Source organism: Glacieibacterium frigidum (genome assembly GCF_007097155.1).
GTDB lineage: Bacteria > Pseudomonadota > Alphaproteobacteria > Sphingomonadales > Sphingomonadaceae > Glacieibacterium > Glacieibacterium frigidum.
The window spans coordinates 392,510-447,939 of the sequence record NZ_VJWA01000001.1; the positions used below are offsets into that span (position 1 = coordinate 392,510).

Consider the following 55,430-nt stretch of genomic DNA (forward strand, 5'->3'; position numbering starts at 1 on the left):
CGAGGACGACCAGGGCATCCTGAACTGCGCCGACTTCGCGGGCGACGTCGCCTCGATCCGCGCCGCGGCGGGCGGGGCGCCGGTGCTGCTGGCAGGCATGATCGGGTCGAACCGCGGCTGGGTCGAGGTGCCGTACGTCGCCGCGCCCGCGGGCCTTTCGCAGATCGCTGCCGCGGTGACCTGGGTGCAGCCCGGCGTCGGCATCGTGCCCGGCGTGTCGTACAGCGACAATATCGCCGCCGACGTGATGCGCGGCGAGGAGGTGCAGGTGCTCGGCGCGCTGGCGCTCGGCGAGGTCGGCGACGGGCTGCTCGCCCACCCGGGCACCCACGGCAAGTGGATCGAGGTCGAGGACGGCCGCATCAACCGCTTCCGCACCGTGATGACCGGCGACGTTTTCGCGGCGCTCAAGGCGAAGTCGATCCTGTCGGACCTGTTGCAGGGCGAGGCGGGCACCGGGCCGGCGTTCGTCGCGGGGGTCGACCACGGCCTCGCGCACGGCGACCTGCTCGCCGAACTGTTCAGCGTCCGCGCCCGCGTCCTGCTGGGCCAGGCGGCGAAGGAGGATGCCGCATCCTACGTCTCGGGCCTGCTGATCGGCAACGAGGTCAGCATCGGGCTGGGCCGCCGCCGCGAGCCGATCGTCCCCGTCATCGGCACCGCGGCATTGTCCGAACGCTTTGCCGTGGCGCTCGACCGGGCAGGGCGCACCGCGCGCATCGTCGACGGCGAGGACGCCTTCGTCGCGGGAATGATCGCCATCATGGGAGCCACGCGATGACCGCCCTCGAGACCTTCCGCGCGCACCTCGCAGCGGTGCCGCTCGTCGCCATCGTGCGCGGGATCGAGCCGCACGAGGCCGAAGCCGTCGGCGCCGCGCTGATCGAGGCGGGGGTGCGGATCATCGAGGTGCCGCTCAACTCGCCGCGCCCGTTCGACAGCATCGCCATCCTGGCGAAGGCGTTCGGCGCGCGGGCGACGATCGGCGCTGGCACGGTGCTGAACGTTGCCGACGCGGGGCGCGTGGCAGACGCGGGCGGCGTGCTGGTGGTGTCCCCCAACGCCTGCCTGCCCGTCATCGCCGCGACGGCGGCGGCGGGCATGGTGTCGGCGCCGGGCATCTTCACGCCGACCGAGGCCTTCGCCGCCCTCGACGCGGGTGCGCATGCGCTGAAGCTGTTCCCGGCCGAAGCCGCGACGCCCGTTGTCGCGAAGGCACTGCTTGCGGTGCTGCCGAAGGGCACCGACCTGTTGATCGTCGGGGGCGTCTCGCCCGAGACGATGGCGCCGTGGGTCGCGGCGGGCGCGCGGGGATTCGGGCTCGGGTCGGGCGTCTTCAAGCCGGGGATGAGCGCCGCCGACGTCCGCGCGAAGGCTCGCGCATACGTGGCGGCGCTGGCCTCCGGCTAGGACGCGACGGCCATCCGGCGGCGGCGGGCGGTGGCGCCGACTATGCCGAAGCCGACGATCATCAGGCCCCAGGTCGCGGGCTCGGGCACTGCGGTGCCGAAGAAGCTGACTTCGCTGATGAACGCCCAGCTGCTCGGGCTCTGCTGGAACTCGATCGTGTGCGTTCCGCCGCTTAGCGACAGTCCGGTGAAGCTGACCGTACCGACGAAGGCCGGCGCCGTGAACGGCGTGACGACGCCGTCGATCAGGATCGCCGCGGGCGCGAACACGCCGCCGATGCCGCTGTTGTCGAGCGTGATGTCGATCGCCGTGATCGTCGGGCTGCCGGCGAAGTGGAAGGTCACGACCGGGTTGAGCACCGCGCTCGCGAGCCAGCCGACATAGGGGCCGGTCCCGGCGCCGTTCTCGACGGCGTTCCACGCCTGGGTTTCGGCATAGCCGTCGGTCAGGTCGCCGGTGCCGCCGGTCAGCGCGGCGCCGTCGGTCGTCGTGTTGCCGAGACCGGTGTAGCCGAGGTCCCAATAGTTGAAGCTGCCGCCGCTCGCCTGCCCATTGCCGTTGGGCATGTCGTAGCTGGTGACGATCAGCTGGGCTGCAGCGGCAGGCGCGGCAACGGTCAGTGCAACGGCCGTCAAAGCGGCGGAAATGTTCAGACGCAACATGGACTTGCTCCCCTCGCCGCAACACGCGGCACCGTCGAGAGCTTTGCAAAAAGCGGGCCAAAACCTGACCGAAACATTATCAATGCGTTAGCGAAACATGAATTAAAGAACTGTAAAGATCTCCAACGGTCGGCGTGGCTTTTCAGCTGGTTAGCGGCGGCACTTACGCAAGTCGGTCGGGCAACAAGCTTTGTTGCCGCAAGATCTTCGTCATCGGGCGGCCCTTGGCGAGCTCGTCGATCAATTTGTCGAGGATGCGGATCTCGCGCATCAGCGGGTCCTCGACCGCTTCGACTCGAACGCCGCAGACGGTGCCGGTGACGAGGTCGCGGAGCGGGTTCATCGCCGGGGCTCGGGCGAAGAAGTCGCGGAAAGTCGTGCCCTTCGCCAGTTCGGCGTCGAGGCTGTCCTGCGTGTGGCCAGTCTGCCAGCGGATGACCTCGTCGACCTCGGCCTTGGTCCGCCCCTTCTTCTCGGCCTTGGCGAGATAGGCGCGGTACACGCTCGCGACGGCGATCCCGAAGATGCGGTGGCCGGTCATGCGAACACCCGCGCCAGCACGCCCGCGTAGATTTCGGTCAGTGCGTCGATGTCCGCGACGGGGACGCTCTCGTCGATCTTGTGCATCGAGGTGCCGACGAGGCCGAACTCGACGACAGGGCAGAGGCGGCGGATGAAGCGGGCGTCGGAGGTGCCGCCGCTGGTCGAAAGTTCGGGGGTAACACCAGTGACCGCGTGGATGGCGTCGGCGACGAGGGTCGAGAGGGGGCCGGGCTCGGTCAGGAAGGCCTCGCCCGAGATGCGGACCTGCACATCGGCGGAGGGGGCATGCGCGGCGACCACCCCGCGCAGCCACGCCTCGAGGTCGGAGCCGCGCTGCAGGTCGTTGAAGCGGATATTGAGGCGGGCGCTCGCCTGCGCCGGTATGACGTTGGTTGCGGGGTTGCCCACCGTGAGGTCGGTGACCTCGAGGTTCGAGGGCTGGAACCAGTCGCTGCCGGTGTCGAGCTGGCGCGCCTTGAGCTCGGCGAGGATCGCGACGAGGCGCGTCACCGGATTGTCGGCCCGGTCGGGGTAGGCGACATGCCCCTGCGCGCCGTTGACGGTGATCCAGGCGTTCAATGACCCGCGCCGTCCGATCTTGATCGTGTCGCCCAGCACCCGCGCGCTGGTGGGTTCGCCGACAAGGCACAGGTCGGGGACGAGGCCGCGCGCTTCGATCCAGTCGAGCAGCGGCGCGGTGCCCCAGGTCGCGGGGCCTTCCTCGTCGCCGGTGATGATCAGGCTGAGGCGGCCCGAGCCACGGGGCCGTGCGCAGGCCGCGACGAAGGCGGCGATCGAGCCCTTCATGTCGGCGGCGCCGCGTCCGACGAGCTGGCCGTTCGTCACGGTCGCGTCGAAGGGCGGGACGCTCCAGGCGGCGGGGTCGCCGGGCGGCACGACATCGGTGTGGCCGGCGAAGGCGAAGTGCGGGTGGCCCTCGCCGATGGTGGCGAACAGGTTTTCGATCGGGCCGTCGGGGGCGTCGCCGAAGGTCAGGCGGTGGACCTCGAAGCCCAGCTCCTCGAGCGCGGCGGCGAGCATTCCCTGCGCGCCCGCATCGGCGGGCGTGACGCTGGGGCAGGCGATCAGTGCGCGGGCGAGGTCGAGCGCGGTCATGCGGTGCGCTTCTTCCGCAGCAGCAGCGGCAGGCCGAGCGCCAGCAGCGCCAGCGACCACAGCGAGTTCTCGGTATCCTCGATGAAGAAGGCGACCAGCAGCGCGCCGCTGACCAGCAGCGTCAGCACCACCGGCAGGGGGTAGAGCGGCATGCGCCACGGCCGCGCCAGCTCGGGCTCGCGTGCGCGCAGCTTGAGCGCCGCCAGCGCGGTGGCGATGATCGGCACCATCGACAGCGGCGCGTAGATCGCGACGATGGTCAGGTATGTCCCGCTCGACGCGAGCAGGGCGGCGGCGGCGCAGGTGACGATGACGGCAACCCATGGCGCGCCGCCCGGCGTGACCCGCGCGAAGATGCCCGGCAGCGCGCCGCTTTCGGCAAAGGCGTACAGGGTGCGCGGCGTGAACATGACGGTGATGTTGAGCAGCGTCAGCACCGCGAGCAGTGCAAAGCCGGTGGTCAGCCGCTCGCCGGCGGGACCGGCGATGACCCCGATCGCATCGGCGACGGGCAGCGTCGAGGCGCTGAGGACGCTGAGCGGCAGCGCGTGGAGCAGCGCCGCGTTGACCGCGACATAGACGAGGGTGACGCCGACGAGGCCGAGCAAGGTCGCCCGCGCGATCGTGCGGCCGGGGGCCTCGATCTCCTCGCCGAGATAGAACAGCGCGCCGTAACCGCCGTAGGTGCCCGAGATCAGGCGGATCGCGACGACGGCGGCGACGAAGGTCAGCGGCGGCGCCGGGCTCGCCGGCACAGGCGCGGCAGGGGCGAACAGGTAGAGCGCGGCGACGAGGGTGACGATCGCGGCGATCTTGATCACCGTGCCCGCGGTCTGACTGGCGCCGGTGACGCGCGTGCCGAGGCAATTGACCCCGGCAAGTACCGCCAGCATCAGCACCGCGAGGGTGCCGATCGACAGGCCGCCGCCGATCCCCAATCGCTGCAGATACTCGCCGAAGACCACCGATATGAAGCTGATCGCGACGAGGTTCTGCAGCCAGTCGGCCCAACCGACGAGCGTGCCCGCGGTATGCCCGAAAGCGCGCTCGGCATAGACGACGGGGCCGCCGGCGCGGGGCAGGGCGGTCGCCAGCTCGATCATCGGCATCGCCATGGCCAGCGTCAGCACGCCGCCGAGTGCCCAGAAAGCGAGGATCGTCGCGGGATCGCCGAGCGCTGCGGCGACCGGCCCCGGCGCGCGCATCAGCCCCGATCCGACGGTACCGCCGATGACGGCTGCAATGCCGAAGCCCAGCCCCAGGACACGCAGCAGGTGCGGTTGTCCGGGTTTCGTCGCGGCGCTATCGGCGGCAGCCATGCCCAAGCTCGCTCTGGATGCCATCCCCTCGATCGCCCGCACCGGCTATCCGCCGCCGCACGACGCTGCGGTGCAGGGCCGCAGCTGGGTGCCGCTCGCGGGTGCGCTGACCGACGTCGGCGTCAATCTGGTAACGCTCGCCCCGGGCGCTGCGTCGAGCCAGCGCCATTGGCACAGCGCCGAGGACGAGCTCGTCTATATGCTCGCCGGCGAGGCGGTGCTGATCGAGGACGACGGCGAGACGCTGCTGCATCCCGGCGACGTCGCGGTATTCCCGAAAGGCGTTCCCAACGCGCATCACCTCGTCAACCGCTCGGCTGCCGACGTGCGCTTCCTCGCTATCGGACCCGACAAGCCAGGCCAGGACGCCTGCGTCTATCCCGATATCGGCATGCGCTGGAGCAATGCCGAGGGCTATACCCTCGGCCACTAGCTCAGCTTGGCCAGATAGGCGCGGATGCGTTCGGCGTTGACGCCCATGTCGCCCTCGCCGACGCGTGACTTGGAGCGCACGTCGACACGGCTGCCGCCGGCATCGGGGCGGACGCGGACGACGACATCGTCCTTGAACCCCCACCACGGCACCGTCGCCACCGCCTCGATGCGGCCCGCGGCGGCGTCGGCGAGGACGATGCGCCAGCCCATCTCGCGCGTCGCCGCCAGCGCCTTGTCGAACGCGGCGGCGGGGTCTTCGGTAAGCAGCACGCCGGTCAGGTCGGGGTAGGCGGTGCGCTGCGCCGCGGCGACCGCCTCGCCGTCATAGGCTGCGGGGCTGACGTTCTCGCCGCGCTCGGCGAGCAGCGCCTGGAAGGGCGGCGGGTCGCGCGTGTCGGTGGTGATGTCATGAATGCGCGGCACGCTGCGCCCTTCGGCGATCTTCAGCGCGAGTACGCCGAAGGCGATCAGGCCGGCGACGGCGGCGACGCCCATCAGCGCACTCGGTCCGCGCTTGCGCAGCGCATAGACCGCGACGATCAGCGCGCCGACGCCCGCGACCAGCCCGCCGAGTGCGAACAGCGCCAGTCCCAGCTGCCACGGCGCCCCTGCGGCGGTCAGCGGCCCCGCGGCGATCACCAGGATGGCGGCGACGAGGGTGATCAGCGCCAGCCGCAGCGGCCAGGACGAGGTTCGCGGCACGGCGGCGTCGGCGCTCGAGATCGGGGGGCTGGCCATGTTCAGCGTCCTTTGCGTGGGATGGTGGGCGCGCCGGGCGCGAAGGTCGCGCCGAAATAATCGCCGGTGTACCAGCGCGGACGCGTGGGCGCGTCGGCGAGTTCCTTGGCGATCAGGTAATTGACCTTCGCGTATTTCGCGCCCGCCGCCCAGTCGATCGGCAGCTTCATGTCGTCCGACGGCTGGTGGTAATCGGTGCCCAGGTAATTGTCCCAAGCCGCCTTGCCGCCGTTGCCGTGCCCGGTGGCGAGCAGCAGCGCCGGCACGCCGCGCTTGACGAAGGTATAGTGGTCCGACCGCGTGAAGATCGCCTGCTCGGGCATCGGGTCGGGCGCGACCTTCACCCCGGCCTTGGCGACCGCGCGGGCGATCGCCTCGCCCATCGTCGAATGGTCGCCGCCGAAGGCGATGACGTCGTTGAAATCATAGAGGAGCATCGGCTGGTCGAGGTCGACGACCGCGGCGATGTTGCCGATCGGCACCGGCGGGTCGTTGGCCAGCGCCTCGGCGCCCAGCAGGCCCTTCTCCTCGGCCGTGTTCGCGACGAACATCAGCGTGCGCTTTGGCGCCGGCCCGGCGGCGAAGGCGCGCGCCACTTCCAGCATCGTCGCGACACCCGCGGCATTGTCGAGCGCGCCGTTGTAGATGCGGTCGCCCTTGATCTCGGGCCCGATGCCGAGATGGTCGAGGTGCCCCATCAGCACCACGACCTCGGCCTTCAGCTTCGGGTCGCTGCCGGGCAGGACGCCGATGACGTTGGGGCTGGTGACAGTGCGAAACGCCGCGGTGGCGGTGATCCGCACACGCGTCGGCAGCGCGAAACCCTTCGGCCGCGCCTTGGGCGTGCCGGCCTCGGCATAGATCGCGGCGAAGGCCTGCGGGCTGCCGGCGAAGAGCGTGTCGGCGGCCGCGCGGTTGAAGGTCGCATTGGCCTTCAGCGACGGGGCGGCGTCGTTCGCCAGGCCGTCGGCACCCAGGTACGTCATCGAGGGGATCGCCGAGGACGTCACCGACTTCGCCCAGGCACCACTGCGCCGCTCCGACGCCGCGGTCGGCAGGTTGATCAGCCCGATCGCCCCGCGTGCTGCGGCGGCGGCCGCCTTGACGTTGCGGTTCTGCAGATGGGCTGCGATCTCGTCGGGCCGGTCGGCGGGGGCGCCGCTGAGGATCGCGACGATCTTGCCGCGCACGTCGAGCCCCGCATAATCGTCGAAGCCCTGCGCGGGCGCATCGAGGCCGTAGCCCGCGAATACAACCTCGCCCTCCACGTCGGTCGCGGCGTCGCGGCGGCTGACGCCGACCAGCACGTCGCTGCCCTGCGCATAGGTCTTCACGCCGTTCGGACCAGTCAGCACGAGCTGCGCCGGCGTCGCGCCGGGCTTCTGCTCCTGCAGGCGCACCTGCTGGTACCAGCTGCCGTCCTTGGCGCCCGGAGTCAGGCCGAACGCCGCGAACTGTGCCGCGACGTAGGCTGCAGCGACCTCATGTCCGCGCGTGCCGGTACCGCGCCCCTCAAGCAGATCGTCGGCGAGAAAGGCGACATGCGCCTTGACCCGGTCGGGCGAGAAGGCCGGGGTGGCAGCAGCGAGGGGGGTGGCGGCTAACAGCGCCGTAAGCAAAATCTTCATGCGCCGGGACGGTAGAGCGCGCGGGAGCCGGGTCAAGCCGGGACGCCGCCTGGGACCAAGTAGCGCGCAAACGGATAGGTTTCCGCCTTTGCAGCCTCGGTCCATTCGACCATCCACGGATGCGCGGCCACAGCCTCGCAATAGGCGGCCGACACGTCCGAGACCGGCAGGCCGTAGGTGCGGATGCGCGTCACCACCGGCGCGTACATCGCGTCCGCCGCGCCGAAGCCGCCGAACAGGAAGGGTCCTTCGTGGGCGACATCGGCGTGGGTGCCGAAGACGTCGCGGGCGCGGCTCCACAGCGCGTCGATCCGCGCGACGTCGGCGAGCACCTCGGGCGAGGGCACGAAGTCGGGGAAGTTGTACTTCAGGTTCATCGCACAGCCCGAGCGGAGCGCCTGGAAACCACTGTGCATCTCCGCGCTCATCGAGCGCGCCAAGGCGCGCGCCGCCATGTCCTGCGGCCAGAAATGCCCGCGGCTGACGCGCGCGTTGCGCACCTTGTCGGCCAGCCAGTCGGCGATCGCGAGGCTGTCCCACACCGCAATGTCGCCATCCCACAGCACCGGCACCTTGCCCGACGGCAACTCGCCCTTGGCGGCGCCGCTATCCCATTCCGGCGTGTCCATCGGCAGCACGACCGTCTCGAAATCGAGCGCCGAGATCTTGCACGCCAGCCAGCCGCGCAGCGACCAGCTCGAATAGGCGCGGTTGCCGATGATCAGCCTGAGCATGTGCGTCTCCCCCGGATTTTCTTTGGTTCTAGCGCCGCCGCGCCGCCTTGACGAGCAAGTAGAGCAGCAGCCCCGCCGGCCCCGCCAGGAAGGTCAGCACCAGGCAGATCAGCAGCAGCCAGTGGGGCACCCGCGCGCGCGGCGCGTCCTCGACCTCCCAGCTTCCGACCCACAGGTCGAACGCGAGGTAATGCACCCAGCCGCCGAGCAGCGCGGTGCGCGACGAGAACAGGCTGGCGATGCCGTCGAGCGTCATGAAGCTTGCCCCCGACGGCGCCGGCCCGGTCGCCAGCGCATGGCCGACGATCGCGACATAGCCCCCGCACAGCAGCGCCGCGACGAGCCGCGCCGTGGTCACCATTGCAGGCCGCTTGAGCGGCGCGAGCGCGAGCGCCAGCCAGCCGACCAGGACGACGGTCGAGGCGATGCGGAACAGCTGGTCGAGCGGCATGAAGCGTCTCCGGCGCTCGCGGTGGACACGCGCGCGAGACCCACTAACCTAGGCGCGTTCCGCCGGAGACATCAATGCGCGTTGCCCTGCTCGCCGCCCTGTTCCTCGCTGCGCCCGCCGCGGCACTCCCGGTCGCCGAGGCGCGGGCGATCCTGAAGGAGGCGGTCGAGACGCCGAGCGTGCAGGGGCGGGGTGAGAACATCAAATACGCCGAAAAGCTGCGCGCGCGGCTGGTCGCTGCAGGCTTTCCGGCCGCCGACGTGACGGTCGAGCCGGTGGCGGGCGAGGCGATCCTGAGTGCTCGCTATCGCGGCACCGGCGGGGGCAAGCCGATCGCGGTGATCGGGCACATGGATGTCGTCGAGGCCGACGCGAAAGACTGGGTGCGCGATCCGTTCAAGCTGGTCGAGGACGGCGGCTATCTGTTCGGTCGCGGCGTCGCCGACAACAAGTTCGACGTGACGATGATCGTCGCGACGCTGATCGACCTGAGGAAGTCGGGCTTCAAGCCGAAGCGCGACATCATCCTCTATTTGTCGGGCGACGAGGAGACGGCGGGCAAGACCGCCGCGGTGCAGGCCAAGGCGGCGAAGGCGGCGGGGGTCGAGTTCGTCCTCAACGGCGACGGCGGCGGGGGCGGGCTGGCGACCGACAATAGTCCGATCGCCTATGCACTGCAGGGCGCCGAGAAGACCTATGCCGACTTCGAATTCGCCTTCACCAACCCCGGCGGGCACAGCAGCGCACCGCGCGAGGACAACGCGATCTACCGGCTCGCCGCCGCGCTGGCGAAGCTGCAGGCGTACAAGTTTCCGCCGCAGATCAACCCGCTGACCCGTGCGACGATGGCCGATGCCGGGCCGCGCGTCGGTGGCGCGACTGGGGCGGCGCTGACAAAGTTCGCGACCGACCCGACCGACAAGACGGCGGCCGCGACGCTCGCCGCCGATCCGGCCTGGGTCGGGCAGATCGGCACGACGTGCGTCGCGACGATCCTGAGCGGCGGCCACGCCCCCAACGCGCTGCCGCAGCGCGCCGCGGCGATGGTCAACTGCCGCATCTTTCCCGGTACCAGCGTCGCCGAGGTCAAGGCGAAGCTGGTCGAGGTCATCGGCGACCCGACCGTCGTCGCGACGACCAAGGTCGACTGGCCCGTCACCAGCCCGTCGCCGCTGCGCCCCGACGTCGTCGGCGCGGTGACCAAGGCGGTGCACGGGCGCTTCCCCGGGCTCGCGGTGGTGCCGGGGCAGACCTCGGGCGCGACCGACTGCGTCTTCTACCGCGCGCTCGAGATGCCGTGCTACGGCGTGTCGGGCCTGTTCATGCGCAGCGAGGACGAGTTCAGCCACGGCCTCAACGAGCGCGTGCCGGTGGCGGCGATCGAGCCCGCGCTGGCGCACTGGCGCGTGCTGTTCACGGAACTCGCGAAATGAGTCTCGCCGTCGTTGCCGACACGCGCGATCCGCTCGACGATTACAGCCTTCCAGGCTGGCTGTACCACGACCCCGAGTTTCACGCGCTCGAGATGGCGCGCGTCATCCGCCCGTCGTGGCAGATCGTCTGCCACCTGAGCGATCTGCCCAAGACCGGCGACTGGCACAGCCTCGAGTACGCGGGCGAGAGCGTCATCGTCGTGCGCGGCGAGCACGGCGAGGTGCGCGCCTTCACCAACGTCTGCCGCCACCGCGGCTCGCGTCTCGTCGACGGGGCGTGCGGCTCGGCGCGGAAGCTCGTCTGCCCGTACCACGCCTGGGTGTACGAGCTCGACGGGCGGCTGTCGGGTGTGCCGCAGCGCTCGCAGTACAAGGTCCCGCTGCCGCAGGGACTTATTCCCGTCGAACACGAGGTCTGGCACGGCTTCGTCTTCGTGCGGCTGGAAGGCGGCGGGCCGTCGGTCGCCAGCATGATGGCGCCGCACGAGGACGAGATCGCGCCCTACCGCTTCGCCGAGATGCAGCCGCTGAAGCGCGTCACCGAGCGGCCGCGCAGCGTCAACTGGAAGAACCTCTGCGACAATTATTCTGACGGGCTGCACGTCCCCGTCGCGCACCCGGGGCTCAAGCGGCTGTTCGGCGACGGCTACTGGATCGAGGCGGGGGCGCATGTCGACCGGCTGGGCGGGACGATCCTCGACCTGTCGCGCGGGTCCTGGTCGGAGCGCGCGTACCAGCGCCTCAAACCGCGCGCCGACCATCTCGACGACGCGCGGCAGAACCTGTGGCTGTACTTCAAGCTGTGGCCGAACATCGCCTTCGACATCTATGCCGACGGCATCGACTTCATGCAGTTCCTGCCCACCGGCCCGACGACGACGAGCCTGCGCGAGAGTGCGTACGCGCTGCCTGACGATCGGCGCGAGATGCGTGCCGCGCGCTACCTCAACGCGCGCATCAACCGCGAGGTGAACCGCGAGGACACCATCCTCGTGACGCGCGTCCAGGCGGGAATGCAGTCCGCGAGCTATAAGGCGGGGCCGCTCGGCGACAGCGAGGTCTGCCTGCGCTCCTTCGCGCAGCGGCTGCGGCGGGTCATTCCGGAGGCGCGGCTGGAACGGCCGCCGACGCCGGGGTGGAGCGCCGCGCGCACGGGGTGACTTCGCAGGGTTCGGCGCGTACACGCCCGGGCAATGAGCAATTCCAAGAAAGCCCGGACCGGCAACGCCCGCTCGGCGGCGCGCCTTGCCGCGGTGCAGGCGCTGTACCAGCGTGAGATGAACGGCGCGGCGCTGCCGCAGCTGCTGACCGAGTTCCACCGCCACCGCCTCGGCGCGACGATCGAGGGGGCCGACTATGTCGATGCCGACCGCGACTTCTTCGACGATGTCGTGGCGGGCGCGGGCGCACGCGAGGCCGAGATCGACGGCCAGATCGCCGGGGCGCTGGCGACCGGCTGGTCGCTCGAACGCCTCGACCGCCCGACCCGCGCGCTGCTCCGCGCCGGCGTCTATGAGCTGATCGCGCGGCCCGACGTGCCCGCGGCGGCAGTGGTCGACGAATATGTCGACGTCGCCCACGCCTTCTTCGAGGCGCGCGAGGCGGGCTTCGTCAACGCGCTGCTCGATACGGTGGCGCGGCGGGTGCGCGGCTGACAAGCCGATACGGTTCGTTTCTGTAGGATTTTGTTCCACGTGAAACAATCCCCGGGACCATGCGCGAACGCGCGCTGATCGCCGACCTGCTGGCGCCGCTCGCCACGCATCGCGCGGCGCGCGGGCTGACCGACGATGCCGCGGTCTGGCTGCCGCCGCTGGGGCGCGAGGTGGTGCTGACCCACGACGTGATCGCCTGCGGCACCCACTATCTGCCCGACGACCCGCCATCCGACGTGGCGTGGAAGCTGCTCGCGGTGAACCTGTCCGACCTCGCCGCGATGGGGGCGGAGCCCGTGGGCGTGCTGCTCGGCCTGACGCTGGGCGGGCACGAGGACGACGACTGGCTGCGCGGCTTCGTCGCCGGGCTGGGGCGGGCGTTGACGCATTTCGAGGTGGCGCTGCTGGGGGGCGACACGGTGCGCTGGGGCGGCGCGGCGGTGCTGGGATGCACGGCGGTGGGGCAGGTGCCGCATGGCTGCGCGCTGGGTCGCGACGGTGTTCGGGTCGGCGACGCGGTGTGGGTGTCGGGGACGATCGGCGACGCGGGCCGCGGGCTCGCCGTTGCGCGGGGGGAGGCACCCCACGACAAGCGCCTGCTCGACCGCTACCGTCGCCCGAACCCGCGCCTCGCGCTCGGCCGCGCGCTGGTCGGCACCGCGACCGCGTGCATGGACGTGTCCGACGGCGTGCTGATCGATGCGCAGCGCCTCGCGGCAGCGAGCGGCGTCGGGATCGAGCTAGACCTCGCCGCGCTGCCCGTGACCGGCGACTGCGACGAGGCCGAGCGCCTGATACGCGCCACTGCGGGCGACGATTACGAGCTGCTGTTCACCGCCGCGCCGGACGCCGAACTCGCTGCATTGGCCACCGCGAAAGTGCCGCTGACGCGCATCGGCCGCGTCGTCGCCGAGCCGGGCCTGACCGTACTCGGCGCACACGGCCTTATCACGCCCGCGCGTCTCGGCTGGGAGCACTGAACCCGCGCGGCTTGCGTAACGGCCCCGCCTTTGCCATTAGCGCCCCAAATCTATCGAAGGTGCAGCCCCATGCAGGGCGCACCTCATCAGGGGCTCGAGACACATGGACATGGTATTGCTCGCGATTTTGTGCGGGCTTGTCGCCGTCGCGTACGGCATCGTGACCGCGCTGCAGGTCCTGCGCGCGCCCGCCGGCAACGCCCGCATGCAGGAGATCGCCAAGGCGATCCAGGAGGGCGCGGGGGCGTACCTCCAGCGCCAATATATCGCGATCGGCATCGTTGGCGTCATCGTCGCGGTCGGCGTCGCGGTGTTCCTGGGGACGGTCCCTGCGATCGCCTTCGTGATCGGCGCGGTGCTGTCGGGCGTCACCGGCTTCATCGGCATGAACATCTCGGTCCGCGCCAACGTGCGTACGGCCGAGGCCGCCCGCGGCAGCCTGCAGGGTGGGCTGACCATGGCGTTCCGCTCGGGCGCGGTCACCGGCATGCTGGTCGCGGGCCTCGCGCTGCTCGCCATCGCCGGGCTGTATTACGTGCTGACCTCGGTCAACGGCCTCAGCGTCGAGGATGCCGTCGAGCAGCGCCAGATCGTCAACGCGCTGGTGGCGCTCAGCTTCGGCGCGTCGCTGATCTCGATCTTCGCGCGCCTCGGCGGCGGCATCTTCACCAAGGCCGCCGACGTCGGCGCCGACATGGTCGGCAAGAACGAGCTCGGCTTCGACGAGGACGACGACCGCAACCCGGGCGTCATCGCGGACAACGTCGGCGATAACGTCGGCGACTGCGCCGGCATGGCCGCCGACCTGTTCGAGACCTATGTCGTGACCATCGGCGCGACTATGGTGCTGGTCGCGCTGCTGATCGGTGCCGATGCGGGGCGCCTGATGACGCTCCCCCTTTTGGCTGGTGGCGTCTGCATCCTGACCTCGATCATCGGCACCTATTTCGTGCGGCTCGGCAAGGGCAGCATCATGGGCGCGCTGTACAAGGGCTTCATCGTCACTGCCCTGCTGTCGATCCCGGCACTGTACTTCGCGACCAACGCGGTGTTCCCCGACATGGAGGCACCGATCGCGCTGAACGACACCGCGGCGATGAGCTTCAACGCGCGTCACCTGTTCTACTGCATGCTCGTCGGCCTCGGCGTCACCGGGCTGATCGTGTGGATCACCGAGTATTACACCGGCACCGACTATCGCCCGGTGCAGTCGATCGCCAAGGCGTCGGACTCGGGTCACGGCACCAACGTCATCCAGGGCCTCGCGGTCAGCATGGAGTCGACCGCGCTGCCGACGCTGGTGATCGTCGTCGGCATCGTCGCGGCGTTCCAGCTGGCGGGGCTGATCGGTATCGCCTTCGCGGCGACCGCGATGCTCGCGCTGGCGGGCATGGTCGTGGCGCTCGACGCCTACGGCCCGGTCACCGACAACGCCGGCGGCATCGCCGAGATGTCGGGCCTCGACGCCGAGGTCCGCGAGCGCACCGACGCGCTCGACGCCGTGGGCAACACCACCAAGGCGGTCACCAAAGGCTATGCGATCGGCTCGGCGGGCCTCGCCGCGCTCGTGCTGTTCGCGACCTATACCGAGGACCTGCGGCAGTTCTTCAGCGCCGTGACGGTCGATTTCACTTTGTCGAACCCGTACGTCGTCGTCGGCCTGCTGCTCGGCGCGCTGCTGCCCTACCTGTTCGGCGGCATGGCGATGACCGCGGTCGGCCGCACGGCTGCGGCGGTGGCGCAGGACATCCGCGCGCAGTTCAAGGAAAACGGCCCGGCGATCATCAACCGCACCGCGCGGCCCAACTATGCCCGCACCGTGGGCCTGGTGACCGCGGGCGCGATCAAGGAGATGATCGTGCCCTCGCTGCTGCCGGTGCTGGCGCCGATCGTCGTGTACTTCGTCATCACCGCGGTGGCGGGCCAGGGCAACGGCTTCGCCGCGCTCGGCGCGCTATTGATGGGCGTCATCGTCTCCGGGCTGTTCGTCGCGATCTCGATGACCAGCGGCGGCGGCGCGTGGGACAATGCCAAGAAGGTCATCGAACAGGGCGCGTACGGCGGCAAGGGCTCCCCGGCGCACCAGGCGGCGGTGACCGGCGACACGGTCGGCGATCCGTACAAGGACACTGCGGGGCCGGCGGTCAATCCGATGATCAAGATCACGAACATCGTGGCTCTCTTGTTGTTGGCTGCTCTCGCCGGACACTGATCTCTATTGTCATTCCGGCGAACGCCGGAACCCATCGTCGCCGCACACGGAAGGTCCGCTTGGATGATCTATGGGTTCCGGCGGTCCGCCGGAATGACAACGAGGGGATGAAGCCGCGCCTTTGCACCCCCGCCCGCCCGGGCCTATGCTCTCCCCAATCAAGTTCTGGGGAGAACGCCACATGACCTATGTCCGTCCCGACGTCGCCGCACTGCTCGGCATGCTGAACAGCCAGCCCGGCCCGCAGATGCACGAGTCCGATCCCGCGACGGGCCGCCAGATGATGCGGATGATGGGCCAGCTGACCGACGCCAAGCGCGGCGAGCTGGCGCGCGTCGAGGACTTCACCATCCCCAGCCCGCACGGCCACGCCATCCCGGCGCGCCTGTACAGTGCAAAAGGCGGCACTGCGCCGGGCCTGGTGCTGGTGTTCTACCACGGCGGCGGCTGGGTGATCGGCGACCTCGAGACGCACGACCCGCTGTGTGCCGAGGTCGCGCGCGTGCTCGGCATGACGGTGGTCAGCATCGACTATCGCCTCGCGCCCGAGCATCCCTTTCCCGCCGCGACTGAGGACTGCCTCGCCGCGACGCGCTGGGTGGCGGGATCGCCGGCCGAGATCGGCCATGCCGTGACCGGCCTCGTGCCCGCGGGCGACAGCGCGGGCGGTAACCTCGCGGCGGTGATCACGCAGCAGCTCCACGCCGAGTTGCCGGTGCCGATCCTCGCGCAGTGGCTGATCTATCCGGGCGTCGACATGGGCGCCAAGGGCGGCTCGATGGACGAGTTCGCCGAAGGCTATCTCCTCAGCCGCGCCGGCATGATGTGGTTCACCCAGCATTATATGGGCGACGCCAGCCAGTTCGCGCACGCCTATGCCTCGCCGATCCTGCAGCCGCTCGCCGGCCTGCCGCCCGCGATGGTGTTCACCTGCGGCCTCGATCCGCTGCGCGACCAGGGCCGCGCCTATGCCGCGCGCCTGATCGAGGCGGGGGTGCGGACGATCTTCCGCGAGGCGGCGGGCCAGATCCACGGCTGCATGAACATTCGCGGCGCGGTGCCGAGCACCGACGCCGACCTGCACGGCTGCCTCGCCGACCTGCGCCTGCTCGTCGACGAGGCGGTCGCCGCACAGGCCCCGCCGCTGGCGCAGGCCGCCGAGTGAAGTCAGGGCTGGCGCTGCTGGCGCTGCTGGTTGCGCTCCCTGCCGCGGCGGCGGAGCCCGGCGAGCTCGACGTTCAGCCGATAGCGCAGATGATGCGCGAGATCTGGAAGACGCAGAAGACCGACAGCGCCAAGACCGTGCAGCAGGTCTGGACTCGGACCGTCGGCTTCGACCTGCCACGGCCGTTCGTTGCCGGTTTCCGCGCGCAGAGCATCGGCCGCTTCATCATCGAATATGTCCCTGACGGCGAGACGGTACAGGCGTGGACGCGATTGATCACCGTTACCGGCACGCGTGGTGCCGGCGCGGCGCGAGTCGACGATGCCATGCTGGCCAGCGTCCTGTACGACGCGCGGTCGTGTCCCGATTGGCGCTACCGCGACCTCGGTGCGACGGCGCAGCCGGGCCTGCCTTACCGCACGCTGGTCATCGGCTGCGGCACCGAGGGCGAGGCGGGTAGCGAGCGCGGCGTCATCGCCTTCTTCCGCGACGAAGAAGACAGCTGGACAGTGCAATACGCCGCCCGCGGGCCGGCGTCGAAGGGTCTCGAAGCAGGGGCGGCGGCAGCAATCGCGCGGCTGAAGCCGTTTCTGACCTGCAAGACCGGCGACAAAGCCTGTATGGATCGCAAATGACCGACCGCATTCACACTTCCGGCCTGCCGTACCGCGCCGGGGTCGGCATCATGCTGCTCAACGAGGCTGGGAAAGTGTTCGTTGGCCAGCGCCTCGATTCGACGCTGGAGGCGTGGCAGATGCCGCAGGGCGGGATCGACGCGGGCGAAACCCCGCGCGAGGCGGCGCTGCGCGAGCTGACCGAGGAGACCGGCGTGCCCGCGGCCCTCGTCGAGGTGCTGCAGGAAACCGACGACTGGCTCTACTACGACCTGCCGGCCGACCTGATCGGCACGGTGTGGAAGGGGCGCTATTGCGGCCAGCGCCAGAAATGGTTCGCGATGCGCTTTCTGGGCACCGACGCCGACGTGCGCATCGATACCGAACACGCCGAATTCCGCGCCTGGCAATGGGCCGACCGCGACCAGCTCGACGCGCTGATCGTTCCGTTCAAGCGCGATCTTTATTCCCAGGTCCTGGAGGCACTCTCGTGATCATGATCGGAATAGCGGCGGCGCTGGTCACGGCGACCCCGGCGACACTCAACCGCGATCTCGCCGCCGCGCGCGGGGGCGATGTCGTGCGCCTCGCGCCCGGAAAATATTCCGACCTGGTCGTGCAGAACAAGCGCTGGTCGCCGGCGGTGACGATCGACGCGCGCGAGGCCGACGTGACGACGGTCAAGATCTACAGCAGCGACGGCATCAAGCTGGTCGGCGGGGTGCTGCGCCCGCTGCCGAGCGGGCCGCTGTGGCAGCCCGCCGTGCTCGTCATGAAGTCGCAGAACATCGATTTCCAGGACAGTATCTTCGCCGGCACCGAGCGCAGCGGCCGCGGGCTGATGGTTCGCGAGAGCACCAACGTCAGCGTCAGCGGCGCGACTTTCCAGTACCTCCACACCGGCGTCCAGTTTCTCGACTCGACCGGTGGCGGGGTGTCGCAATCGCGCTTCAAGCTGATGCGGTCCGACGGCATCAATATCGCGGCGTCGCACAAGATCACCGTCGACCGCATCGAATGCAGCGACTTCGCGCCGGTCGAGCCCGACCACCCCGATTGCGTCCAGCTGTGGAGCATCAAGGGCAAGCCGCCGACGTCGGACATCGTCATCAAGGACAGCAAGGCGATCGGCGCGATGCAGGGGTTCACCGGCTTCAACCCCAACGACGGCGGCTACGACCGGATCACGGTGACCGGCAATCTGGTGCGCAGCAGCTATCCGCAGGGCATCGCGCTGTACAAGGCGCGCGACTCGCTGATCAGCGGCAACGAGGTCGACACCCTGCCGGGTTCGAAGTGGCGGACGCGTATCCGCGCCGACCCGGAGACGCGGGTCAGCAAGAACCGCGAAGGCGCGCACAAATAGCGCCGACCGCAGCGCGGCGGCAGGTCACAGCTCGCGCGTCCTGAGGACCGCGACACGGCCCCCTGCGGTGTAGCCGATCGCGAGCACCAGGTAGTCGGGGGCCATGTCGTTGCGGCCGAGGTAGTAGATGTCCTCGCGCGGCCCCTCGCCGTCGGGGAGGCCGAGTGCCGCCCGCACGCGCGGTCGCGACGTCCCGACCGCAACGCCCACGGAGCCGAGCGACGCGACCATGTCGAGCCGCGCATTAACCCCGGTGGCGTTGCCCCGCTCGGCGGCCCAGCGCGGCGCGTCGAAGCCCGGACTGCACGCCGCGAGCCCGAGGGCGACGAGCACTGCCCGGATGCCGCGCCGCACCGCTGCGGCCGCCTAGATCAGCCCGGCCAGCGGGCTCGACGGGTCGGCGTAGCGGCGGCGCGCCATGCGGCCGGCGCGGTAGGCGAGCCGCCCGCTCTCGACCGCGAGGCGCATCGACCGCGCCATCAGGATGGGGTCTTTCGCCTCGGCGATCGCGGTGTTCATCAGCACGCCCGCGCAGCCGAGCTCCATCGCGGCGGCCGCGTCCGACGCGGTGCCGACGCCGGCGTCGACGAGCACGGGGACCTTGGCACCCTCGACGATCATGCGGATCGTCACCGGGTTCTGGATCCCCAGCCCCGAGCCGATCAGCGAACCGAGCGGCATGATCGCGCAGGCGCCCAGGTCTTCCAGCCGCTTCGCGGCGATGGGGTCGTCGGCGCAATAGACCATGACGTCGAAGCCTTCGCGGACCAGCGTGTCGGTCGCCTTCAGCGTTTCGGCCATGTCGGGGTAGAGGGTACGCGCCTCGCCCAGCACCTCGAGCTTTACGAGGTTCCAGCCGCCCGCCTCGCGCGCCAGGCGCAGCGTCCGCACCGCGTCGTCGCCGGTGAAGCAGCCTGCGGTGTTCGGCAGATAGGTGTACTTCTTGGGGTCGATGAAATCGGTCAGCATCGGCTGGCCGCGGTCCATGACGTTGACCCGCCGCACCGCGACGGTGACGATCTCCGCTCCCGACGCCTCGAGCGCCGCGGCGTTCTGCGCAAAGTCCTTGTACTTGCCGGTGCCGACGATCAGCCGCGACGTGAAGTGCCGCCCGGCGACGGTCCAGCCGTCGTCGTCCTGCCCGCCGCCGACGAAGTGCACGATCTCGAGCTTGTCGCCGTCGGTCAGCTGCGTCTCGCCGAAGGCCGAGCGCGGCGCGATGCTCAGGTTGCGCTCGACCGCAACCTTGGCGGCGTCGAGGCCGAGGTCGCGCAGCAGCGCGGCGATCGTCGTCGCGGGCGCGAGCGTGCGCGGGTCGCCGTTGATGGTGATGTGGAGGGTCATGGGGCCTGGGGATGACGGCGGGGGGTTCGACCCATATAAGCAAGGTCGTGACCGACGCCAGCACCCTTGTCTACGTCCTCAATGGGCCTAACCTCAACCTGCTGGGGACGCGCGAGCCCGAGGTCTATGGCGCCGACACGCTCGACGACATCGCGGCACAGCTCGAGGACCGCGCCGCGGGGCTGGGCCTGACCATTGACCTGCGCCAGTCGAACCACGAGGGGCACCTGATCGACTGGCTGCACGAGGCCGCCAGCCGGGGCGCCGTGGCGGTGATCCTCAATGCGGGCGGGCTGACCCACACCTCGGTGGCGCTGCGCGACGCGGTCAAGGGCATCGCGACGCCGGTGATCGAGGTGCATCTGTCGAACCCGCATGCGCGCGAAAGTTTTCGGCATCTCAGCCACATCGCGCCGGTCGCCAGGGGGACCATCGCGGGGTTCGGGGCGTTGGGCTATTCACTCGCGCTGGACGCGGCGGCAGCATTGCGGCACTGAACCGCAGGCAAACTAGTCAGGGGCAAAATGACTGAACCGACAACGATGCAGGTCGACACCGCGCTGGTGCGCGAGCTCGCCGAACTGCTCGACGCGACCAAGCTGACCGAGATCGAGGTTTCGGACGGCGACCGCAAGATCCGCGTCGCGCGCAAGGCCGCCGCCGTGCAGGGCTTCGCGCCCGCATCCGCCGCCGCTGCCCCCGCCGCCGCGAGCGCGCCCGCCGCTGCGGCTGCGGCACCCGCCACCGAGGACTGGAAGGCCCATCCCGGCCTCGTCCGCTCGCCGATCGTCGGCACCGCCTATCTGACGCCTGACCCGACGAGCCCGCCGTTCGTCGCCGTCGGCAAGACGGTCAAGGAGGGCGACACGCTGCTGATCGTAGAGGCGATGAAGGTGATGAACCCGATCGTCGCGCCGCGCGCCGGCACCGTGGTGCGCATCTGCATCGTCAACGAACAGCCCGTCGAATACGACGAACCCCTGGTGATCATCGAATAATGTTCAACAAGATCCTGATCGCCAACCGCGGCGAGATCGCGCTGCGGGTCCATCGCGCATGCCGCGAACTCGGCATCAAGACGGTGGCGGTCCACTCGACCGCCGACGCCGATGCGATGCACGTCCGCATGGCCGACGAGGCGATCTGCATCGGGCCGCCGTCGGCGACCGATAGCTACCTCAACGTCCCCAACATCATCTCGGCGGCCGAGCTGACGCAGGCCGACGCGATCCACCCGGGCTATGGTTTCCTGAGCGAGAATGCGCGCTTTGCGGAGATCGTCGAGGAGCACAACATCGTCTGGATCGGGCCGACGCCCGACCATATCCGGCGCATGGGCGACAAGATCGAGGCGAAGCGCACCGCCGCGATCCTCGGCTTGCCACTGGTGCCGGGCAGCGACGGCCCCGTCGAGACCACGGAAGAAGCGGTCGCGGTCGCCGACCGTATCGGCTACCCGGTGCTGGTCAAGGCGGCGTCGGGCGGCGGCGGGCGCGGCATGAAGGTCATCCCCGACGGCGAGAGTGCTGCGGCGCTGATCGCGGCGGCGAAGTCGGAGGCCAAGGCGGCGTTCGGCGACGACACCGTCTATATCGAGAAATATCTGAGCGAGCCGCGCCACATCGAATTCCAGGTGTTCGGCGACGGCAAGGGCGGCGCGATCCATCTCGGCGAGCGCGACTGCTCGCTGCAGCGGCGCCACCAGAAGATGCTCGAGGAGGCACCGTCCCCCGCGCTCAGCCCCGCCGAGCGTGCGGCGATGGGCGAGGTCGTGCGGCGCGCGGTGGCGAAGCTCGAATACCGCGGCGCCGGCACGATGGAGTTCCTGTACGAGGACGGGAAATTCTACTTCATCGAGATGAACACCCGCCTGCAGGTCGAGCATCCGGTGACCGAGGCGATCACCGGCATCGACCTGGTGCGCGAGCAGATCCGCATCGCCGCCGGCCTGCCGCTGTCGGTAACGCAGGAACAGATCCGCTTCGACGGCCATGCCATCGAGTGCCGGATCAACGCCGAGGACCCCGCGACCTTCGCACCGTCGCCGGGCCGGGTGACCGATTACCACGCACCCGGCGGGCTGCACGTCCGCGTCGATAGCGCGCTGTACGACGGGTACCGCATCCCGCCGTACTACGACTCGCTGATTTCGAAGCTGATCGTCTTCGGCGCGACGCGTGACGATGCCATTGCCCGCTTGCGCCGCGCGCTGGAGGAATATGTCATCCACGGACCCAAGACGACGATCCCGCTCCATCAGGCGCTGATCGAGGACCCCGAATTCCAGGCGGGCGAGTATTCGATCAAGTGGCTGGAACGCTGGCTGGCGGCGCGCGCAGCGGCGAATTGAACCTTCCCGAACGGCGTTCGTTCGGGAGGCGTGTTGAAGTTGCGTATCGCTTTGCTGTTGGCCGCCGGCGTCTCGGCTTGCACCGACAAGCCGGATGAGGCGGCCACTTCAGCCCCGGCCGGCAAGGCCGGCAGTCAGCTCGCCGGTTTCCTGAAGGCCCACGGCTCCGACCTCGACGCCTGTTTCAATGGCGCGCCCGACATGCGAGGGCCCGGCGCGACGGCAGTAGCGCCCGGGACGCCGGCTCGCGCGGTGCCGGTCAATCGTCTGGTCGTCGCGATCGACTCTTCGGGCTCGATGGCGGCGAAGGTCGGCGGAGTCGCGAAGCTCGATGCCGCCAAGCGGGCCGCCGCGGGCTTCCTGAACGGCGTTCCGACGGGGACGCAGATTGGCCTCGTTGCCTTCGGCCATCGCGGTACCAACCGCCCCGACGGCAAGGCGGCGAGCTGCGCCGCGGTCGAGACGCTCTATCCGCTCGGGACCGCCGACCGCGCCCGGATCGACGCGGCAATGCAGGGCTTCCGGCCTGCGGGCTGGACGCCGCTGGCGGCGGCGATCACCACCGCGGGCAAGTCCTTCACCACGAGCGAACAGCCCGGCGACCAGGTCGTCTACGTCGTCTCCGACGGCATCGAGACGTGCGGCGGCGATCCGGTCGCGGCGGCGTCGGCGTTGCACGCCGGCGCGGTCAAGGCGATCGTCAACGTGATCGGCTTCGACCTCGGCGCCGCCGACCGCGCTCAGTTGAAGGCCGTCGCCGATGCCGGCGGCGGGACGTTCGTCGAAACCACGGCAAGCGAACTGGCCCGCATGCTCGACGAGGTCCGGCGCCAGGCCGGGCTGGTGACCGCGATCACCCGCGAGCGGCTCGACGCCGGTCGCCGCACCGCCGACAACAGCGTCGCCGCGGGCCGCTTCGTGACCAGGATGAACATGTGCATGTATCGCGGCATCACGGCGGAAAGTGTCGCGCTGCCGCGTGCCGCCGTGTCGCCTGAGGAGCGCGAAGCGCTGCGCGAGGCCTTGGTAGGCCGGCACGAGGCCTATCAGGCGCATTCGAAGCAAATCGCTGACCGCGTCGAGGCCGCGCGTGCCGCTGCCAACACGAGCATCGACACTCAACTCGAAGGCAGCGAGGTTCGCCTGGAGCAGCGCTAGAGTGTGGCGGCGCGGGCCAGAAGGCCCGCGCCGCCGAATCTCAGACCGCGCCTTCGCCCTGGGTGCCGAGGTCGGTGCCCATCGTGCCACCGTCGATAGCGGAGCCGGCGGTGGTGCCCTGCGGACCGGCCATCGCGGTCGAATTGAACACGCTCGGGCGGCTGTAGTCGTAATCGTCGGGGATGACTTCGACGGGAGCAGCCTGTCCGCCGTTGAGGCCGTCGAGCTTCGACTTGAGCTGCTCGATCCAGCCGCCGACCTCGTCGCGCTTCTGCCAAAGTGCATAGACGCCGAGGCCGAGCAGGGCGACGGGGAGGACCGCCTTGGCCTTGCGCCTGGCCATGGCGGCTGGAGTATTGTCTTCGACGCGGTAGCGGGTCTTGCTCATAGTCAAGCTCCTGTAAGGATTGAGAGTGCGCGCCCAACGGGCCGGGCGAATGCGGCGTTCCCGCCGTTACGCGACGCACCTACGAAACTGTCAGAGCCAGCCGAACACCATCGCCAGGATGACCGTCGCGACGACCGAGATCAGCAGCGACAGGCCGCAGCCGAGGCCGCTCGAAAAGAACAGCATCAGGCGGCGCCGCGCAGCAGGTCGAACTTTATGACGAGAGGCTTCATCGGCAGTCCTTCGCCCCCGAAAGATCGCAAACCGGCCCGGCGGTGCGGGGTTCCAGCGCACCTACGGGCTGTTTCGCCGCCGCCCGTCTTGCCCGCGCCCGGCAATCCCGCCACATAGCGCCGCATGGCTAGTCCCGCGCCCAATGCGCGCCGCACATTCGCGATCATCTCGCACCCCGACGCCGGCAAGACGACGCTGACCGAGAAGCTGTTGCTGTTCGGCGGCGCGATCCATCTGGCGGGCGAGGTCAAGGCGCGCGGCCAGAACCGGCGTGCGCGCTCGGACTGGATGAAGATCGAGCAGCAGCGCGGGATCAGCGTCACCTCGTCGGTGATGACCTTCGAGCGCGGCGGCGTAACCTACAATCTGCTCGACACGCCGGGGCACGAAGATTTCAGCGAGGATACCTACCGCACGCTGACCGCGGTCGACTCGGCGGTCATGGTGATCGACGCGGCGCGCGGTATCGAGGCGCAGACGCGCAAGCTGTTCGAGGTCTGCCGCCTGCGCGACGTGCCGATCATCACCTTCATCAACAAGGTCGACCGCGAGGGGCGCGACCCGTTCGCGCTGCTCGACGAGATCGCCGACGTGCTGGCGCTCGACGTCGCGCCGCTCAACTGGCCGGTCGGGCAGGGCGGGCAGTTCCGCGGGCTCTACGACCTCAGGAAGCACACGCTGCTGCTGCCTGACGGCACCGACACGCGTGCTGCCGGACGGACCGAACAGCTGTCGGGCATCGACGACGAGCGCCTCACGGGCCTCGTCGGCGACGAGGGTGCCGAGCTGCTGCGCGAGCAGGCCGAACTGGCGCTCGGCGGCTATGCAACGCTCGACCCCGACCTGTACCGCGCGGGCGCGCTGACCCCGGTGGTGTTCGGCTCGGCGCTCAAGGATTTCGGCGTCGCCGACCTGATCGACGCGCTCGCGCAATACGCGCCGCCGCCGCGCACCCAGCCGGCGATTCCCGCCGCGGTGACCCCCGACCGCGCCGACGTGACGGGCTTCATCTTCAAGGTGCAGGCCAACATGAACCCGCAGCACCGCGACCGCATCGCCTTCATGCGCATCTGCTCGGGCAAGTTCCGGCGCGGCATGAAGCTGAAGCAGGTGTCGACCGGTAAGGCGATCGCGATCAACTCGCCGATCTTCTTCTTCGCACAGGACCGCGAGATCGCCGACGAGGCGTACCCAGGCGACATCATCGGCATCCCCAACCACGGCGTGCTGCGGGTAGGCGACTCACTCGTCGAAGGCGAGGCGGTGACCTTCACCGGCATCCCCAATTTCGCGCCCGAGATCCTGCGCCGCGTGCGGCTCGGCGACCCTACCAAGTCGAAGCAGCTGCGCACCGCGCTGACCGACATGGCGGAGGAGGGGGTGACCCAGCTGTTCCGCCCGCTGATCGGCGCGCAATGGATCGTCGGCGTTGTCGGGCAGCTGCAGCTCGAGGTGCTGATCAGCCGGCTCGAAGCCGAGTACAAGGTCGATGCCGGCATCGAGCCGTCGCCGTTCGACACGGCGCGCTGGCTGTCGGCGGAGGACCCCAAGAAGCTGCAGACCTTCATCGAGCAGCACCGCCCGGCGATCGCCGAGGACCGCGACGGGGCGCCGGTGTTCATGGCGCGCGACCAGTGGGAGCTCAACTACACCGCGCAGCGTGAGACCGCGCTGAAGTTCACCGCGACGCGGGAACGCGCGTGAGCTTCCTCCGGCGCTCCCGCGAGGATCCGGTCGACGACGACGACCTGACGATCCCCTGGTCCCCGGACGATGAATTCGAGCCGCCGCGCCGCAGTTTCCTGGCGCGCCACTGGGGAAAGATGCTGCTGGCGTTCGTGGTGGCGTTCGCGCTGCTGCTCGGCTGGCTGATCTATACCGCGCCGCTGGGCCGCGCGCTCGAGCCGCTGACCGAGCCCAGCCTCGTCCTGCTCGACGTCGAGGGCGAGCCGATCGCGCGGCGCGGTAACTACAAGGAGGCGCCGGTCAGCATCGCCGAGCTGCCGAAGTACGTGCCCGCCGCCCTCCTCGCGATCGAGGACCGGCGCTTCTATTCACATTGGGGCATCGACCCGCAGGGCATCGCGCGCGCGCTGTTCACCAATGCAAAGGCAGGCGGCGTCCAGCAGGGCGGATCGACGCTGACGCAGCAGCTGGCGAAGACCAGCTTCCTCAGTTCGGAGCGCAGCCTGAAGCGCAAGCTTCAGGAGGTGATCATCGCCTTCTACCTCGAAAGCCGGCTGACCAAGGACGAGATCCTGTCGCGCTATTTGTCGAGCGTCTATTTCGGCGAGGGCGCTTACGGCATCCGCGCCGCCGCGCGCACCTATTTCGACCGGTCGCCGTCCGAGCTGACGGTGGGCCAGGCGGCGATGCTGGCGGGGCTGGTCAAGGCGCCGTCGAGCCTCGCGCCGTCGCGCCACCTGCGCCGCGCGCAGGAGCGCGAGAAGGTCGTGCTGCAGGCAATGGTCGATTTCGGCGCGCTGACCGCCGAGCAGGCACGCAATGTCGGCTTGGCGCGCTACACGCCCGGCCGCGAAGCCGTGCCGACGGGGTCGTACTTCGCCGACTGGGTGCTGCCGCAGGCGCGCGCCGGGGTCGACACCGCGCAGTACGGCGACATCACGGTGGCTACGACGCTCGACCCCGAGATGCAGAAGCTCGCCGAGAAGGCGGTCAGGGACACGCTGGCGGGGTACAAGGGGCTCAACGTCACGCAGGCGGCGCTGGTCGCGATGCGGCCCGACGGGCGCGTCGTCGCGATGGTCGGCGGCACCGATTACAACGAATCGAGCTTCAATCGCGCGGCGCAGGCGCTGCGCCAGCCGGGCAGCTCGTTCAAGCTGTTCGTCTATCTCGCGGCGCTGCGGGCCGGTGCCACGACCTCGACGATCGTCGAGGATGAGCCGCTGGTCATCGGCGACTGGGCACCGAAAAACGACGAGAACAAGTATCGCGGGCCGATCAGCCTGGCGACCGCCTTCGCGGCGTCGAGCAACGTCGCGGCGGTCCGCCTGACGCAGCAGGTCGGCGTCTCGGCGGTGCGCGCCGAGGCGCGCCGGCTGGGCATCACGCCGCCGCTGTCGAACTACGAGGCGCTGGCGCTCGGGACGTCGGGCGTGCCGCTGGTCGAGCTGACCGCGGCCTATGCGGCGCTCGCGGCGGGGCGCTATCCGATCAAGGCGTACGGCTTGGCGAATACCCAGGGTCCCGGGCTGGTCGGTCAGATCCGTGGCGCGGTGTCGGCGCTGCGGCCGTGGCCCGAGCGCGAGCCGATGCTCCAGCTGCTCAACTCGGCGGTGGCGCGGGGCACCGGCAAGGATGCGACGCTGCCGATCCCGACGTACGGCAAGACCGGCACGACGCAGAACCACCGCGACGCGCTGTTCGTCGGCTTCGCGGGCGACCTGGTGGTCGGCGTGTGGGTTGGCAACGACGACAATTCGCCGATGGGATCGAGCGTCGTCGGCGGCACCGTGCCGGCGCGGCTGTGGAAGCGGTTCATGACCGCTGCACTGACCCGCGAAGGCGTGCTCCGCCCCAACGCGCCCCCGCCGCGCACGACCCTGGACGAGATTGGCGAACTGCTCGGTGGCGAAGTCGCGGGCGAGGTCGTCGACGCGGTCGGCGATGCGGTGAGCGACGTGGTCGAGGGCGTGTCCGGCGACCCGCCCGAGCCCGGGGCGCCGCCCGAGGAGCCGCAGTAAGAATTGCTCACACGAAGGCACGAAGGCACGAAGAAGGAACGAAGAACTTCTTTTTTTCTTCGCGCCTTCGCGCCTTCGTGCCTTCGTGTGACATTCTATGTCCCGCTCCAGCCACAAGCGGTAAGCTTGGATCGGGCGGGAAAGAGGTTTCACGCGAAGGCGCGAAGGCGCGAAGGCGCGAAGGCGCGAAGAAGCGAAGGCGCGAAGGCGAAGAGGCGGTCTGGCTTTACTTCCCGGTCTTCTTCTTCGTGCCTTTGTGCCTTCATGTGAGCAATCCTTACTTCACGCCTCCAGCAGCCGATGCGCGCCGCGTTCGAAGCGGTGGTAGGGTATCGGCCGCGCCGGGTCGGCTTCGCGCAGCGCGACCTCGGCGAGGATCGCACGCGTGATCGCCGGCAGGTCGAGCGCCGCTGCCGCCTCCCAGTCGAACCACGCCAGCTCGCCCAACTCACCCGACCCGGCGCCGGGCTCGAGCTCCATCAGCGCACTCGCGTCGGCGACGAAGAAGCGCGCGTCGAAGCGGCGGGTGCGCGCCGGCGGGGTGATCGCGCGCGCGACGTAATCGAGCGCGCCGAGGTCGGGCAGGCCGCCGCTGAGAAAGTCGCGCCATTCGCCGCGGCTGGAGCTCGAACCGGGGCGAGCGAGGCGCAGACCGGTCTCCTCGAAGGTTTCGCGGATCGCCGCCATTGCGATGGCACGGCCGCGCTCGGGCGAACAGCCGCGCGCCAGTGCAGCGGCGACGTCGGGGCGCAGCTCGGTCGCGGCGGGCACGCGAAAGTCGGAAGGGTGGATGCGCCCGCCCGGAAAGACCCATTTGTCGGGCATGAAGGCGTGGCCGCCGTGGCGGCGCCCCATCAGGACGCGCGGCCCCGGCCCGTCGCGGCGCACGATCAGCAGCGTCGCGGCGTCCTTCGGGCGCGGAGCCGCCATCAGATCGCGGGGTAGCGCAGCCGCCCGAGGAAGCGCGCCGGGCTCGGCAGGCTGATGCCAGTCAGGCGCGCCTTGGCCTTTTCGAAGCGCATGATGCCGTCGATACGCCGGTCGAGGAAAGCGTGCGTGTCGGCGAACCCCTCGCTCTCGTCGTCGAGCCAGACGAGCAAAGTCGCCGAATAGACCGCACCAAGGATGGCGCGCTTGGTATAGTGATTATAGTCGGTCGCGGTGTCGCCCGCCGCGCGCCACATCGTGTCGGCGGTGCGCCACAGGGTGCGCGTGCCGAGGCGCGGGTGCATCGCCAGAATGCTCAACGCGCGCCGCACCGCCTCGCGCTCGCCGCTCGCCTGCGTCAGGCGGGTCGCGACGGCAAGCCGGATGCGCTCGCGGATCTTGAGGCCGCCCATGTCGCCCAGCGCTTCGATCAGCCGCGCGTCGGCGTGCGCGGTCCACGCGTCGACCATCGTCGCGGCGTCGGGCAGCGCGAGCGCTGCAAGGTCGGGGTCGATGCCCGTCTCGGCCGCGGCCCGGTCGCGCGCCTCGCGGCCCCAGCCGTCGAAGGCGACGTGCGGCGGCATCGCGGCGACGACGATGGGGCGGATCTCGTCGAGGGTCAGGTCGGTCATGCCCAAGACCCTAATCCCGCTTGGCCGCGCGGAACAGGCGCGAATCGTCACTCGCGCATCCCTGTTGACTTCACGGGGTGGCCCGCCACTGTCGCCGCGGCCAGGGGGGACGCGCGTGAACCAGACTGAATCGACGCCAGCAGCGCGCCGCATGCTGATCGGCCTGTTGTTCTTCGCGATCGCGCTCAACTATGTCGACCGCCAGGTGCTGGCGCTGCTCAAACCGACGCTCGAGGCCGAGTTCGGGTGGAGCGACCAGGACTACGGCTATCTCGGGACCGCCTTCCAGATCGCCGCCGCCTTCTCGTTCCTGTTCGTCGGCTGGATCGTCGACCGCTTCGGGGTGCGCCGCGCGCTGGGCTGGGGCGTCGCGCTGTGGAGCCTGTTCGGCATGGCGCACGCCGCTGCCTCGACCGTCGCGCAATTCATCGCGGCACGCGTCGCGCTCGCGGCAGCCGAGACGGTGGGAACGCCCGCCGCGGTCAAGTCGGCAGCGGTGTACCTGCCGCTGAAGGAACGCTCGTTCGCGCTCGGGCTCGGCAACACCGCGCCCAACATCGGCGCGATCGTCACGCCGCTGCTGATCCCGCCGCTCGCACTCGCCTTCGGGTGGCGCGCCGCCTTCATCGTCTGCGGCGCGGTCGGCTTCGTCTGGCTCGCGGCGTGGGTGGTCGGCACGCGTAATCTCGTGCCCATTCCCCGTTCGGGCCATGCCGTCGCCGAGGCCGCCGACAAGGTGCCGTTCGGTGTGCTGCTGCGCGACCGGCGGACCTGGGCGGTGCTGGGCGCGAAGCTGCTCAGCGACGCATCGTGGTTCTTCCTGTTGTTCTGGATCCCCGACTTCTTCAGCCGCCAGTTCAGCATGTCGCAGGGCGACCTCGGCGGGCCGGTGGCGGTGATCTACAGCTTCGCGGCGCTCGGCGCGCTGTCGTCGGGCCTGTTGTTCCCGGCGTTCATCGCGCGCGGCTGGAGCGTCAACCGGGCGCGCAAGACCTCGATGCTGCTCTATGCCTGCGTGATCCTGACGATGCCGCTGGCGCTGTACACGAGCAGCCCGTGGACCGCGGCGCTGGTCATCGGCGCGGCGCTGTTCGCGCACCAGGGGTTCTCGACCAACGTCTTCGGCATGACCGCCGACATCGTGCCGACAGCGCGGGTGGCGACGGTGGTCGGGTTCGGCGCGGTCGGCGGCAACCTCAGTGGCGCGGCGATGATCGCGTTCGCGGGCTACGCTCTGACCAACGGGCTGGGATACTGGCCGATGTTCGCGATCTGCGGCGGCGCGTACCTCGCGGCGACGGCGTGGATCCACCTGCTGCTGCCGCGGCTGGTGGTGGCGGAGGACTAGGGGCCGGGCGTCGCGGCAAAGCCGCGCCGTCGGTCGGACCGGGGGCCCGCCGGCCGGGCTGGCGCGAGTCCGCGCGCTGCTCGGCGAACGCAAGCGCGTTCGCGTCGCTACGCGCGGCCGCGCTGCGCCTCAGAAATTCACCTTCCCCGTCACCCCGAAGTACCGATCCGCGTCGCGCGTAATCTGGTAGCGATACGCCCCCGACGGCCCGCCGCTCGAAATTGCCGAGGCGAAGCTCTGGTCGAACAGGTTGCGGACCTGGAAGGTCAGGCGGTAGCGGTCCTCGCTCTCGACGATCGACGCCGACAGGTTGACCAGGCCGTAGCCGCCGATCGTGCCGGCCTCGCGCTGAACGGGGTCGGCGACGAACAGCGACAGCTGCTTCGACTGGTACGACCCCTGCGCACCGAGCGCGAAGTCGATGCTGCCGCCGGTGCGGATGCGATAGTCGGCCGACAGGCTGCCCTTCCACTTCGGCGCGAAGGCCAGCGGGGTGCCGTCGGGGACGACGTCGTTGGGGGTGCGCACCGTCGGGATCTTGAAGCGGTCGACCTTGGCATCACTGTACGCGACGCCGCCTGAGATGGTGAAGTCGGGGGCCGCGCGGAACACCAGGTCGACCTCGCCGCCGCGCGTCGACACGGTGCCGGCGTTGGTGAAGCGCGCGATCGTCGTGGTCACGCCGTTGATCGTCAGCGAGTCGGGGTTGTTCGCCTGAAAGTTCTTGTAGCGCGCGTAATAGGCCGCGAGGTTCAGCGTCAGCCGCCCGTCGAGCAAGGTGTTCTTCAGGCCAAGTTCGTAGCTGTCCGAGGTTTCGGGCTCGATCTCGACCGCACCCGTCGGCTGCAGGTTGAAGAACAGGTTGTACGCCGGGCCCTTGTAGCCGCGCGTCCAGCTGGCGAAGGCGGTCGAGTACTCGCTGACGTCGAACTGCGCGCCGGCTTTCCCTGAGAAATTATCGGCGGTGGCGCGCTGCTTGAACGGCACGCCGTTGCTGGCGAGCGGGTTGCCGTTGTTGGCGGGCGAGGTGCGCGAGTCGAAGACGCCCTGGTCGAGCGGCGGCTGTGACGCGAGGTTGCCCGGCGAGGTGACGCGCGTGAAGAAGGTGTCGAGCTGGTCGATCGTGTAGCGGATGCCGCCGATCAGCCGGAAGCGCTCGGCGACGTTCAGCGTGCCTTGGCCGAACAGCGCGACGTTCTTGGCGGTCGCACCATAGGTGGCACGGCCGAACGCGCTGACCGACGGCGCCGCGAGCGGACTGGTGCACGGCGTCAGCACCCCGGCCGGCAGCACCGCGCCGGGTGCGGCCGAGCAGATGATGTTCTGCCGCTCGAAGATGCGCTTGGTGAAGGTGCGCGAGTAGAAGGCGCCGACGACATAGTCGAAGAACTGCTTGCCCGGCGAGGTCAGGCGCAGCTCCTGCGTGAAGGTGCTGCCGGTTTGCGGGCCGAAGTCGTGGCTCTGCGGCGCGCCGATGTACGGCTGCGAGTAGAAGTCGCCGTCGCGGATCTCGTTGTTGCGGAAGTTGCGGTACGAGGTGATCGAGGTGACCGTCTGGTCGCCCAGCTCGACGTCCGCCTGGCCCGAGAAGCCGTAGCCGACCTCGATCGTGCGGGTCACGAGATTCTGGTTGATGCGCCGCGTCTCGTCGCCCTGCAGCGGCGGCAGCACGGTCTGGATCAGCGCGAGCGCCGTGGTGTTGACCGCGCCGGGCGTTGCCGAATTGAACGCCAGCAGCGGCGGGCCGCCGATCACGTCGGCGCAGCAGTCGTCGTCGTTCTTGTGATAGTCGCCGATGAAGGTCAGCTTGACCGTCTCGCTCGGGTCCGCCTCGATGATGCTGCGAACGCCGTAATGCTCGAAGCCGTTGACGCGGCGGTTCACCGTCGGCGCCTGGTTGAAGATGTTGCCGTCGTACTTGTCGTAGAAGGCGGTGGTGCGGGTGCGCAGCTGCTCGCTGAGCGGCACGTCGAGCGCGCCGCGGACGCGGTACTCGTTGCCGTTGTCGAAGAAATAGCTGCCCTCGACGCTGCCGCCGAACTCGCGGCCGGGGCGCTTCGAGACGATGTTGATGACGCCGGCGCTGGCGTTCTTGCCGAACAACGTGCCCTGCGGCCCGCGCAGAACTTCGATGCGCTCGATGTCGACGAGGTCGGTGAAGGCCTCCGCCGCGCGGCTCAGCACGACGCCGTCGAGGACAGTCGACACCGACGGCTCGACCGCGATCGAGAAGGTCGTGGTGCCGATGCCGCGCAGGAACAAGGTCTGGTTGAGCGCCGTGCCGGCCTTCACGAAGTTGAGCGCGGGGACGAGATACTGCGCACCCTCGAGGTTGACGCGGCCCTGGTTGGCGATCGCCTCGCCGCTGACCACCGACACTGCCACGGGCACGTCCTGCAGCCGCTCCGACCGCTTCTGCGCGGTGACGATGATCTCGCCGCCGTCGACTTCGTCGGCAGCCGCGGTGGCGGCGGGTTCGGCGGGTGCGGGTGCCTGCGCAAAGGCGGCGGCGGCGGCGAGCGCGTAGAGCGCGGTCCCGCCGAGCGTCAGCGTACGGATCATGGTCGGTCCCCAAGGTTCGGGCGGGTTTGCGCCTCGGCTTCTGTCTTGCACCGAAACGGATTCGTCGCGGAAGCGTTTTTTGTGTCCGGACAAATCCCGCTTCGCTGGTGGGGATTTCGGGTTACAGCAGCTCCGCCATCGTCACGACGCGGTGCTCGCGTGCGCTGATCTCGGCGGCGACCCCCATCGCGACGGCGCGCAGCCCGTCGTCGGCGGTGACTTCGACCTTGCCCTGACCGCGGACGGCGCGCGCGAAGGCGGCGTGGCTGTAGAAGCTGGCGCCGTGGTGATGGCCGGCCGCGAGCGCCGCGGGGTCGACGTTGACGTGGGTGCGCGTCACCGCCTTGGGGTTCATGAAGCCGGTGCGGCGGCTGAGCACGAGTTCGCTCGACGGCACGAAGACCTCCAGCCGCGCCTCGTCGCCGACCGCGGCGATTTCCTCCTGGTTCTCGGCGCCTTCGGCGAACATCGACAGGTCGAGCATCGCGCGCACCCCATTGTCGAAGTCGACGACCGTATAGCTGTTGTCGATGATGTCGGGGACGCGGCCGTCGTAGCGCTCGTCGCGGTGGTTCACATCCATCGCGCCCGAGCAATAGACGCGCACCGGCTCGGCGCGGACGATGACGCGCATCAGGTCGAAGAAGTGGCAGCACTTCTCCACCATCGTGCCCCCGGTGTTCTCGGCGAAGCGGTTCCAGTCGCCGACCTTGACCAGGAACGGGAAGCGATGCTCGCGGATCGACAGCATCCGCAAAGTGCCGACCGCGCCGCCGTGGACCTGCTCGATGAAGGCGGCGGCAGGCGGCATGTAGCGATATTCCATGCCCGTCCAGAACACGCGGTCGTAGGTGGCAGCGCGGCGCGCGACGGCCTGCGCATCGGCAATCGTCGTCGCCAGCGGCTTCTCGCACAGGATGTGGAGGCCCGCGGCGAAGAGCGGCTGGAGCACGTCGATGTGCGTGAAGTTGGGCGACGCGACGACCACCGCGTCGCACAGCCCCGACGCCGCGAGCGCCTCGGCCGAGTCGAACGCCGCGACCTCGCCGCCGGCTGCTGCGGTGGCGCGCGCGATCGAGGGCGCATGCGGATCGGCGAGTGCCACGACCTGCGCGCCGGGGGTGATGCGAAGGTTCTGGATATGCTCGATGCCCATCATGCCGGCGCCGACGATGCCCCAGCGGATCGTGCCGCTTCCCGTCATCGTCTCTCCCATTCCGTTCATCCCTGTGCCAAACACGCGGTCCATGACCGAAATCACCCTTTCCCCCGAACCGCGCCCGCTCGGCAAGTCCGGGCTGTCCGTGTCCCCGATGGCGTGGGGGATGTGGCGCTTCGGCGGCGACGACGTGCGCGCGGCGCGGGAGAAGGTCGAGGCGGCGTTCGACGCGGGCATCACGCTGTTCGACACCGCCGACATCTACGGCCCCGACAATGACGAGCCGTTCGGCGCGAGCGAGCTGCTGCTCGGGCGGGTGTTCGCCGAGGCGCCGGGTCTTCGCGACCGCATGGTGCTCGCGTCCAAGGGCGGCATCCGCATGGGCGTGCCCTACGATTCGTCGCCCGCGTACCTGCGCGAGGCGGTCGAGGCGTCGCTGACGCGGCTGGGGGTCGAGCGCATCGACCTGTGGCAGGTCCACCGCCCCGACATGCTGGCGCACCCGGCCGAGGTCGCCGCCACGCTCGATGCGCTGGTGACTGAGGGCAAGATCGGCGCGGTCGGCGTGTCGAACCATACGCCGGCGCAGACCGCGGCGCTGGCGGCGCACCTGACGTCGGGGCTCGCCTCGACCCAGCCCGAGTTCTCGTGCCTCGCCACTGCGCCGCTGTTCGACGGCACGCTCGACCTCGCGATGCAGGCGGGCACTGCGGTCCTCGCCTGGTCGCCGCTGGGGCAGGGGCGGCTGGCCGAGGGCGATCCCCGCCCCGGTCGCGGCAAGCCCGACGACGCGCAGGCGACGCGGGTCAAGGCGGCGCTCGACGCCCACGCGGCGAAGTATGGCGTCGACCGTACCGCCGTCGCCTATGCCTGGGTGATGGCGCACCCCGCGCGGCCGATCCCCATCGTCGGCACGCAGACGCCCGCGCGAATCGCCGCCAGCGCCGACGCCTACAAGGTGAGCTTCACCCGCGCCGAATGGTACGCGATCCTCGTCGCGTCGCTGGGGGAGGACCTGCCATGAGCTGCGAGGTCAGCTGGTTCTCGGCGCTCTGCGACGACGATTACGAGTTCCTGGGACAGCCCGACCCGCTGCTCAAGTCGAGCTGGGAGCACTGCCGCGACATCGTGCTGGCAGCCGAGAGCGGCGGGTTCGACAATATCCTGCTGCCATCGGGCTATGCTCTGGGGATCGACACCACCGCCTTCGCCGCGGCGATCGCCGTGCTGACGCGGCGCATTCGCTTGCTGATGGCGGTGCGGGTCGGCGAGGCATGGCCGCCGCAGTTGACGCGCCAGATCGCGACGCTCGACCGGATCGCTGGCGGGCGGTTGACGGTGAATATCATCAGCTCGGACCTGCCCGGCCAGACGCTCGCGTCCGCACCGCGCTATGCGCGCACTGCCGAGGTCATGCTGGCGCTCAAGTCGCTGCTGAACGGTGAGCGCATCGAGGTCGACAGCGAGCACTACACGTTCGCGGTCGATCCGCCGGGCGTCACCACCGTGTCGGGCAAGTGCCCGCCGCTCTATTTTGGCGGGCTCAGCCCCGATGCGCGCGACGCCTCGGCGAAGGCTGCGGATGTCTACCTGATGTGGCCCGACACGATGCCAGCGGTGCAGGCGATCCTCGACGACATGCGGGCACGGGCTGCGGCGTACGGGCGGACGCTCAAGTTCGGCTACCGGGTGCATGTCGTGGTGCGCGACACCGAAGCCGAGGCGCGGACCGCCGCCGACCGGCTGCTGTCGAAGCTCGACGCCGCGACCGGCGACGCGATCCGCGCCAAGTCGCTCGATGCAACGTCGGTGGGGGTCAAGCGCCAGGCCGAGCTGCGCGACGCCGCGGCCGACGGCTATGTCGAGGATAATCTCTGGACCGGCATCGGGCGCGCGCGCTCGGGCTGCGGCGCGGCGATCGTCGGCGATCCCGACCAGGTGCTGGCGAAGCTGCAGGCGTATCAGGCGATGGGGATCGAGGCGTTCATCCTGTCGGGCTACCCGCACGCGGCCGAGGCCGACCTGTTCGCGCGGCACGTGCTGCCGCGGATGACGCATGGGCCGCTGCTCCCTTGATCTACAAGTCCGTCGCCATCGTCGGTGCCGGCTTCTCGGGGTCGCTGCTGGCGATCAACATCCTGCGCCACGCCGGGCCGCATGCGACGCTGATCGAGCGGCGCGGGGTCTTCGGGCGGGGCACTGCCTATACCGCGCCGCATCCATCGCACCTGCTCAACGTCCGCGCCGGCAACATGAGCGCGCTCAGCGACCGGCCGCAGCATTTCGCCGAATGGTGCACGGCGCGGGGGCTGGGCGGCGGCGGCGATTTCGCCCAGCGCAAGATGTACGGTGAATATCTAGGCGAACTGCTCGAACGGTCGAGCGCGCGCGCCGGGGAGCGGCTGGCGTTGGTCAACGACGATGTCCGCGGCGTCGAGGTCGGCGACCAGGGCGTCACGCTGCACTTCGCCGCGGGCCCGGCGCAGATGTTCGACGCGCTCGTCGTCGCGGTCGGCAATCTGCCGCCGCACGCGCCGCCGGGGCTCGACCCCGATGCGTTTCCGCCCGACCTGTACGCGCATGATCCGTGGGACCCCGGCCTGACCGAGGGCCTGAGCGACGACGACACGGTGCTGCTGATCGGCACCGGGCTGACGATGGTCGATGTCGCCCTGTCGCTCGACGCGGCGGGCTTCGGGGGCAGGATCGTCGCGATGAGCCGACGGGGCCTGCTGCCGCGCTCGCACGTTCCGCCGGGACCTGCGGGCGACCGCAACGAGAAGCCGACGAGCCGCGCGTCGGCGCTGCTCCGCGAGGTCCGCGCCCGCGCCCGCGCGATCGGCTGGCGCGCCGCGGTCGACGAGCTGCGGCCGTTCACGCAGGGCCTGTGGCTATCGGCGTCGGTCGATGAGCGTGCGCGCTTCCTGCGCCACCTGCGGCCGTGGTGGGACGTCCACCGCCACCGCCTCGCGCCTGCGGTCGCGGCCAAGATCGACGCGCTGCGCGAGTTCGGACAACTGTCGATCGTCGCGGGCAAGCCCTTCGATTACCGGCAATCGGAGGCTGGCATCGCGGTGCAATGGCGGCCGCGCGGCGCGGACGACAGCGAGACTCTCGTCGCCCGCCGCGTCGTCAATTGCACCGGCCCGCAGGGCGACCTCGCGCGCTCGACCGAGCCGCTGCTGCGCGGGCTGATCGAGCAGGGCCATGCGCGCGCCGACGCCAATCGCCTGGGCCTCGACGTCGACAGCCAGTCGCGCCTGATCGGCGCCGACGGCGCCCCGCACCCCCGCCTGTTCGGCCTCGGCCCGATGACGCGAGGTGCGTTCTGGGAGATCGTCGCGGTGCCCGACATCCGCACCCAGGTCTGGACCGTGGCACGGCGCCTGGCGCAGGCGCACTGGGTCGGCGGCGAGGGGCTTTAGCCGAACGCCTCGGCGAAATGCGCGGTCATCGCGCGCCACGACCGTGCCTCGGTGCGCGCGTGGTGGCGCAGGCCGGGCAGCACGCTGCCGTCGGCGTTGCGATTGGTGAAGCTGTGCACCGCGCCGGTATAGGCGATCGTCGTGCAGTCGGCGCCGACGCCCGCCATCTCGCGCAGGAAGGCGACGAGCGCGGCGTCGGGGACCAGCGGGTCCTCGGCACCGTGGCAGACCATCAGGCTCGTCGCGAACGGCGCGGTTGCCGGCTGCGGCGTCGCGACGTCGCCGTGGAAGCTGACCCCCGCGACATAGCCGGCCGCGTGGTGGCGCGCCATTTCGAGCACGACCGTCCCGCCGAAGCAGAAGCCGATCGCCCCCAGCTTGCCGTTGCAGCGCGGGTGCGCCGCCAGCGCCGACAGCGCCGCAGCGCCCCGACGTGCGAGGCCCGCCGGATCGGCCTTCATCGCCGACAGGCGCGGCATGCCGGCCGCGAAGTCGGCGGGCAGCCAGCCCTCGCCGTAGGTGTCGGCGGCGAGCGCGACATAGCCCAGTTCGTCGGCCAGCCGCGTCGCCCAACGGATGCTGTGCTCGCCGATGCCGCCGATGTCGGCGAACACCGCGATCGCCGGACGCGGATCGTCGCCCGACGGCAACGCGAGCTGGCCCCGGCACGTCACGTCGCCGTCGCGATAGTCGAAGCTTTCGGTCATTTGCACGCCCCCAACCGCCGTCCGACGCTGGTGCTGCGCATCGTCATCGGCATGTCGCCGCTGACCGTCGAGCGCCCGGTCACGGTGAAGCTGACGGGGGTGAAGCTGCCCGCGCTCACCGCTGTCGTGGTCGAACCGCCCTGCTTGCAGACCATTTCGGAATTCAGCTTGCCGCCCGCCATCGAATAGCGCGTGAAGACGCAGCCCTTGCCCGATTTCAGCAGGTCCTGCGGCCCGCGCGCGGCATCCTCGGGCGATATGCAGTGCTTCACCTTGGTCGTCTTGCCGGTCATCATTTTGGCGACGAATGCGGGGCCGCCGGGCATGTCGACCTCGTTGACGGTGACGGCGATTTCCCATTGTCCCGGTTCGACGCCGGCCGGCTGGGCCATGGCCGCGACAGGCACGAAGGCCAGCATCAGCACCGTCGTCCGAAGCATCGCAACGTCTCCCCGATCGCTGCAGCGCAGTCTAGCGGCGCGCGGCATGGCGGCAAGCGGTAGCTGGAGCGGGTGAAGGGAATCGAACCCTCGTCACTTGCTTGGGAAGCAAAAGCTCTACCATTGAGCTACACCCGCGACGGGCGCCAAGTGCCACACGGGCGGGGTGACGGTCAACGCTCGCCAAGCGCCGAAAGCCGGTTTACCACCGCGTCACCTGCCATTCGGAGTTGTCCATGCGGAATACCGTCGCCAGCGTTCTCGCCGCGCTGTTCGTGCTTACCCCAGCCATCGCGCAGACGCCGGCCCCGCCCGCGCCCCCGCCCGTCGACAAGACGCAGGGGCCCGAGAACGAAGCGACGAACCCCGATCCTGCCGCGCCCGCGAAGCCAGTCGTGCCCATCGCGGCCGCCGACAAGTCGCCGCCCAAGCCCGCCAAGTGGGACGTCAACGCGCCGCAGGGCGCGACCGTCCGCCAGGTCAAGCTCGACGTCACCGAGGGCAGCTGGATGGACCTCGACGTGTCGCCCGACGGTCGCACCATCGCCTTCACCCTGCTCGGCGACATCTACACCATGCCGATCGCCGGCGGTACGCCGCGCCGGATCGCCGAAGGTCTTGCCTGGGAGGTGCAGCCGCGCTTCTCGCCCGACGGTACGCGCATCGCCTTCACCAGCGACCGCGGCGGCGGCGACAATATCTGGACGATGAACGCCGACGGCTCGAACAAGCAGCAGGTGACGAAGGAGGAGTTCCGCCTGCTCAACCAGCCGTCGTGGTCGCCCGACGGCAAGTATATCGCCGCCAAGAAGCACTTCACGACGGGCCGCTCGCTCGGCACCGGCGAGGTCTGGCTGTACCATGCCAGCGGCGGCGGCGGCGTGTTGCTCGTCAAGCGCGCCAGCGAGCAGTTGCAGAAGGAACTGGGGGAGCCGACGTTCACTCCGGACGGCAAGGGCATCTATTACACCCGCAACATCACGCGCGGGCCGATCTTTGAATATGCGCAGGATTCGAACACCGACCTGTTCAACATCGAACGCTACGACATGGAGACGACCGAGGTGACGACCGTCGCCAGCGGTGCGGGCGGTTCGGTGCGGCCCAACCCCTCGCCCGACGGCAAGAAGATCGCCTTCGTCCGCCGCGAGCGCGCCAAGTCCAAGCTTTACGTCCGCGACCTCGTAAGCGGCGAGGAGCGCAAGATCTACGACGCGCTCGACCAGGACGTGCAGGAGACGTGGGCGGTCACCGGGGTTTATCCGAACATGGACTGGACCCCGGATTCGAAGTCGGTGGTGTTCTGGGCGGGCGGCAAGATCCGCCGCGTCGATGCCGACGGCTCGAACGCGCGCGAGATCCCGTTCCGCGTCAGCGATACGCGCGGCGTCGTCGACGGCCCGCACCCGCAGATCGCCGTGTCGCCCGACCGCTTCACGACCAAGATCCCGCGCTGGGCGCAGGCGTCGCCCGACGGCCGCACGATCGTCTTCGAAAGCCTCGGCAAGCTGTACTTGAAGCCCGCGAGCGGTGGCACGGCGAAGCGCCTGACCAGCGGCGGTGACGGCTTCGAGCTGTTCCCGTCATGGTCGCGCGACGGCAGGTCGGTCGTCTTCGTCGCCTGGACCGACGCCGGGCTCGGGACGATCAGCGTCGTTCCCGCAAGCGGCGGCAAGGCGCGCGCGGTGACGACGCAGCCCGGCCATTACAGCCGCCCGCGCTTCTCGCCCGACGGCCGCACCATTGTCTTCGAAAAGGGCAGCGGCGGCGGGGTGACCAGCCCGCGCTGGGGCGAGAACCCGGGCGCCTACCGCGTCGCCACCAGCAGCGGCGCGATGACGCGCATCGCCAAGGACGTCGCCGAGCCGCACTTCGGCGCGTCGAACGATCGCGTCTTCATGGTTGCGCAGGCCAAGGAAAAGCGCCAGCTGGTCTCGACCGACCTCAGCGGCGAAGCGAAGCGGGTGCACGCCAGCGGCGACCTCGTCACCGCCTATCAGGTCGCGCCCGACGGCCAGAGCTTCGCCTTCCGCCAGAACTACGAGGGCTATGTGATGCCGCTGATGCCCGGCGCGCAGGAGGTTTCGGTCGACGGCAAGGGCGGCCCGCTTCCCGTCGTGCGCGTCAGCAGCGGCGGTGCCGACTGGCTGCACTGGTCGGGCACCAGGCTCAACTGGAGCATGGGGCCGACGCTCTATTCGGTCGCCGCACCGACCCTGTTCGCGCAGGCCCCGCGCGGCGAGGATGCGCCGAAGTTCAAGGCGCCGACGAGCGGCGTCTCGCTGGCGATGGACGTCAGCGCCGACCGTCCGTTGGGCAGCGTCGTGCTCAGCGGCGCGCGCGTCGTGACGATGGCGGACGCGCAGGGCGGCATCATCGACGACGGCGTCGTGGTGGTCACCAATGGCCGCATCGCCGCGGTCGGCAAGCGCGGGTCGGTGGCGATCCCCGCGGGCGCCAGGACGGTCGACGTGACCGGCAAGACGATCATCCCCGGCCTCGTCGATGCGCACGCGCACGGCTCGCAGGGGTCGGACGAGCTGGTGCCGCAGCAGAACTGGTCGCTGCTGCAGAACCTCGCGCTCGGCACGACGACGATCCACGACCCGTCGAGCCGCTCGGCCGAGATCTTCCCGGCGGCCGAGATGCAGCGCACGGGCCTCATTTTGGGCCCGCGCATCTTCTCGACCGGCGAGATCGTCTACGGCGCCAAGGCTCCTGACGTGTACGCGCAGATCGACAGCTACGACGATGCCCTCGCGCACGTCCGCCGGCTGAAGGCGCAGGGTGCGAACAGCATCAAGAACTACAACCAGCCGCGCCGCGAGCAGCGGCAGCAGGTCGTGGCGGCGGCGCGTGCCGAGAATATGCAGGTCGTCGCCGAGGGCGGCTCGCTGTTCGGCATGGACATGAATCTGATCGCTGACGGCAACTCGACGCTGGAGCATAATATCCCGCTTGGCGTCTTCTACCAGGATGTCGTCGACTTCTTCGCGGCTTCCAAGACCAACTACACGCCGACCCTGGTGGTCAGCTATGGCGGCCCGGCGGGCGACCCCTACTGGCGCCAAGCGACCGACATCTACGACCAGCCGCTGCTCAAGGCGCACACCCCGCCGGCCGAACTCGCCGCCGACGGCGCTCGCCGGGTCAAGGCGCCCGAGGCCGACTATATTGACGACGACAATGCCCGCGAGGCGCACAAGGTGGCGAAGCGCGGCGTGCTGGTGTCGATCGGTGCGCACGGCCAGCAGGCGGGTATCGGCCCGCACTGGGAGCTGTGGAGCTTCGTCCGCGGCGGCATGACGCCGATCGAGGCGCTCGCGGCAGGCACGATCACCTCGGCCAAGTCGCTCGGCATGGCGAAGGACATCGGCAGCCTCGAACCCGGCAAGCTGGCCGACCTCGTGGTGCTCGACGCCGATCCGACGGCCGACATCCGCAATTCGGAGAAGGTCCGCCAGGTCATGCTTGGCGGGCGGCTGTACGACGCCGCGACGCTCAACGAGACGGTGACGGGGACGCGCAAGCGGCTGCCGTATTATTGGGAAAAGTAGCGCACCCTAGCACGGGGGGAGGATCGCTTGGCACTCCCCCCGCCATGCGCTAAAGCAGCGCCCATGATCCGTGTCCCCCGTGCGTTCTTCCCCCTCGCTGCGGCGCTGGCGCTGACGGCGTGCGCCTCGTCGGGCGTCAAGAAGGACCGCGCGTACGTCGCGCGCGATGTCGAGACGCTGTACAACGTCGCGCGCGAGACGCTCGACAAGCGCCAGTACAAGCTGGCGGCGGCGATGTTCGACGAGGTCGAGCGCCAGCACCCCTATTCGGTCTGGGCGCGCCGTTCGCAGCTGATGAGCGCGTTCAGCTATTATGTCGCGCGCCAGTATCCGGACGCGATCCAGTCGGCGCAGCGCTTCCTGTCGCTCCACCCCGGCAGCCGCGAGGCGCCCTATGCCTATTACGTCATCGCGGTCAGCTATTACGAACAGATCAGCGACGTCGGCCGCGACCAGAAGATCACCCAGCAGGCGCTCGACGCGCTGAGCGAGCTGATCCGCCGCTACCCGAACACCGACTATGCCGCCGACGCCAAGCTGAAGATCGACCTGACTCGCGACCACCTTGCGGGCAAGGAGATGGAGGTCGGGCGCTTCTACCAGGACGGCCGCCTGTATCTCGCGGCGATCCTGCGTTTCCGCACCGTGGTCGACAAGTACGACACGACCAGCCACACGCCCGAGGCGCTGCACCGACTGGTCGAATCCTATCTCGCGCTCGGCATCCCCGAGGAGGCGAAGAAGGCCGCCGCGGTGCTCGGCTACAACTATCGCGGGTCGAAATGGTACGATCGCTCCTACGCGCTGATCGCCAAGAAGGCCCCCGGCGGGGCGACGCCCGCCTGACGCGGCCCCCGTGCTGACCGCGCTCGACATCCAGGGCGTGGTGCTGATCGAGGCGCTGCGCATCGATTTCTCCGACGGCCTGAGCGTGCTGACCGGCGAGACCGGCGCAGGCAAGTCCATCCTGCTCGATGCGCTCGGCCTGGCCCTCGGCGCGCGCGCCGACCCGGGCCTCGTGCGCCACGGCGATGCCGCCGCGCGCGTGACCGCGACCTTCGACCTCGCGGCCGGCCATCCGGCGTTCGCGATTCTCTCGGGCGGCGACATCGACAGCGACGCCGGCGAGCCGCTGATCCTGCGCCGCCAGCTCAAGGCCGATGGCGGCAGCCGCGCCTTCGTCAACGACCAGCCGGTGTCGGCGGCGCTGCTCCGCGAGATCGGCGCCAGCCTCGTCGAGATCCACGGTCAACACGACGATCGCGGCCTGCTCTCCGCACGCGGCCACCGCGCCCTGCTCGACACGTTCGCCCGTAGCCCGACTGCGCCGGTCGCCGCCGCGTGGGAGGCCTGGGCCGCCGCGATCGAGGCGCGCGCCACCGCCGCGGCAACGCTAGAAGCCGCGCAGCGCGACCGCGAATGGCTCGCCCACGCCGTCGCCGAGCTCCACGCGCTCGCCCCGGTCGCGGGCGAGGAAGCGAGCCTCGCCGCCGAGCGCGCCGACATGCAGAAGGGCGCCCGCCTTGCCGACGATCTGGCGAGCGTCGGCGACCTGCTCGACGGGTCGAGCGGCGGCTTCGCGCAAATGCGCAGTGCCGCGCGGCGCCTCGACCGCATCGCCGCCGAGCACCCGCTGCTGACGGAGGCGCTCGCCAGCCTCGACCGCGCCATCGTCGAGGGCAGCGAGGCCGAACAGCATCTGGCGGCCGCGCACGCCGCGCTGACCGTCGACCCGGCGCGCCTCGACGCCGCCGAGACGCGGCTGTTCGAACTCCGCGCCGCCGCCCGCAAACACCGCGTCGAACCCGATGCGCTCGCCGACCTCGCGGCCGAACTCCAGGCTCGCGCCGATGCGCTCGATGCCGGCGAGGCGGGCCTGGCGGGGCTCGACGAGGCGGTGCGCGTCGCGCGGCTGCGCTACCTCGACGCCGCCAACGCGCTGACCGCGACGCGCCAGGCGGGCGCCATCCGCCTCGACGCCGCGGTGATGGCCGAACTCGCGCCGCTGCGCCTCGACGCGGCGCGCTTCCGCACCGCGCTGGTGCCGCTGCCCGAATCCGATTGGTCGGCGGGAGGACGCGACCGTGTCGAGTTCGAGGTCTCGACCAATCCATCGGCTCCATTCGGCCCGCTGACCAAGATCGCCAGTGGCGGCGAGCTGTCGCGCTTCGTGCTGGCGCTCAAGGTCGCACTGGCTGGCACGGGCAGCGCGGGGACGCTGATCTTCGACGAGATCGACCGCGGCGTCGGCGGCGCGGTCGCCAGCGCCATCGGCGACCGGCTGGCGCGCCTCGCGAGCGGCACCCAGGTGCTGATCGTCACGCACAGCCCGCAGGTCGCGGCCCGGGGCGCGCACCAGTGGCGCATCGCCAAGTCGCACGACGGCAGCGTGACCCGCACCGACATCGTTGAACTGTCGGCGGACGAACGCCGCGAGGAGATCGCGCGCATGCTGTCGGGTGCGGAGGTCACCGCCGAGGCGCGCGCGCAGGCCAAGCGGCTGCTGGGATTGGGGGGATGACGATGGACCTGCCGATCGAGGTCGCCGGCGAAGGCGACCTCGCTGCGCTGCATGTGCTGATCGAGGCCGCGTATCGCGGCGACAGCGCGCGGCGGGGCTGGACGCACGAGGCTGACCTGCTCGGCGGGCAGCGCACCGATATCGAGGCGCTGGCGGCGATCGTCGGCGATCCCGGTCAGCGCCTGCTGGTCGCGCGCGGTCCGGCGGGCCTTGCGGGCTGTATCCAGATCGCGGTCAAGGACGGCGGCACCGGCTATCTCGGCCTGCTCGCGGTCGATCCCGAGGTGCAGGCGAACGGTCTCGGCGCGCGGCTGATCGCGGCGGCGGAGGCGCATCTGGCGCAGCTGAGCGCCTCGCAGGTCGAGATGACGGTGATCCGCCAGCGCACCGAACTGATCGCCTATTACCAGCGCCGCGGCTACACTTTGACCGGGGAGGTTCGCGACTTCCCCTATGGCGACGCGCGCTTCGGCGAGCCGCGGACCGGCGACCTGGCGTTCGTCGTGCTGGCGAAGTCGTTGTGAGCGACCCCGCCGCCGAGCTGGCGCACCTCGCCGCCGAGATCGCCGCGCACCGGCGGCGCTACGATGCCGAGGACGCACCGACGATCAGCGATGCCGAGTTTGACGCGCTGGTTCGCCGCAATGCCGAGCTGGAGGCGGCGCATCCGCACCTGAAGCGTGCCGACTCGCCGTCGGAAAAGGTTGGCAGCGCGCCCGCGCCGCAGTTCGGCAAGATTGTTCATGCGCGCCCGATGCTGAGCCTCGACAATGCGTTCAGCGAGGCCGAGCTGGCCGAGTTCGTCGCGCGCGTGCGGCGCTTCCTGCGGCTTTCCGACGACGAACCCGTGGCGCTGCTCGCCGAACCCAAGATCGACGGCCTGTCGGCCTCCCTGCGCTACAAGCGCGGCCGCCTGGTCAGCGGCGCGACCCGCGGTGACGGCGCGACGGGGGAGGACGTCACCGCCAACCTGCGGACTCTGGCCGATATTCCCGAGACGCTGAAGGGCGCGCCCGACGTGCTCGAGGTCCGCGGCGAGGTCTACATCCTCAAAGGCGATTTTCTCGATTTCAATGCCGCGCAAGTGGCGGCAGGCGCACGCGTCTATGCCAACCCGCGCAACTTCGCTGCCGGGTCGCTGCGTCAGCTCGACGTCGCGGTCACCGCGGCCCGGCCGCTGCGCTTTTACGCGCACGGGCTGGGCGAAATGAGCGCGCCACTCGCCGAGACGCAGAGCGCGACGATGGCGGCGCTGGCGAAGCTGGGCTTCCCCGTCGCCGAGGCGCGGCTGGTCGGCGACGTCGCTGGCGCGGTCGAGGCGTACGGCGCGGTCGATGCCGGGCGGTCGGCGCTGCCGTTCGACATCGACGGCGTGGTGTTCAAGGTCGACCGGCTCGACTGGCAGGAGCGGCTGGGGCAGGTCGCGCGCTCCCCGCGCTGGGCGGTGGCGTGGAAGTTCGCCGCCGAACAGGCGACGACGCGGCTGCTCGCGATCGACATCCAGATCGGGCGCACGGGTAGCCTCACACCGGTAGCGCGGCTCGAGCCGGTCGGCGTCGGCGGGGTGATCGTCGAGAATGCGACGCTGCACAACGAGGACGAGATCGCGCGCAAGGACGTGCGCGTCGGCGACGTGGTGCGCATCCAGCGTGCCGGAGACGTGATCCCGCAGGTGCTCGGCTTCGCGACGCCGCAGGCCGAGCATGATGCGCTCGAACCATTCCGGTTTCCGCATGTCTGCCCCGATTGCGGCAGCGACGCGGTGCGCGAGGCGGGCGAGGTGGTGCGGCGCTGCACCGGCGGGCTCATCTGCCCGGCGCAGCGCGTCGAGCGGCTCAAGCATTTCGTGTCGCGCCGGGCGCTGGACATCGAGGGGCTGGGCGCCGAGCGCATCGAGCTCTTCGTCGGCGAAGGCCTGATCGCGACGCCGGGCGACATCTTCCGGCTACGGGATCATCGCGACGTGCTGGTGGCGCGCAAGGGGTTCGACGCGATCTCGGTTGATAAGCTGCTGGCGGGCATCGACGCGCGGCGCTCGGTCGAGTTCGAGCGCTTCCTGTTCGGCCTCGGCATCCGCCACGTCGGCGAGGAGCGGGCGCGCGACATTGCGCGGGCGAGCAGCGATTGGGCGTCTTTCGCGGCGCGGATGGATGCGGCGGTAGGGCTGAAGGCGGCTTTCGTGCCTGCTGTCGGCGAGAGCGACGAGAAGGCGGCGCGGCGGCTGGCGGGGGCGCTTGCCGAACTGGTCGGCGTAACCCGCGTCGGCCCCGAGGTGGCGGCATCGCTCGCCGACTTCTTCGCGGAAGCCCACAACCGCGACGTCGTCGCCGACCTGCTTGCGCAGGTCGAGGTGCGCGCCGTCGAGCATGTCGTGCGCGCGTCCGCCGTAACGGGCAAGACGGTCGTGTTCACCGGCACGCTCGCGACGCTGAGCCGCGACGAGGCGCGTGCGCAGGCGGAGGCGCTGGGTGCCCGCGTCGCCGGGTCGGTATCTGCGAAGACCGATCTTGTTATCGCAGGCGAAGGTGCGGGGTCCAAGGCGGCGAAAGCGGCGGCACTCGGCATCGAGGTGATCGACGAAGCCGCGTGGCAGGCGCTCGTATCTACCGCACGTTGAGGCTATGTCGCACCTGCATGGCTGCTACGATGTTTGCTGCACTGCACAACCCTGCTTCTGCTAGGTAGATAACAGCACCGGATCGGTAAACGATCGATCCGGATTTTGCAGGAGTAGCGGCAATGAAAGCCGTCGTAGAGACCATGGAGCCGGTTGTCCGGCCCGTCACCATCCGCCCCGTCGTTGCCACCGCGCCGCGCCGGCCGATCGCGCAGTTCATGCCCGTTCGTGCCGAAGCAACGCTGTTCCACGCCTGGCGCGCGTAACCGTCTAAGGGCGTTTCAACACCAGCGTCGGCCATTCGCCGCCGCTGGTGGCAACCCGTCGCAGACCGCGCGCCGCATAGGCCGCGGTCACTCGCGTCGCCTGACAATCGAGCAGGCCCGCCAGCACGAGATGCCCGCCGCGTGCCAATACGGCACTGACCGGCCCCGCAAGCGCGATAAGTGGCGCCGCGAGAATATTCGCGGCGATCAGGTCGTATGGGCCGCGCCGAACCAGCCGCGCATCGGCCATGCCGACCGCGGTAAACACCTCGATCCTTCCCTCGCCGATTCCGAGCCGCAGGGCGTTGGCGCGGACATTGTCGCGTGTCACCGCCACCGAGACAGGGTCGATGTCGCTCGCGGTGACCCGCGCGCGCGGCCAGCGCTTCGCCGCCGCCATCGCCAGTACGCCAGTACCCGTCCCCAGATCGAGAATGTCGGTAAAGCGATTCGCATGGCCCAGCCGGTCGATCGCGGCGAGGCAGCCGTGCGTCGTCGCGTGCTGTCCGGTCCCGAACGCCAGCCCCGCCTCGATGACCAGCCCGATCTGCCCGGCCCGGCGCTCGTGCGCGTGGGCGGCAGTGGCGACATGGAAACGTCCAGCGCTGACGGGGGTCAGGCCGGCCTGGCTAAGCGTTACCCAGTCACTGTCGGGGAGCCGCTCGACGAGCGGCTGACTTCCGCGCGACGGCACCATCGCCGCAAGCCGCGCGAGCCATTCGGGTTCGGGCTCCTCCGCGAAATAGGCGTGCAGCCGCCAGTCGTCGGGAGCGTGCGGGTCGGGCTCGTCGGCGATCAGCGTCGGCGGCTGGTCGAGGTCGGCAAAGGCGTCTTCGGCAAAAGGCAGCGCCTCCGCCTCGGCGCGCGTGCAGGCTAGGGTGACCTTCCAGACCCCTGCCTCAGCGGACATAGCTCGCCCCGTTGACGTCGAGCGTCGCCCCGGTCAGCGACGGCGGGGCATCGAAGGCGAGCCAGCGGATCGTCTCGGCAACCTCCGCCGGCGTCGCGACACGGCCGAGCGGGATGTCCGCCAGCAATTTGTCGCCGCCGCGGCTGGCCAGATAATCCTCCGCCATACCGGTCATCACGAATCCCGGCGCAACCGCGAAGGCGAGGACGCCCTGTGCCGCATAGGCACGCGCGATGGTCTTGGTCATCGCGATCAGTCCCGCTTTATGCGCGGCATAGTGCCAGTGCGCGGGGCTGTCGCCGCGGTGCCCGGCGCGACTGGCGACGTTGACGATGCGCCCGCCGCCGCGGCCCTGAAAATGCTGCACGGCGCGGCGGCACAGGTCGGCGGGCCCCTGCAGGTTGATCGCATGCCCCCGCGCCCAGGTCGCCTGCCACTCGGCGTCCGGCGCGTCGAGCGCGACGCCTTCGAACACCCCGGCATTGTTGACCAGCACGTCGATCCGCCCGCCCAGCTGCGCCAGCGCCGCCTCCCACAGCGCATCGCCCGCCCCGGCAAGCGACAGGTCGGCGGCGATCAGCCCGTCGTCCCCGCCGGTCGACTGCCCGGCGATGGTCGCGCCAGCGTAGCGCAGGACGTTCAGGGTGGCGGCGCCGATGCCGCGCGATGCGCCGGTGAGGAGGATATTCATGCAGCCTCCCATGCCGGTCCGCCGCCGCCGGTTCAACTGTCGGCGCACCGTTGCGGGGGTCGTGACGGCGCGGGCGGCCTGTTCTATGCCGGTGGAATAACTGGGGGGGTGCGCATGCGGCTGTTGTTGATCCTGGCGGCACTGCTCGCGGCTCCGGCGCTCGCCGCCGACATGCTGCCGACGCCGGCGCGTTCGGCGAGCGAGGGGGCGGGCCCCTATCCGCGGCTGGTCATCCGCGGTGCGACGATCATCCAGGGGGATGGTGCACCGCCGTACGGGCCCGCGGACATCGTCATCGAGGGCAACCGCATCGTCGATATCCGCAGTGCGGGCACGCCGGGCCTGCCGCTGAAGGCCGACCGCGAGCCGCGCGGGAGCGCGCGCGAGATCGATGCGAGCGGCATGTTCGTGCTGCCGGGCTTCGTCGATACCCACGCGCACAGCGGCGACGCCGACAAGGCGCCCGACCACAGCTATCCGTACCGCCTGTGGCTGGCGCACGGGGTCACGACGGTCCGCGGCGTGCCGCTGTTCGGCGATCCCGCGCGCAGTCTTGACGACAAGCGCCGGTCGGCTGCGAACGCGATCACCGCGCCGCGCATCTATGCCTATCAGACCTTGGGCAGCGGCTGGGCGCAGGGCCGCGTCGATACGCCCGACAAGGCACGCGCCTGGGTGCGCTGGGCGGCGGCTCAGGGGGTCGACGGCATCAAGTTCTTCAACCGCGGCGACGAGACGGCGGCGATCATCCGCGCGGCGATCGCCGAGGCCAAGCTGCGCGGGCTGGGCACCGTCGCGCATCTGTCGCAGCCGGGGATCGCGCAGCTGAATGCCGCGCAAGCGGGTGCTGCGGGGCTGGGCGCGGTCACGCACTTCTATGGGCATTTCGAATCGCTGCTGAAGGGCCGCCGCCTGCAGGATTATCCGGCGGACTATAATTTCTACGACGAGGCGAAGCGCTTCGGCGGCATCGCCGAGATCTGGGACCAGACTCACGAACCCGGCGGGCCCGAGTGGCAGGCCTATCTGGAGGCGCAGAAGGCCTCCGGGGTGACCTTCGACCCGACGTTCAACATCTACTCCGCGTCGCGGGACCTGATGCGGGCGCGCAACGCCGACTGGCACGCGCTGTACACGCCGCCGTCGCTCCTGCGCTTCTACCAGTCGAACCGCGACAACCACGGGTCGTATTTCTACGACTGGACGACCGCAAACGAGGTGACGTGGCGCAATTTCTACGCGCGCTACATGCGGCTGATCAACGATTACAAGAACATTGGCGGGCGGGTCACGGCGGGGTCGGACTCGGGCTTTATCTTCCAGACGTGGGGCTTCGGCTATGTGCTCGAGCTCGAGATGCTGCAGGAGGCGGGGTTCGCACCGCTTGAGGTGATCGAGGCGGCGACGTGGAACGGCGCGCAGACGCTGAACGAACCCAAGGGGACCGAGCCGCAGTTCGGCGTCGTGCGGCGCGGCATGCTCGCCGACCTGGTGATCGTGCCGGAAAACCCGCTCCAGAACCTGAAGACCCTGTACGGCACCGGCACCGAGCGTCTGAACGAGCGCACCAACCGGCAGGAGCGGGTGGGCGGCGTGCGCTGGACGATCAAGGACGGCATCGTGTTCGACGCGCCCGCGCTGCTGGCGAGCGTGGCGCGTGACGTGGCGGCAGAGAAGGCTCGAGATGCTGCGGCCCGCTGACGGAACGTTCGAGACGCCGCGCTGCCGGGTGCGCTTCGTGCGTGTCGAGGATGCGGCGGCGATGTACGTGATCCGCTCGCAGATGCCGTGGGACCCGCAGACGCGCGACATGGACGCGACGATCGACATGCTCGCCGAGATCGCGGCGCGGCCATGGGACGAGCTCGGCTGGCGGCAGTTCGCGGTGCTCGATACGGATGACCGCATGATTGGCGACATCGGGGTCAATTTCGGCAGCCCGACGGTGGGGCAGGCCGAACTGGGCTTCGCCTTCGCCCCCGAGGCGCGCGGGCAGGGCTTGGCGAGCGAGAGCATCGGCGCGCTGATCGAGCGGCTGTTCGACCGCGCGGGGCTGCACCGCATCGAGGCGACGACCGACGCGCGCAATCTGCCAACACAGCGCCTGCTGACCCGCCTGCGTTTCCGGCAGGAAGCCCATTATGTGCAGAGCTGGCCGCTCGAAGATGGCAGTTGGTCCGACGAACTGGGCTATGCCCGGCTGGCGAGCGAATAGGGGAGGGTGCGCGTGGACATCACCGAACTGCTGATCGATCGGACCGACCTGGCAAGCGCCCATCTGGCGACCCGCACCGCAGCGGTCGGTGAGGGGCAGGCCGCTTTTGCGGTGGAGACCTTCGCGCTGACCGCCAATAACGTGACCTACGCGGCGCATGGGAAGGACATGCGCTACTGGGATTTCTTTCCCGCGCCCGAGGGGCATGGGATCGTGCCGGTCTGGGGCTTCGGCCGCTGCGTCGAAAGCCGCGTCGAGGGGATCGCCGTCGGCGACCGCGCCTATGGTTACTGGCCCTGCGCGAACGGTGCTGTGCTGACCCCCGCCAAGGTAACGCCGCGAGGCTTTGTCGATGCGGCGGCACACCGCAGTGAACTATCGGCGGTCTACAACGGCTATCTCCGCGCCGATCCGGCGATGGGCGACGAGCGTATTCAGGCGCTGTTCCGGCCGCTCTACATCACGTCCTTCCTACTCGACGCGCAGCTCGGCGAAGGCGGTGGCACGGCGGTGCTGTCGAGCGCGTCGTCGAAGACTGCCCTGGGTTTTGCGCATGCGCTGAAGGCGCGCGGCAACTGGCACGTCGTCGGGCTGACTTCCCGGCGCCACGTTTCGTTCGTCGCAGCGACGGGGTGCTACGATTCGGTGGTCCCCTACGACGAGGTCGGGTCGCTGACTGCCGATAGCCGTGCGATCTTCGTCGACTTCGCGGGCGACGGCGCGTTGCGTGCCGCGGTCCATGCGGCACTCAAGGATGGGCTGGCCGCGAGCATCGTGGTCGGCGACACGCACTGGGACGTCGCGGGCAACCCGCATGCGGTCGGCCCCAAACCACAATTCTTCTTTGCGCCTGCGGTGCTCGCGGACCGGCTGAAGGACTGGGGGCAGGCTGGCTTCGACGCGCGGCTGGCGGCGGGCTGGACGGCGTTCACCGCCGCCGCGGCGGATTGGCTGCGTGTCGTCGATCGGGCCGGAATGGCGGAGGCGCAGGACATCTTTACCGCGCTGGTTGCGGGCCGTGTCGACCCCGCGGAGGGGATTATCGTCCGGCCGTAACCTGCTAGGGAGGGGCATGGACCTCGCCCGCTTTCCCCGCCGCCGCTACACCCCCGGCCCGACGCCGCTCGAACGCATGCCGCATTTGTCCGGACAAGTGCGCCGCGACCTGTGGATCAAGCGCGACGACCTGCTCGGCCTGGCAGGCGGCGGCAACAAGACGCGAAAGCTTGAGTTTCTCGTCGCCGATGCGCTGGCGAAGGGCGCCGACACGCTGATCACCGTCGGGGCGCCGCAGTCGAACCATTGCCGCCTGACGCTTGCCGCCGCGGTGCGCGAGGGGCTGAAGTGCCGCCTGATCCTCGAGGAGCGCGTGGCCGGCAGCTATGCCGCGCAAGCGACGGGCAACAATCTGTTGTTCGACCTGATGGGCGTCGAGAACATTCGCGTCATGCCGGCAGGCAGCGACCTCGCGGCCGCGATGGCGGAAGAGGCCGAGGCGGTGCGCGCACTCGGCCGCGTGCCGTACGCGATCGCCGGCGGCGGATCGGTGCCGCTGGGCACGCTCGGCTATGTCGCGTGCGCGCAGGAGATTCTGGCGCAGAGCCTCGATGCCGGCGTCGCGTTCGACCGCGTCGTGGTGGCGAGCGGCAGTGCGGGCACGCACGCCGGGCTGCTCGTCGGCCTCAACGCCGCGTCGTGGGACGGCGCGGTGACGGGCATCAACGTCCGCCGCCCGCAGGCCGAGCAGGAGGGCAATGTCCACACTTTGTGCGTGCAGACCGCTGCGATGCTGCGCACGGCGCCGCCCGAGCGGCACGCGGTGACCTGCCTCGATCGCTGGGTCGGGCCGGGCTATTCGCTGCCGACGCCGGAGATGGCGGCGGCGGTACGGACCGCGGCGCGGACCGAGGGCGTGCTGCTCGACCCCGTCTACACCGGCAAGGCGTTCGCCGGGCTGCTCGGCCTGATCGAGACGGGCGAGATCGAACCGGGCGAGCGCGTGCTGTTCGTCCACACCGGCGGCTCGCCCGCACTGCATGCGTACGCGGACCAGCTGAGGTGAAAACGGTCGGCGTGCTCGGCGGCATGGGGCCGGCGGCGACGCTCGACTTTCTCGTCCGCCTGCACGCCGCGACGCCGGCACAGGGCGATGCCGATCACCTGCGCGTCATCACCGATTCGGACCCGCGTGTGCCGGGGCGCAATGCGGCGCTGAGCGGGGACGGGCCGTCGCCGGGACCGCCGCTCGCGGCGATGGCGCGCGGGCTGGTCACGGCGGGGGCCGAACTGCTCGCGATGCCGTGCAACGCCGCGCATGGCTGGGCAAACGAGATTGTCGCCGCGACGCCGGTGCCCTTCGTCTCGATGATCGACGCCGCGGTCGCTGCGGTGCTCGCCAGCGGGGCACGGACGGTGGGGGTGCTCGCGGCCGACGCGACGCTGCGGTCGGGTCTGTACCGCAACGCGCTGACCGCGCACGGGATCGCGGTGATCGACGTCGCGAGCGCGGACTTCATGCCCGTGCTGGCGCGCATCAAGGGGGGCGACACCGGACCCGCGGTCCGCGCCGCGATGGCCGCCCTCGCCGCCGGCCTCGTCGCGCAAGGGGCGGACGCGGTGCTGGCGGCGTGTACCGAGGTGCCGCTGGTGCTCTCGCCCGCCGATGTCGCCGTGCCGCTGATCGACGCGACGGGCGCGCTGGTCGACGCGGTGCTGGCGGCGGCGCTCGCCTGACATTCGTCGACCGGGGCGGGTCGTTCGTCGATGCGCGGCGACCCCCGTCGAAGCGCGGGAAGCCTTGAACGAAGCCACCGCGACGCCGTCCGGGTGGTCACCTAGCAAGCGCGGGACGGCGATTGGCGCCGTCGCCGACTTTGCAGGAGAGCCCCCATGTTCCGCCGTCTTACCTTGTTCGTGCCGCTGCTGATCGCGGTCCCCGTCTGTGCCGGTCCGGCGCAGGTCACCGTCTCGCACGCCGACCTTGACCTCGCGTCCGCTGCCGGCCAGTCGACCCTCGAGAGCCGCTTGAACGGTGCGGTGCGCCAGGTCTGCGGCGTCAGCAACGAGCCCAGCCTGAAGCTTCGCATGGCGATGGCGAAGTGCAGCAGCGATGCCCGCGCAGCTGCGAAAGCGCAGATGCAGGTCGCGGTCGCCCGCGCCGAAGCCGCGACACAGTTCGCCGCCGCCAGCAGCGCCCCCCGCGCCCAGGCGTCAGCCCTGCGTTAAGGCGCGTGCCGCGTCGAGATAAGTACGGCCGATGGACGCGACGCGGCCATCGGTCAGTACCGCCGACCAGGTCCCGCCGCCCTCGCGCCGCAGGCCTGCGATCCGGTCGCGCCGCACGATCGTCGAGCGGTGCAGGCGGATGAACGCCTGCGGGTCGAGCCGCTGCTCCAACGCGGCGATGGTCGCGTGCATCAGATACGACCGCTCGCCCAGGTGCAGCCGCATATAGTCGCGCTCGGCCTCGATCCGGTCGATCGCCGCGACGTCGATGCGCAGGATTTCGCCGCGATGCGGCACCCAGAACTCGCTCGCCCAATTGCTCTCGGCCGCCGCCGCCGGGGCATCGCGCTTGGCCTGCGCCCGCGCCACCGCCCGCGCCAGCCGCGCCGCGTCAATGGGCTTGAGCAGATAATCGACCGCCTCGACCTCGAAGGCCGCAACCGCGAAGTTATCGTACGCCGTGCAGAAGATGATCAGCGGGCGCACGGGACGCTGGCTCAGCTCCGTCGCGAGCGCGATGCCGCTCATCCCCGGCATGGTGATGTCGAGCAGCAGCAGCTCGGGCGCCGTCGCGTCGATCAGGCGC

The 55,430-nt window shown here is 70.1% G+C and carries 54 protein-coding genes and 1 tRNA gene (2 of these 55 running past the window's edge); 34 read left to right on the top strand and 21 right to left on the bottom strand.

The window, feature by feature from the left end; all coding sequences use genetic code 11:
• A protein-coding gene (locus FMM06_RS01850; RefSeq protein WP_143554521.1) for a 2-dehydro-3-deoxygalactonokinase crosses the window boundary here: on the top strand, positions 1–781 show its 3' portion. It extends 80 nt beyond the left edge of the window; only the last 781 of its 861 coding nucleotides appear in the window; its start codon lies off the left edge, out of view; it ends in the stop codon at positions 779–781.
• A complete protein-coding gene (locus tag FMM06_RS01855) occupies positions 778–1,410 on the top strand; it encodes a 2-dehydro-3-deoxy-6-phosphogalactonate aldolase (protein ID WP_143554522.1) in 633 nt (210 codons plus the stop codon). The genes FMM06_RS01850 and FMM06_RS01855 overlap by 4 nt, the downstream gene beginning before the upstream one ends.
• On the opposite strand, the gene FMM06_RS01860 is transcribed toward FMM06_RS01855, so the two are convergent.
• The 4 genes from FMM06_RS01860 to FMM06_RS01875 form a co-directional block, all read right to left on the bottom strand.
• The gene (locus tag FMM06_RS01860; protein ID WP_143554523.1) at positions 1,407–2,072 is read right to left on the bottom strand and encodes a PEPxxWA-CTERM sorting domain-containing protein; all 666 of its coding nucleotides are present in this window, start codon (positions 2,070–2,072) and stop codon (positions 1,407–1,409) included. The two genes, FMM06_RS01855 and FMM06_RS01860, sit on opposite strands and share 4 nt — an antisense overlap.
• Positions 2,073–2,235: 163 nt before the next feature.
• Entirely contained in the window at positions 2,236–2,613 is a 378-nt protein-coding gene (locus tag FMM06_RS01865) for a DUF2200 domain-containing protein (RefSeq protein ID WP_143554524.1), read from the bottom strand.
• Entirely contained in the window at positions 2,610–3,731 is a 1,122-nt protein-coding gene (dapE, locus tag FMM06_RS01870; RefSeq protein ID WP_143554525.1) for a succinyl-diaminopimelate desuccinylase, read from the bottom strand. Before dapE ends, FMM06_RS01865 begins: the two co-directional genes overlap by 4 nt.
• The gene (locus tag FMM06_RS01875; protein ID WP_185965000.1) at positions 3,728–5,050 is read right to left on the bottom strand and encodes an APC family permease; all 1,323 of its coding nucleotides are present in this window, start codon (positions 5,048–5,050) and stop codon (positions 3,728–3,730) included. The genes dapE and FMM06_RS01875 overlap by 4 nt, the downstream gene beginning before the upstream one ends.
• Here FMM06_RS01875 and FMM06_RS01880 point away from each other — a divergent pair.
• Positions 5,049–5,483, top strand: coding sequence for a cupin domain-containing protein (locus tag FMM06_RS01880; protein ID WP_143554527.1), 435 nt, complete (start codon positions 5,049–5,051; stop codon positions 5,481–5,483). The two genes, FMM06_RS01875 and FMM06_RS01880, sit on opposite strands and share 2 nt — an antisense overlap.
• Here the strand turns inward: FMM06_RS01880 and FMM06_RS01885 are convergent.
• Genes FMM06_RS01885 through FMM06_RS01900 form a run of 4 tightly spaced genes read right to left on the bottom strand, consistent with a single transcriptional unit; the run spans position 5,480 to position 9,036 of the window.
• Positions 5,480–6,223, bottom strand: a complete 744-nt coding sequence (locus tag FMM06_RS01885) for a DUF1499 domain-containing protein (RefSeq protein ID WP_143554528.1) — start codon at positions 6,221–6,223, stop codon at positions 5,480–5,482. The two genes, FMM06_RS01880 and FMM06_RS01885, sit on opposite strands and share 4 nt — an antisense overlap.
• A gap of 2 nt (positions 6,224–6,225) precedes the next feature.
• Positions 6,226–7,851 (bottom strand): M28 family metallopeptidase, encoded by a 1,626-nt coding sequence (locus tag FMM06_RS01890; protein ID WP_143554529.1) that lies wholly within the window; start codon positions 7,849–7,851, stop codon positions 6,226–6,228.
• A 32-nt stretch (positions 7,852–7,883) separates the two neighbouring features.
• Positions 7,884–8,585: a glutathione S-transferase family protein gene (locus FMM06_RS01895; RefSeq protein ID WP_143554530.1), complete on the bottom strand. Its 702-nt coding sequence runs from the start codon at positions 8,583–8,585 to the stop codon at positions 7,884–7,886.
• A 28-nt stretch (positions 8,586–8,613) separates the two neighbouring features.
• Positions 8,614–9,036, bottom strand: coding sequence for an ABA4-like family protein (locus FMM06_RS01900; protein ID WP_143554531.1), 423 nt, complete (start codon positions 9,034–9,036; stop codon positions 8,614–8,616).
• 74 nt (positions 9,037–9,110) lie between these two features.
• Between FMM06_RS01900 and FMM06_RS01905 the strand changes: the two genes are divergently transcribed.
• From FMM06_RS01905 to FMM06_RS01945, 9 genes are all read left to right on the top strand, one after another.
• On the top strand, positions 9,111–10,469 hold the full coding sequence (locus FMM06_RS01905) for a M20/M25/M40 family metallo-hydrolase (RefSeq protein ID WP_143554532.1): 1,359 nt from the start codon (positions 9,111–9,113) through the stop codon (positions 10,467–10,469).
• Positions 10,466–11,629, top strand: coding sequence for an aromatic ring-hydroxylating oxygenase subunit alpha (locus tag FMM06_RS01910; protein WP_143554533.1), 1,164 nt, complete (start codon positions 10,466–10,468; stop codon positions 11,627–11,629). Before FMM06_RS01905 ends, FMM06_RS01910 begins: the two co-directional genes overlap by 4 nt.
• 33 nt (positions 11,630–11,662) lie before the next feature.
• Positions 11,663–12,124, top strand: coding sequence for a transcription antitermination factor NusB (nusB, locus tag FMM06_RS01915; RefSeq protein WP_143554534.1), 462 nt, complete (start codon positions 11,663–11,665; stop codon positions 12,122–12,124).
• A gap of 59 nt (positions 12,125–12,183) precedes the next feature.
• Positions 12,184–13,104: a thiamine-phosphate kinase gene (gene thiL, locus FMM06_RS01920; protein ID WP_143554535.1), complete on the top strand. Its 921-nt coding sequence runs from the start codon at positions 12,184–12,186 to the stop codon at positions 13,102–13,104.
• A gap of 103 nt (positions 13,105–13,207) precedes the next feature.
• The gene (locus tag FMM06_RS01925; RefSeq protein WP_143554536.1) at positions 13,208–15,316 is read left to right on the top strand and encodes a sodium-translocating pyrophosphatase; all 2,109 of its coding nucleotides are present in this window, start codon (positions 13,208–13,210) and stop codon (positions 15,314–15,316) included.
• A 181-nt stretch (positions 15,317–15,497) separates the two neighbouring features.
• Entirely contained in the window at positions 15,498–16,481 is a 984-nt protein-coding gene (locus FMM06_RS01930) for an alpha/beta hydrolase (protein ID WP_143554537.1), read from the top strand.
• Positions 16,478–17,116, top strand: a complete 639-nt coding sequence (locus tag FMM06_RS01935; RefSeq protein WP_143554538.1) for a hypothetical protein — start codon at positions 16,478–16,480, stop codon at positions 17,114–17,116. Before FMM06_RS01930 ends, FMM06_RS01935 begins: the two co-directional genes overlap by 4 nt.
• Positions 17,113–17,589 carry an RNA pyrophosphohydrolase gene (locus FMM06_RS01940; RefSeq protein ID WP_143554539.1) on the top strand — a complete coding sequence of 159 codons (477 nt, stop codon included), beginning with the start codon at positions 17,113–17,115 and terminating at the stop codon, positions 17,587–17,589. The genes FMM06_RS01935 and FMM06_RS01940 overlap by 4 nt, the downstream gene beginning before the upstream one ends.
• 2 nt (positions 17,590–17,591) lie before the next feature.
• Positions 17,592–18,461: a right-handed parallel beta-helix repeat-containing protein gene (locus FMM06_RS01945; RefSeq protein WP_185965001.1), complete on the top strand. Its 870-nt coding sequence runs from the start codon at positions 17,592–17,594 to the stop codon at positions 18,459–18,461.
• Positions 18,462–18,485: 24 nt separating this feature from the next.
• Here the strand turns inward: FMM06_RS01945 and FMM06_RS01950 are convergent, their stop codons facing one another.
• Both FMM06_RS01950 and thiS read right to left on the bottom strand, forming a co-directional pair.
• Positions 18,486–18,794 (bottom strand): hypothetical protein, encoded by a 309-nt coding sequence (locus tag FMM06_RS01950; RefSeq protein ID WP_143554541.1) that lies wholly within the window; start codon positions 18,792–18,794, stop codon positions 18,486–18,488.
• Between the two features lie 33 nt (positions 18,795–18,827).
• Positions 18,828–19,805, bottom strand: a complete 978-nt coding sequence (gene thiS, locus FMM06_RS01955) for a sulfur carrier protein ThiS (RefSeq protein WP_143554542.1) — start codon at positions 19,803–19,805, stop codon at positions 18,828–18,830.
• Between the two features lie 11 nt (positions 19,806–19,816).
• Here thiS and aroQ point away from each other — a divergent pair, with 11 nt between their 5' ends.
• The 4 genes from aroQ to FMM06_RS01975 are packed head-to-tail and all read left to right on the top strand — an operon-like array spanning position 19,817 to position 23,313.
• Positions 19,817–20,302, top strand: coding sequence for a type II 3-dehydroquinate dehydratase (gene aroQ / locus FMM06_RS01960; protein ID WP_143554543.1), 486 nt, complete (start codon positions 19,817–19,819; stop codon positions 20,300–20,302).
• A gap of 27 nt (positions 20,303–20,329) precedes the next feature.
• Entirely contained in the window at positions 20,330–20,803 is a 474-nt protein-coding gene (gene accB, locus FMM06_RS01965; RefSeq protein ID WP_143554544.1) for an acetyl-CoA carboxylase biotin carboxyl carrier protein, read from the top strand.
• A complete protein-coding gene (gene accC, locus FMM06_RS01970; RefSeq protein WP_407925180.1) occupies positions 20,803–22,155 on the top strand; it encodes an acetyl-CoA carboxylase biotin carboxylase subunit in 1,353 nt (450 codons plus the stop codon). The genes accB and accC overlap by 1 nt, the downstream gene beginning before the upstream one ends.
• A 33-nt stretch (positions 22,156–22,188) precedes the next feature.
• The gene (locus FMM06_RS01975) at positions 22,189–23,313 is read left to right on the top strand and encodes a vWA domain-containing protein (RefSeq protein ID WP_143554546.1); all 1,125 of its coding nucleotides are present in this window, start codon (positions 22,189–22,191) and stop codon (positions 23,311–23,313) included.
• A gap of 40 nt (positions 23,314–23,353) precedes the next feature.
• Here FMM06_RS01975 and FMM06_RS01980 read toward each other — a convergent pair whose 3' ends face one another.
• Positions 23,354–23,701, bottom strand: a complete 348-nt coding sequence (locus FMM06_RS01980; protein WP_143554547.1) for a hypothetical protein — start codon at positions 23,699–23,701, stop codon at positions 23,354–23,356.
• Between the two features lie 357 nt (positions 23,702–24,058).
• Between FMM06_RS01980 and FMM06_RS01990 the strand changes: the two genes are divergently transcribed.
• Positions 24,059–25,639, top strand: a complete 1,581-nt coding sequence (locus FMM06_RS01990; protein WP_143554549.1) for a peptide chain release factor 3 — start codon at positions 24,059–24,061, stop codon at positions 25,637–25,639.
• Positions 25,636–27,642 (top strand): transglycosylase domain-containing protein, encoded by a 2,007-nt coding sequence (locus tag FMM06_RS01995; RefSeq protein WP_143554550.1) that lies wholly within the window; start codon positions 25,636–25,638, stop codon positions 27,640–27,642. The genes FMM06_RS01990 and FMM06_RS01995 overlap by 4 nt, the downstream gene beginning before the upstream one ends.
• A gap of 282 nt (positions 27,643–27,924) precedes the next feature.
• Here the strand turns inward: FMM06_RS01995 and FMM06_RS02000 are convergent, their stop codons facing one another.
• Both FMM06_RS02000 and FMM06_RS02005 read right to left on the bottom strand, forming a co-directional pair.
• Positions 27,925–28,572 (bottom strand): NUDIX hydrolase, encoded by a 648-nt coding sequence (locus FMM06_RS02000; RefSeq protein ID WP_143554551.1) that lies wholly within the window; start codon positions 28,570–28,572, stop codon positions 27,925–27,927.
• On the bottom strand, positions 28,572–29,201 hold the full coding sequence (locus tag FMM06_RS02005) for a COQ9 family protein (protein WP_143554552.1): 630 nt from the start codon (positions 29,199–29,201) through the stop codon (positions 28,572–28,574). Before FMM06_RS02005 ends, FMM06_RS02000 begins: the two co-directional genes overlap by 1 nt.
• 151 nt (positions 29,202–29,352) lie before the next feature.
• On the opposite strand from FMM06_RS02005, the gene FMM06_RS02010 reads away from it, so the two are divergent.
• On the top strand, positions 29,353–30,549 hold the full coding sequence (locus tag FMM06_RS02010) for an MFS transporter (protein ID WP_144237027.1): 1,197 nt from the start codon (positions 29,353–29,355) through the stop codon (positions 30,547–30,549).
• A gap of 129 nt (positions 30,550–30,678) precedes the next feature.
• Here the strand turns inward: FMM06_RS02010 and FMM06_RS02015 are convergent, their stop codons facing one another.
• Positions 30,679–33,111 (bottom strand): TonB-dependent receptor, encoded by a 2,433-nt coding sequence (locus FMM06_RS02015; RefSeq protein WP_143554553.1) that lies wholly within the window; start codon positions 33,109–33,111, stop codon positions 30,679–30,681.
• Positions 33,112–33,232: 121 nt separating this feature from the next.
• A complete protein-coding gene (locus tag FMM06_RS02020; RefSeq protein WP_185965002.1) occupies positions 33,233–34,315 on the bottom strand; it encodes a Gfo/Idh/MocA family protein in 1,083 nt (360 codons plus the stop codon).
• Between the two features lie 43 nt (positions 34,316–34,358).
• On the opposite strand from FMM06_RS02020, the gene FMM06_RS02025 reads away from it, so the two are divergent.
• From FMM06_RS02025 to FMM06_RS02035, 3 genes are read left to right on the top strand one after another with little or no spacing between them, the layout of a single operon-like run.
• Positions 34,359–35,294, top strand: coding sequence for an aldo/keto reductase (locus tag FMM06_RS02025; RefSeq protein ID WP_143554554.1), 936 nt, complete (start codon positions 34,359–34,361; stop codon positions 35,292–35,294).
• Positions 35,291–36,346: an LLM class flavin-dependent oxidoreductase gene (locus FMM06_RS02030; protein WP_143554555.1), complete on the top strand. Its 1,056-nt coding sequence runs from the start codon at positions 35,291–35,293 to the stop codon at positions 36,344–36,346. Before FMM06_RS02025 ends, FMM06_RS02030 begins: the two co-directional genes overlap by 4 nt.
• Positions 36,343–37,695: an FAD/NAD(P)-binding protein gene (locus FMM06_RS02035; RefSeq protein ID WP_407925181.1), complete on the top strand. Its 1,353-nt coding sequence runs from the start codon at positions 36,343–36,345 to the stop codon at positions 37,693–37,695. Before FMM06_RS02030 ends, FMM06_RS02035 begins: the two co-directional genes overlap by 4 nt.
• Here FMM06_RS02035 and FMM06_RS02040 read toward each other — a convergent pair.
• The 3 genes from FMM06_RS02040 to FMM06_RS02050 form a co-directional block, all read right to left on the bottom strand.
• Positions 37,692–38,402, bottom strand: coding sequence for a dienelactone hydrolase family protein (locus FMM06_RS02040; RefSeq protein ID WP_143554556.1), 711 nt, complete (start codon positions 38,400–38,402; stop codon positions 37,692–37,694). The genes FMM06_RS02035 and FMM06_RS02040 overlap by 4 nt on opposite strands.
• Positions 38,399–38,842: a DUF3617 domain-containing protein gene (locus FMM06_RS02045; RefSeq protein ID WP_143554557.1), complete on the bottom strand. Its 444-nt coding sequence runs from the start codon at positions 38,840–38,842 to the stop codon at positions 38,399–38,401. The genes FMM06_RS02040 and FMM06_RS02045 overlap by 4 nt, the downstream gene beginning before the upstream one ends.
• A gap of 64 nt (positions 38,843–38,906) precedes the next feature.
• A tRNA-Gly gene (locus FMM06_RS02050) sits at positions 38,907–38,980 on the bottom strand.
• 98 nt (positions 38,981–39,078) lie between these two features.
• Here FMM06_RS02050 and FMM06_RS02055 point away from each other — a divergent pair.
• From FMM06_RS02055 to FMM06_RS16660, 6 genes are all read left to right on the top strand, one after another.
• Positions 39,079–42,399: an amidohydrolase family protein gene (locus FMM06_RS02055; protein ID WP_143554558.1), complete on the top strand. Its 3,321-nt coding sequence runs from the start codon at positions 39,079–39,081 to the stop codon at positions 42,397–42,399.
• A 63-nt stretch (positions 42,400–42,462) separates the two neighbouring features.
• The gene (locus FMM06_RS02060) at positions 42,463–43,245 is read left to right on the top strand and encodes an outer membrane protein assembly factor BamD (protein ID WP_143554559.1); all 783 of its coding nucleotides are present in this window, start codon (positions 42,463–42,465) and stop codon (positions 43,243–43,245) included.
• Between the two features lie 10 nt (positions 43,246–43,255).
• Positions 43,256–44,920 carry a DNA repair protein RecN gene (recN, locus tag FMM06_RS02065; protein WP_143554560.1) on the top strand — a complete coding sequence of 555 codons (1,665 nt, stop codon included), beginning with the start codon at positions 43,256–43,258 and terminating at the stop codon, positions 44,918–44,920.
• Positions 44,921–44,922: 2 nt separating this feature from the next.
• Entirely contained in the window at positions 44,923–45,444 is a 522-nt protein-coding gene (locus FMM06_RS02070; protein WP_328591544.1) for a GNAT family N-acetyltransferase, read from the top strand.
• Positions 45,441–47,537 carry an NAD-dependent DNA ligase LigA gene (ligA, locus tag FMM06_RS02075; protein ID WP_143554562.1) on the top strand — a complete coding sequence of 699 codons (2,097 nt, stop codon included), beginning with the start codon at positions 45,441–45,443 and terminating at the stop codon, positions 47,535–47,537. Before FMM06_RS02070 ends, ligA begins: the two co-directional genes overlap by 4 nt.
• Positions 47,538–47,659: 122 nt before the next feature.
• Entirely contained in the window at positions 47,660–47,803 is a 144-nt protein-coding gene (locus FMM06_RS16660; protein WP_185965003.1) for a hypothetical protein, read from the top strand.
• 4 nt (positions 47,804–47,807) lie between these two features.
• Here the strand turns inward: FMM06_RS16660 and FMM06_RS02080 are convergent, their stop codons facing one another.
• Both FMM06_RS02080 and FMM06_RS02085 read right to left on the bottom strand, forming a co-directional pair.
• On the bottom strand, positions 47,808–48,713 hold the full coding sequence (locus tag FMM06_RS02080) for a 50S ribosomal protein L11 methyltransferase (RefSeq protein WP_143554563.1): 906 nt from the start codon (positions 48,711–48,713) through the stop codon (positions 47,808–47,810).
• Positions 48,703–49,404 carry an SDR family NAD(P)-dependent oxidoreductase gene (locus FMM06_RS02085; protein ID WP_143554564.1) on the bottom strand — a complete coding sequence of 234 codons (702 nt, stop codon included), beginning with the start codon at positions 49,402–49,404 and terminating at the stop codon, positions 48,703–48,705. Before FMM06_RS02085 ends, FMM06_RS02080 begins: the two co-directional genes overlap by 11 nt.
• Before the next feature lie 114 nt (positions 49,405–49,518).
• On the opposite strand from FMM06_RS02085, the gene FMM06_RS02090 reads away from it, so the two are divergent.
• From FMM06_RS02090 to FMM06_RS02115, 6 genes are all read left to right on the top strand, one after another.
• The gene (locus tag FMM06_RS02090) at positions 49,519–51,105 is read left to right on the top strand and encodes an amidohydrolase family protein (RefSeq protein WP_143554565.1); all 1,587 of its coding nucleotides are present in this window, start codon (positions 49,519–49,521) and stop codon (positions 51,103–51,105) included.
• Positions 51,089–51,619, top strand: a complete 531-nt coding sequence (locus FMM06_RS02095) for a GNAT family N-acetyltransferase (RefSeq protein ID WP_143554566.1) — start codon at positions 51,089–51,091, stop codon at positions 51,617–51,619. The genes FMM06_RS02090 and FMM06_RS02095 overlap by 17 nt, the downstream gene beginning before the upstream one ends.
• Positions 51,620–51,631: 12 nt before the next feature.
• On the top strand, positions 51,632–52,675 hold the full coding sequence (locus FMM06_RS02100; protein ID WP_143554567.1) for a DUF2855 family protein: 1,044 nt from the start codon (positions 51,632–51,634) through the stop codon (positions 52,673–52,675).
• 16 nt (positions 52,676–52,691) lie between these two features.
• Positions 52,692–53,681, top strand: a complete 990-nt coding sequence (cuyA, locus tag FMM06_RS02105; RefSeq protein WP_143554568.1) for a D-cysteate sulfo-lyase — start codon at positions 52,692–52,694, stop codon at positions 53,679–53,681.
• On the top strand, positions 53,678–54,352 hold the full coding sequence (gene cuyB / locus FMM06_RS02110) for a cysteate racemase (RefSeq protein ID WP_235889019.1): 675 nt from the start codon (positions 53,678–53,680) through the stop codon (positions 54,350–54,352). The genes cuyA and cuyB overlap by 4 nt, the downstream gene beginning before the upstream one ends.
• Before the next feature lie 156 nt (positions 54,353–54,508).
• A complete protein-coding gene (locus FMM06_RS02115) occupies positions 54,509–54,844 on the top strand; it encodes a UrcA family protein (RefSeq protein ID WP_143554569.1) in 336 nt (111 codons plus the stop codon).
• On the opposite strand, the gene FMM06_RS02120 is transcribed toward FMM06_RS02115, so the two are convergent.
• Positions 54,830–55,430, bottom strand: the 3' portion of a protein-coding gene (locus tag FMM06_RS02120) for a LytR/AlgR family response regulator transcription factor (RefSeq protein WP_143554570.1). It continues 131 nt past the right edge of the window; only the last 601 of its 732 coding nucleotides appear in the window; its start codon lies beyond the right edge, outside the window; the stop codon is at positions 54,830–54,832. The genes FMM06_RS02115 and FMM06_RS02120 overlap by 15 nt on opposite strands.

What these genes read in the sequence shown, in the direction of transcription:
- FMM06_RS01855 (WP_143554522.1), top strand. Translation starts at nt 778, where the DNA reads ATGACCGCCCTCGAGACCTTCCGCGCGCACCTCGCAGCGGTGCCGCTC.
- FMM06_RS01860 (WP_143554523.1), bottom strand. Translation starts at nt 2,072, where the DNA reads ATGTTGCGTCTGAACATTTCCGCCGCTTTGACGGCCGTTGCACTGACC.
- FMM06_RS01865 (WP_143554524.1), bottom strand. Translation starts at nt 2,613, where the DNA reads ATGACCGGCCACCGCATCTTCGGGATCGCCGTCGCGAGCGTGTACCGC.
- dapE (WP_143554525.1), bottom strand. Translation starts at nt 3,731, where the DNA reads ATGACCGCGCTCGACCTCGCCCGCGCACTGATCGCCTGCCCCAGCGTC.
- FMM06_RS01880 (WP_143554527.1), top strand. Translation starts at nt 5,049, where the DNA reads ATGCCCAAGCTCGCTCTGGATGCCATCCCCTCGATCGCCCGCACCGGC.
- FMM06_RS01875 (WP_185965000.1), bottom strand. Translation starts at nt 5,050, where the DNA reads ATGGCTGCCGCCGATAGCGCCGCGACGAAACCCGGACAACCGCACCTG.
- FMM06_RS01885 (WP_143554528.1), bottom strand. Translation starts at nt 6,223, where the DNA reads ATGGCCAGCCCCCCGATCTCGAGCGCCGACGCCGCCGTGCCGCGAACC.
- FMM06_RS01890 (WP_143554529.1), bottom strand. Translation starts at nt 7,851, where the DNA reads ATGAAGATTTTGCTTACGGCGCTGTTAGCCGCCACCCCCCTCGCTGCT.
- FMM06_RS01895 (WP_143554530.1), bottom strand. Translation starts at nt 8,585, where the DNA reads ATGCTCAGGCTGATCATCGGCAACCGCGCCTATTCGAGCTGGTCGCTG.
- FMM06_RS01900 (WP_143554531.1), bottom strand. Translation starts at nt 9,036, where the DNA reads ATGCCGCTCGACCAGCTGTTCCGCATCGCCTCGACCGTCGTCCTGGTC.
- FMM06_RS01905 (WP_143554532.1), top strand. Translation starts at nt 9,111, where the DNA reads ATGCGCGTTGCCCTGCTCGCCGCCCTGTTCCTCGCTGCGCCCGCCGCG.
- FMM06_RS01910 (WP_143554533.1), top strand. Translation starts at nt 10,466, where the DNA reads ATGAGTCTCGCCGTCGTTGCCGACACGCGCGATCCGCTCGACGATTAC.
- nusB (WP_143554534.1), top strand. Translation starts at nt 11,663, where the DNA reads ATGAGCAATTCCAAGAAAGCCCGGACCGGCAACGCCCGCTCGGCGGCG.
- thiL (WP_143554535.1), top strand. Translation starts at nt 12,184, where the DNA reads ATGCGCGAACGCGCGCTGATCGCCGACCTGCTGGCGCCGCTCGCCACG.
- FMM06_RS01925 (WP_143554536.1), top strand. Translation starts at nt 13,208, where the DNA reads ATGGACATGGTATTGCTCGCGATTTTGTGCGGGCTTGTCGCCGTCGCG.
- FMM06_RS01930 (WP_143554537.1), top strand. Translation starts at nt 15,498, where the DNA reads ATGACCTATGTCCGTCCCGACGTCGCCGCACTGCTCGGCATGCTGAAC.
- FMM06_RS01940 (WP_143554539.1), top strand. Translation starts at nt 17,113, where the DNA reads ATGACCGACCGCATTCACACTTCCGGCCTGCCGTACCGCGCCGGGGTC.
- FMM06_RS01945 (WP_185965001.1), top strand. Translation starts at nt 17,592, where the DNA reads ATGATCGGAATAGCGGCGGCGCTGGTCACGGCGACCCCGGCGACACTC.
- thiS (WP_143554542.1), bottom strand. Translation starts at nt 19,805, where the DNA reads ATGACCCTCCACATCACCATCAACGGCGACCCGCGCACGCTCGCGCCC.
- aroQ (WP_143554543.1), top strand. Translation starts at nt 19,817, where the DNA reads ATGACGGCGGGGGGTTCGACCCATATAAGCAAGGTCGTGACCGACGCC.
- accB (WP_143554544.1), top strand. Translation starts at nt 20,330, where the DNA reads ATGACTGAACCGACAACGATGCAGGTCGACACCGCGCTGGTGCGCGAG.
- accC (WP_407925180.1), top strand. Translation starts at nt 20,803, where the DNA reads ATGTTCAACAAGATCCTGATCGCCAACCGCGGCGAGATCGCGCTGCGG.
- FMM06_RS01980 (WP_143554547.1), bottom strand. Translation starts at nt 23,701, where the DNA reads ATGAGCAAGACCCGCTACCGCGTCGAAGACAATACTCCAGCCGCCATG.
- FMM06_RS01990 (WP_143554549.1), top strand. Translation starts at nt 24,059, where the DNA reads ATGGCTAGTCCCGCGCCCAATGCGCGCCGCACATTCGCGATCATCTCG.
- FMM06_RS02000 (WP_143554551.1), bottom strand. Translation starts at nt 28,572, where the DNA reads ATGGCGGCTCCGCGCCCGAAGGACGCCGCGACGCTGCTGATCGTGCGC.
- FMM06_RS02005 (WP_143554552.1), bottom strand. Translation starts at nt 29,201, where the DNA reads ATGACCGACCTGACCCTCGACGAGATCCGCCCCATCGTCGTCGCCGCG.
- FMM06_RS02010 (WP_144237027.1), top strand. Translation starts at nt 29,353, where the DNA reads ATGCTGATCGGCCTGTTGTTCTTCGCGATCGCGCTCAACTATGTCGAC.
- FMM06_RS02015 (WP_143554553.1), bottom strand. Translation starts at nt 33,111, where the DNA reads ATGATCCGTACGCTGACGCTCGGCGGGACCGCGCTCTACGCGCTCGCC.
- FMM06_RS02020 (WP_185965002.1), bottom strand. Translation starts at nt 34,315, where the DNA reads ATGACGGGAAGCGGCACGATCCGCTGGGGCATCGTCGGCGCCGGCATG.
- FMM06_RS02025 (WP_143554554.1), top strand. Translation starts at nt 34,359, where the DNA reads ATGACCGAAATCACCCTTTCCCCCGAACCGCGCCCGCTCGGCAAGTCC.
- FMM06_RS02030 (WP_143554555.1), top strand. Translation starts at nt 35,291, where the DNA reads ATGAGCTGCGAGGTCAGCTGGTTCTCGGCGCTCTGCGACGACGATTAC.
- FMM06_RS02040 (WP_143554556.1), bottom strand. Translation starts at nt 38,402, where the DNA reads ATGACCGAAAGCTTCGACTATCGCGACGGCGACGTGACGTGCCGGGGC.
- FMM06_RS02045 (WP_143554557.1), bottom strand. Translation starts at nt 38,842, where the DNA reads ATGCTTCGGACGACGGTGCTGATGCTGGCCTTCGTGCCTGTCGCGGCC.
- FMM06_RS02055 (WP_143554558.1), top strand. Translation starts at nt 39,079, where the DNA reads ATGCGGAATACCGTCGCCAGCGTTCTCGCCGCGCTGTTCGTGCTTACC.
- FMM06_RS02060 (WP_143554559.1), top strand. Translation starts at nt 42,463, where the DNA reads ATGATCCGTGTCCCCCGTGCGTTCTTCCCCCTCGCTGCGGCGCTGGCG.
- FMM06_RS02070 (WP_328591544.1), top strand. Translation starts at nt 44,923, where the DNA reads ATGGACCTGCCGATCGAGGTCGCCGGCGAAGGCGACCTCGCTGCGCTG.
- FMM06_RS16660 (WP_185965003.1), top strand. Translation starts at nt 47,660, where the DNA reads ATGAAAGCCGTCGTAGAGACCATGGAGCCGGTTGTCCGGCCCGTCACC.
- FMM06_RS02080 (WP_143554563.1), bottom strand. Translation starts at nt 48,713, where the DNA reads ATGTCCGCTGAGGCAGGGGTCTGGAAGGTCACCCTAGCCTGCACGCGC.
- FMM06_RS02085 (WP_143554564.1), bottom strand. Translation starts at nt 49,404, where the DNA reads ATGAATATCCTCCTCACCGGCGCATCGCGCGGCATCGGCGCCGCCACC.
- FMM06_RS02090 (WP_143554565.1), top strand. Translation starts at nt 49,519, where the DNA reads ATGCGGCTGTTGTTGATCCTGGCGGCACTGCTCGCGGCTCCGGCGCTC.
- FMM06_RS02095 (WP_143554566.1), top strand. Translation starts at nt 51,089, where the DNA reads ATGCTGCGGCCCGCTGACGGAACGTTCGAGACGCCGCGCTGCCGGGTG.
- cuyA (WP_143554568.1), top strand. Translation starts at nt 52,692, where the DNA reads ATGGACCTCGCCCGCTTTCCCCGCCGCCGCTACACCCCCGGCCCGACG.
- FMM06_RS02115 (WP_143554569.1), top strand. Translation starts at nt 54,509, where the DNA reads ATGTTCCGCCGTCTTACCTTGTTCGTGCCGCTGCTGATCGCGGTCCCC.